The organism is Mesorhizobium sp. M0870, from assembly GCF_040319775.1.
Lineage (GTDB): Bacteria > Pseudomonadota > Alphaproteobacteria > Rhizobiales > Rhizobiaceae > Mesorhizobium.
Map to the genome: position 1 here is coordinate 57,672 of NZ_JAMYOI010000024.1, position 53,594 is coordinate 111,265.

45 protein-coding genes and 1 tRNA gene are annotated in these 53,594 nt (G+C 63.3%); 23 read left to right on the forward strand and 23 right to left on the reverse strand.

Annotated elements, in window-relative coordinates; genetic code table 11:
* Positions 1-310: 310 nt before the first annotated feature.
* Positions 311-1,204: a helix-turn-helix domain-containing protein gene (locus tag NKH97_RS24785; protein WP_196815295.1), complete on the reverse strand. Its 894-nt coding sequence runs from the start codon at positions 1,202-1,204 to the stop codon at positions 311-313.
* Between the two features lie 84 nt (positions 1,205-1,288).
* Between NKH97_RS24785 and NKH97_RS24790 the strand changes: the two genes are divergently transcribed.
* The 5 genes from NKH97_RS24790 to NKH97_RS24810 all read left to right on the forward strand — a co-directional run bounded on the left by NKH97_RS24790 (position 1,289) and on the right by NKH97_RS24810 (position 7,572).
* Positions 1,289-2,560 (forward strand): extracellular solute-binding protein, encoded by a 1,272-nt coding sequence (locus NKH97_RS24790; protein WP_023809274.1) that lies wholly within the window; start codon positions 1,289-1,291, stop codon positions 2,558-2,560.
* Between the two features lie 152 nt (positions 2,561-2,712).
* On the forward strand, positions 2,713-3,573 hold the full coding sequence (locus NKH97_RS24795; protein ID WP_023809272.1) for a carbohydrate ABC transporter permease: 861 nt from the start codon (positions 2,713-2,715) through the stop codon (positions 3,571-3,573).
* Positions 3,570-4,406 (forward strand): carbohydrate ABC transporter permease, encoded by an 837-nt coding sequence (locus tag NKH97_RS24800; protein ID WP_023809271.1) that lies wholly within the window; start codon positions 3,570-3,572, stop codon positions 4,404-4,406. Before NKH97_RS24795 ends, NKH97_RS24800 begins: the two co-directional genes overlap by 4 nt.
* 8 nt (positions 4,407-4,414) lie before the next feature.
* Positions 4,415-5,509 (forward strand): ABC transporter ATP-binding protein, encoded by a 1,095-nt coding sequence (locus tag NKH97_RS24805; RefSeq protein WP_352611466.1) that lies wholly within the window; start codon positions 4,415-4,417, stop codon positions 5,507-5,509.
* A 35-nt stretch (positions 5,510-5,544) separates the two neighbouring features.
* On the forward strand, positions 5,545-7,572 hold the full coding sequence (locus NKH97_RS24810) for an aldo/keto reductase (protein WP_352798979.1): 2,028 nt from the start codon (positions 5,545-5,547) through the stop codon (positions 7,570-7,572).
* A 27-nt stretch (positions 7,573-7,599) separates the two neighbouring features.
* Here the strand turns inward: NKH97_RS24810 and NKH97_RS24815 are convergent, their stop codons facing one another.
* Positions 7,600-8,508 (reverse strand): AraC family transcriptional regulator, encoded by a 909-nt coding sequence (locus NKH97_RS24815; protein WP_352441087.1) that lies wholly within the window; start codon positions 8,506-8,508, stop codon positions 7,600-7,602.
* A gap of 212 nt (positions 8,509-8,720) precedes the next feature.
* Here NKH97_RS24815 and NKH97_RS24820 point away from each other — a divergent pair, with 212 nt between their 5' ends.
* The 6 genes from NKH97_RS24820 to NKH97_RS24845 all read left to right on the forward strand — a co-directional run bounded on the left by NKH97_RS24820 (position 8,721) and on the right by NKH97_RS24845 (position 17,729).
* The gene (locus NKH97_RS24820; RefSeq protein ID WP_352441086.1) at positions 8,721-10,187 is read left to right on the forward strand and encodes an alpha-glucosidase/alpha-galactosidase; all 1,467 of its coding nucleotides are present in this window, start codon (positions 8,721-8,723) and stop codon (positions 10,185-10,187) included.
* A 132-nt stretch (positions 10,188-10,319) separates the two neighbouring features.
* Positions 10,320-12,398 carry an ABC transporter substrate-binding protein gene (locus tag NKH97_RS24825; RefSeq protein WP_352798981.1) on the forward strand — a complete coding sequence of 693 codons (2,079 nt, stop codon included), beginning with the start codon at positions 10,320-10,322 and terminating at the stop codon, positions 12,396-12,398.
* 111 nt (positions 12,399-12,509) lie between these two features.
* Complete coding sequence (locus NKH97_RS24830; RefSeq protein WP_352798982.1) at positions 12,510-13,517, forward strand: ABC transporter permease; 1,008 nt, start codon at positions 12,510-12,512, stop codon at positions 13,515-13,517.
* A gap of 1 nt (position 13,518) precedes the next feature.
* Positions 13,519-14,658 (forward strand): ABC transporter permease, encoded by a 1,140-nt coding sequence (locus tag NKH97_RS24835; protein ID WP_023809264.1) that lies wholly within the window; start codon positions 13,519-13,521, stop codon positions 14,656-14,658.
* A gap of 10 nt (positions 14,659-14,668) precedes the next feature.
* Positions 14,669-16,336 (forward strand): ABC transporter ATP-binding protein, encoded by a 1,668-nt coding sequence (locus NKH97_RS24840; protein ID WP_352722858.1) that lies wholly within the window; start codon positions 14,669-14,671, stop codon positions 16,334-16,336.
* Positions 16,337-16,355: 19 nt separating this feature from the next.
* On the forward strand, positions 16,356-17,729 hold the full coding sequence (locus NKH97_RS24845; protein ID WP_023809263.1) for an alpha-glucosidase/alpha-galactosidase: 1,374 nt from the start codon (positions 16,356-16,358) through the stop codon (positions 17,727-17,729).
* Positions 17,730-17,745: 16 nt separating this feature from the next.
* On the opposite strand, the gene yacG is transcribed toward NKH97_RS24845, so the two are convergent.
* The 9 genes from yacG to NKH97_RS24890 all read right to left on the reverse strand — a co-directional run bounded on the left by yacG (position 17,746) and on the right by NKH97_RS24890 (position 23,297).
* On the reverse strand, positions 17,746-17,943 hold the full coding sequence (gene yacG / locus NKH97_RS24850; RefSeq protein WP_023809262.1) for a DNA gyrase inhibitor YacG: 198 nt from the start codon (positions 17,941-17,943) through the stop codon (positions 17,746-17,748).
* On the reverse strand, positions 17,940-18,569 hold the full coding sequence (locus tag NKH97_RS24855) for a Maf-like protein (RefSeq protein WP_023809261.1): 630 nt from the start codon (positions 18,567-18,569) through the stop codon (positions 17,940-17,942). Before NKH97_RS24855 ends, yacG begins: the two co-directional genes overlap by 4 nt.
* Positions 18,570-18,590: 21 nt before the next feature.
* Positions 18,591-18,809, reverse strand: coding sequence for a translation initiation factor IF-1 (gene infA / locus NKH97_RS24860; protein WP_006200926.1), 219 nt, complete (start codon positions 18,807-18,809; stop codon positions 18,591-18,593).
* A gap of 87 nt (positions 18,810-18,896) precedes the next feature.
* Positions 18,897-19,358: an arsenate-mycothiol transferase ArsC gene (locus NKH97_RS24865; protein ID WP_081734750.1), complete on the reverse strand. Its 462-nt coding sequence runs from the start codon at positions 19,356-19,358 to the stop codon at positions 18,897-18,899.
* Positions 19,346-19,831 carry a UPF0262 family protein gene (locus NKH97_RS24870; protein WP_013530198.1) on the reverse strand — a complete coding sequence of 162 codons (486 nt, stop codon included), beginning with the start codon at positions 19,829-19,831 and terminating at the stop codon, positions 19,346-19,348. Before NKH97_RS24870 ends, NKH97_RS24865 begins: the two co-directional genes overlap by 13 nt.
* Before the next feature lie 6 nt (positions 19,832-19,837).
* Positions 19,838-21,130, reverse strand: coding sequence for a histidinol dehydrogenase (gene hisD, locus NKH97_RS24875; protein ID WP_352441082.1), 1,293 nt, complete (start codon positions 21,128-21,130; stop codon positions 19,838-19,840).
* Between the two features lie 7 nt (positions 21,131-21,137).
* Positions 21,138-21,572: a DUF2948 family protein gene (locus NKH97_RS24880; protein WP_023809258.1), complete on the reverse strand. Its 435-nt coding sequence runs from the start codon at positions 21,570-21,572 to the stop codon at positions 21,138-21,140.
* A gap of 91 nt (positions 21,573-21,663) precedes the next feature.
* Positions 21,664-22,956: a UDP-N-acetylglucosamine 1-carboxyvinyltransferase gene (gene murA, locus NKH97_RS24885; protein WP_023809257.1), complete on the reverse strand. Its 1,293-nt coding sequence runs from the start codon at positions 22,954-22,956 to the stop codon at positions 21,664-21,666.
* 146 nt (positions 22,957-23,102) lie between these two features.
* A complete protein-coding gene (locus NKH97_RS24890; protein ID WP_023809256.1) occupies positions 23,103-23,297 on the reverse strand; it encodes a hypothetical protein in 195 nt (64 codons plus the stop codon).
* 161 nt (positions 23,298-23,458) lie between these two features.
* Between NKH97_RS24890 and NKH97_RS24895 the strand changes: the two genes are divergently transcribed.
* The 4 genes from NKH97_RS24895 to NKH97_RS24910 all read left to right on the forward strand — a co-directional run bounded on the left by NKH97_RS24895 (position 23,459) and on the right by NKH97_RS24910 (position 27,947).
* Positions 23,459-23,533: transfer RNA gene (locus NKH97_RS24895), tRNA-Thr, on the forward strand.
* Positions 23,534-23,855: 322 nt separating this feature from the next.
* The gene (locus NKH97_RS24900) at positions 23,856-25,496 is read left to right on the forward strand and encodes a peptidoglycan L,D-endopeptidase MepK (protein WP_502895929.1); all 1,641 of its coding nucleotides are present in this window, start codon (positions 23,856-23,858) and stop codon (positions 25,494-25,496) included.
* A gap of 170 nt (positions 25,497-25,666) precedes the next feature.
* The gene (locus tag NKH97_RS24905; RefSeq protein WP_352752590.1) at positions 25,667-26,572 is read left to right on the forward strand and encodes a MurR/RpiR family transcriptional regulator; all 906 of its coding nucleotides are present in this window, start codon (positions 25,667-25,669) and stop codon (positions 26,570-26,572) included.
* Between the two features lie 58 nt (positions 26,573-26,630).
* Complete coding sequence (locus NKH97_RS24910; protein WP_128302675.1) at positions 26,631-27,947, forward strand: M20 family metallopeptidase; 1,317 nt, start codon at positions 26,631-26,633, stop codon at positions 27,945-27,947.
* A gap of 126 nt (positions 27,948-28,073) precedes the next feature.
* On the opposite strand, the gene NKH97_RS24915 is transcribed toward NKH97_RS24910, so the two are convergent.
* Genes NKH97_RS24915 through NKH97_RS24935 form a run of 5 tightly spaced genes read right to left on the reverse strand, consistent with a single transcriptional unit; the run spans position 28,074 to position 32,697 of the window.
* On the reverse strand, positions 28,074-29,108 hold the full coding sequence (locus NKH97_RS24915; RefSeq protein ID WP_352798986.1) for a branched-chain amino acid ABC transporter permease: 1,035 nt from the start codon (positions 29,106-29,108) through the stop codon (positions 28,074-28,076).
* Positions 29,105-29,980, reverse strand: coding sequence for a branched-chain amino acid ABC transporter permease (locus NKH97_RS24920; protein WP_352441064.1), 876 nt, complete (start codon positions 29,978-29,980; stop codon positions 29,105-29,107). The genes NKH97_RS24915 and NKH97_RS24920 overlap by 4 nt, the downstream gene beginning before the upstream one ends.
* Positions 29,981-29,992: 12 nt before the next feature.
* Positions 29,993-30,706, reverse strand: a complete 714-nt coding sequence (locus tag NKH97_RS24925) for an ABC transporter ATP-binding protein (protein ID WP_127269236.1) — start codon at positions 30,704-30,706, stop codon at positions 29,993-29,995.
* Entirely contained in the window at positions 30,703-31,440 is a 738-nt protein-coding gene (locus NKH97_RS24930; RefSeq protein ID WP_352441062.1) for an ABC transporter ATP-binding protein, read from the reverse strand. Before NKH97_RS24930 ends, NKH97_RS24925 begins: the two co-directional genes overlap by 4 nt.
* A 3-nt stretch (positions 31,441-31,443) precedes the next feature.
* Complete coding sequence (locus tag NKH97_RS24935; protein WP_352441061.1) at positions 31,444-32,697, reverse strand: ABC transporter substrate-binding protein; 1,254 nt, start codon at positions 32,695-32,697, stop codon at positions 31,444-31,446.
* A gap of 190 nt (positions 32,698-32,887) precedes the next feature.
* Between NKH97_RS24935 and NKH97_RS24940 the strand changes: the two genes are divergently transcribed.
* The 3 genes from NKH97_RS24940 to NKH97_RS24950 all read left to right on the forward strand — a co-directional run bounded on the left by NKH97_RS24940 (position 32,888) and on the right by NKH97_RS24950 (position 39,139).
* Complete coding sequence (locus NKH97_RS24940; RefSeq protein WP_352441060.1) at positions 32,888-33,706, forward strand: alpha/beta fold hydrolase; 819 nt, start codon at positions 32,888-32,890, stop codon at positions 33,704-33,706.
* Between the two features lie 131 nt (positions 33,707-33,837).
* On the forward strand, positions 33,838-37,647 hold the full coding sequence (gene metH, locus NKH97_RS24945) for a methionine synthase (RefSeq protein ID WP_352798989.1): 3,810 nt from the start codon (positions 33,838-33,840) through the stop codon (positions 37,645-37,647).
* A 103-nt stretch (positions 37,648-37,750) separates the two neighbouring features.
* Positions 37,751-39,139 carry a multicopper oxidase family protein gene (locus NKH97_RS24950; protein WP_352798990.1) on the forward strand — a complete coding sequence of 463 codons (1,389 nt, stop codon included), beginning with the start codon at positions 37,751-37,753 and terminating at the stop codon, positions 39,137-39,139.
* 33 nt (positions 39,140-39,172) lie between these two features.
* Here NKH97_RS24950 and NKH97_RS24955 read toward each other — a convergent pair whose 3' ends face one another.
* The 3 genes from NKH97_RS24955 to NKH97_RS24965 form a co-directional block, all read right to left on the reverse strand.
* On the reverse strand, positions 39,173-39,460 hold the full coding sequence (locus NKH97_RS24955) for a PTS sugar transporter subunit IIB (RefSeq protein WP_023809203.1): 288 nt from the start codon (positions 39,458-39,460) through the stop codon (positions 39,173-39,175).
* Between the two features lie 17 nt (positions 39,461-39,477).
* The gene (locus NKH97_RS24960) at positions 39,478-39,939 is read right to left on the reverse strand and encodes a PTS sugar transporter subunit IIA (RefSeq protein ID WP_127267974.1); all 462 of its coding nucleotides are present in this window, start codon (positions 39,937-39,939) and stop codon (positions 39,478-39,480) included.
* Between the two features lie 73 nt (positions 39,940-40,012).
* Entirely contained in the window at positions 40,013-41,419 is a 1,407-nt protein-coding gene (locus NKH97_RS24965) for a PTS galactitol transporter subunit IIC (RefSeq protein ID WP_128302666.1), read from the reverse strand.
* A 339-nt stretch (positions 41,420-41,758) separates the two neighbouring features.
* Here NKH97_RS24965 and NKH97_RS24970 point away from each other — a divergent pair, with 339 nt between their 5' ends.
* Positions 41,759-43,075: an NAD(P)H-dependent oxidoreductase gene (locus NKH97_RS24970; RefSeq protein WP_352461267.1), complete on the forward strand. Its 1,317-nt coding sequence runs from the start codon at positions 41,759-41,761 to the stop codon at positions 43,073-43,075.
* Positions 43,076-43,078: 3 nt separating this feature from the next.
* Here NKH97_RS24970 and proC read toward each other — a convergent pair whose 3' ends face one another.
* From proC to NKH97_RS24985, 3 genes are read right to left on the reverse strand one after another with little or no spacing between them, the layout of a single operon-like run.
* Positions 43,079-43,894, reverse strand: a complete 816-nt coding sequence (gene proC, locus NKH97_RS24975; protein WP_023809199.1) for a pyrroline-5-carboxylate reductase — start codon at positions 43,892-43,894, stop codon at positions 43,079-43,081.
* A gap of 59 nt (positions 43,895-43,953) precedes the next feature.
* A complete protein-coding gene (locus NKH97_RS24980; RefSeq protein ID WP_023809198.1) occupies positions 43,954-45,288 on the reverse strand; it encodes an O-antigen ligase family protein in 1,335 nt (444 codons plus the stop codon).
* On the reverse strand, positions 45,257-46,255 hold the full coding sequence (locus NKH97_RS24985; RefSeq protein WP_352798993.1) for a glycosyltransferase family 2 protein: 999 nt from the start codon (positions 46,253-46,255) through the stop codon (positions 45,257-45,259). Before NKH97_RS24985 ends, NKH97_RS24980 begins: the two co-directional genes overlap by 32 nt.
* A gap of 172 nt (positions 46,256-46,427) precedes the next feature.
* Here NKH97_RS24985 and NKH97_RS24990 point away from each other — a divergent pair, with 172 nt between their 5' ends.
* From NKH97_RS24990 to NKH97_RS25000, 3 genes are read left to right on the forward strand one after another with little or no spacing between them, the layout of a single operon-like run.
* The gene (locus tag NKH97_RS24990) at positions 46,428-47,600 is read left to right on the forward strand and encodes a glycosyltransferase family 4 protein (RefSeq protein ID WP_352722960.1); all 1,173 of its coding nucleotides are present in this window, start codon (positions 46,428-46,430) and stop codon (positions 47,598-47,600) included.
* Positions 47,597-48,391: a WecB/TagA/CpsF family glycosyltransferase gene (locus NKH97_RS24995; RefSeq protein WP_023809196.1), complete on the forward strand. Its 795-nt coding sequence runs from the start codon at positions 47,597-47,599 to the stop codon at positions 48,389-48,391. The genes NKH97_RS24990 and NKH97_RS24995 overlap by 4 nt, the downstream gene beginning before the upstream one ends.
* A complete protein-coding gene (locus NKH97_RS25000; RefSeq protein WP_023809195.1) occupies positions 48,388-49,317 on the forward strand; it encodes a DUF6492 family protein in 930 nt (309 codons plus the stop codon). Before NKH97_RS24995 ends, NKH97_RS25000 begins: the two co-directional genes overlap by 4 nt.
* Positions 49,318-49,319: 2 nt before the next feature.
* Here the strand turns inward: NKH97_RS25000 and NKH97_RS25005 are convergent, their stop codons facing one another.
* A complete protein-coding gene (locus NKH97_RS25005) occupies positions 49,320-50,615 on the reverse strand; it encodes a lipopolysaccharide biosynthesis protein (protein WP_023809194.1) in 1,296 nt (431 codons plus the stop codon).
* A gap of 198 nt (positions 50,616-50,813) precedes the next feature.
* Here NKH97_RS25005 and NKH97_RS25010 point away from each other — a divergent pair, with 198 nt between their 5' ends.
* Positions 50,814-53,360: a GumC family protein gene (locus NKH97_RS25010; protein ID WP_352611477.1), complete on the forward strand. Its 2,547-nt coding sequence runs from the start codon at positions 50,814-50,816 to the stop codon at positions 53,358-53,360.
* The last annotated feature ends 234 nt before the right edge of the window (positions 53,361-53,594 follow it).

Sequence of the window (53,594 nt, forward strand, 5' to 3'; positions counted from 1 at the left end):
AACGAAAACGCGTTGACCGGATTTCATCGAGGCGCCGTGGGCGCCCCTTGAAAGCGCGTGGGTTATAGCACGGGAATTCGGCCTGTCCAGCGCCTAGTGGGCGATTTCGGGCAGGAAAAGCGATGCCGTGCGGTGCCCCGGTTTCCATGCCGCTTGCAGGCCGGAATCGGGCACGGCATGGCACGATGCGGCCTTCGCCATCCCTGTCCGTGCCGCTATTGCCGGCTGACATGCCGTGGCACTGCCTTTAGCCGGCGATCGAGGCGCACCAATGCATTTGCGGCTCAGACGCGCCACTGGTCGCCGCCGCCTATCTGACGCCGGTCACGCCGCGGCGAAAATCGGAGGGCGACATGCCGGCGAGCTTGCGGAACGACTTGTTGAAGGCGCTGAGCGAGCCGAAGCCTGAATCCATGGCGACGCGCAGCACATTGGCGTCCTGATGCATCAAAAGCGCCTGCGCATAGCTCAGCCGCAACAGATTCACATACTCGTTGAGCGTCATGCCGGTGGATTTCTTGAACAGGCTCATGGCATATTTGGGATGGATGTCGGCGGCCGCCGCGATGTTCACGCAATCGATGTCGTAGAGGAAGTTTTCGGCGATGAAATCGCACATGCGTCCGACATTGCGCGACGATTGCTGGTCGAAGGGGCTGCCTGTTTCCTGGTCGGTCGGAGTTGCGGATACCAGCCGGTAGGGCTCGAACCGCACCCGCTCCAGCCGCAGCAGCAATTCGTTGACGGCATGTTCGGCCTTGGCCTGGTCGCCGGACCGGGCGTAGCGGTTCCAGCGCTCGAAATTATGGTTGTCGGACTGGTCGGTGGCTGATGTCACCAGTGTCGCGCCGGTCATCAGCCGGTGCCTTATATCGGTGGGCAGGTGCAGCCGGAAGAAGTGCACCAGTGGCAGATGCGCCCCGGCATAGATGGCGTCGTCGGACAAATCGTCCATCTGGTGCGGCAGGCCACCCCAGAACAGGCACATCTCGCCGGCCGAAAGCGAAATCTCGTGGTCGTTCATGAGGTAATGCACGCTGCCGCGCACGATGAAATTAACCTCGACCTGGGCGTGCCAGTGCGGCTTGAGCATCACCAGCGGATTGGTGTGAAACATCTGCAGGAGCAGCGGCAGGCCTTCCACGCTGCTGGCCCCAGGCTGGTAGAACGGCCGTTCAGGCATCTTACTTTCCGCCAATTTCATATTCCCTTTGACGGCGACAGGCCTTGCCCACTGCATAGTCTAGCCACGCTCACAGTGAGAGAGCAAATGAATGGGAGGATTTCAATGCGCATCACAATGACCTGCGCCGCGCTCGCGCTTGCCCTGGGCTCAGCCCCGGCCTTCGCGCAATCCGGCGAAATCACCATCTGGAGCTGGAATGTCGCGGCTTCATCGCTGAAGGCGACCATTGCCGGCTTTAACAAGCAATTTCCCGACGTCAAGGTCACGGTCCAGGATCTCGGCAACCAGCCAACCTACGACAAGTCGATCGCCGGCTGCGCCGCCGGCGGCGTAGGCCTGCCCGACATCGTCACCGTCGAGAACGGTGAGGCCGAGAATTACTGGAGCCAGTTCCCCGACTGCTTCGTCGACCTGCATACGCTGGGCTACACAGCCGACGACCAGAAAAAGTTCCCCGATTTCAAGCGCACCGAGCTGGAAGTGGGCGACAAGGCCTACGCAATGCCGTGGGATTCCGGCCCGGTGGCCGCCTTTTATCGCCGCGACTTCTACGAAAAGGCCGGCGTCGATCCGACTTCGATCAAGACCTGGGATGATTTCATCGCCGCCGGCAAGAAAATCCAGGCCGCCAACCCAGGCGTCTCGATGACCAATGCCGATTTCAACGGTGACTCGGAATTCTTCCGCATGATCTCCAACGAACAGGGCTGCGCCTATTTCTCCGAGGACGGACAATCGATCACGGTCAACCAGCCCAAATGCGTCGATGCCATGACCAAGGTCAAGGAGATGAAGGACGCCGGCATCATCTCGTCGGCCGACTGGGGCACCAAGATCACCAACAACACCGCCGGCACCGTCGCCACCCAGATCTATGGCGGCTGGTATGAGGGCACCATTCGCACCGAATCTGCCGGTGAAAACGGCAAATGGGGCGTCTATCTGATGCCGAGCCTCACCGCCGACGGGCCGCGCGCCGCCAATCTCGGCGGTTCCTCACTGGCTATCACCTCGGCGTCGAAGAACAAGGAGGCCGCCTACGCCTATCTGAAATACACGCTCGGAACCAATGAAGGCCAGATCACGATGCTGAAGGAGTTCGGCCTGGTGCCGTCCCTGATCTCGGCGCTTGACGATCCCTATGTCGCGCAAGGCCTGCCTTATTGGGGCGGCCAGGCGGTGTGGAAGGACATTCTCGGCACCTTGCCGAAGGTTGTTCCGAGCCGCGGCACGCAGTTCCAGAGCGACGCCGAAATCATCGTCCGCGCCGTGCAGACCAAGTATCTGGCCGGCGGCTACCCCGACGCCAAGACGGCACTCGACGATGCCGCAAGCCAGATCGCGGCGGCAACCGGACTGCCCGTCAAGTCATAACCTCCCAAGCCGGGTCCGGGACAGGCGTTTGCGCCGCCCGGACCTGGTCGCGGCCTGTGGGGTTCTCCCACGGGACCTGTATTTGCTGGCAAACCGGCTCCGCTGCTGCGAGGGCCATGGCCGAAGCGGCAACGAAATGAAGGAGGAGGAAGATGCGCAATCGCAACGCCACGGCCTATCGCTTCCTCACGCCCTATCTGCTGATCTTCGCGATCTTCTGGGTATGGCCGATCATCAGCTCCTTCATGATTTCCTTCCAGGCGACGCGTACCGTGCCGTGGCGGTTCGCGCCCGGCTTCAACTGGGGCCGGTTGATCGGCGATCCGGCCTTCTTCAACGCCCTGAAGAACACGCTGCTCATCCTTGTCATCCAGGTGCCGGTGATGATCTCGCTGGCGCTGGTCATGGCGGTGCTTTTGAACTCGCCGCTCTTGAAGGCGCGCGGCCTCTACCGCTTTGCCTTCTTCGCCCCGGTGGTGGTCGGCGAGGTTGCCTATTCGGCGGTGTTCCGGCTGATGTTCAACCTCGATTTCGGCATCATCAACAAGCTCCTGAACAGCATCGGCCTGCCCAAGATCGACTGGTTTTCCAACGTCACGCCGGCGATGGCGCTGATCATGATCGCGGTGACCTGGCGCTGGGCCGGTTACAACGCCATCATCCTGCTCGCCGGCATGCAGTCCATTCCCGAAGATGTCTACGAGGCGGCGACGCTCGACCGCGTCAGCAAGCTCAAGCAGTTCTTCTACATCACCCTGCCGCTGCTGAAGCCGGTCATCGTGTTCTGCCTCGTGCTGTCGATCATCGGCACCATGCAGCTGTTCACCGAGCCCTTCCTGATCACCGAGCGCGGCGGGCCGGGCGGCGGCACGGAGACGCTTGGCCTGCTGCTTTACCGCCAGGGCTTTCGGTCGCTCAATTTCGGCTACGCCTCGGCCGTGGCCTACACCATGGCCGGGCTGGCGATCGCCATCACGCTGGCGCAGCTGTGGCTGACGAGGGAACCGAAATGAGTTCGCGCTCCGCAGCCAGATTGGGACGCAGCATCGCTCTGCATCTGTTCCTGACGCCGCTGGCGCTGATCTGGCTGTTTCCGTTGTGGATGATGGTCGTGTTCTCGACCATGCCGGACAACGGCATCTTCAGCCCCGGCATCGAGCTGTTGCCGCACGGCAATTTCATCGACAATTTCAACAATCTGCAGCGTGACACCAACTTCGTCGGCGCCATCGGCATCTCGGTATCGGTGGCGGTGACTTACACATTCCTGTCGGTGCTGCTGACGTCGATGGCCGGTTGGGCTCTGGCCCGCTACCAGTTTTTCGGCAAGGGCGCGGTTGTCGCCATCATCCTCGGCACCATAACGCTGCCCTATGCGGTCGTGCTGATCCCGCAATTCATCATGGTGGCGCGCGACTTCAAGCTCGCCAACACCTGGGTGGCGCTGATCGTCCCGCCGCTGTTCAATTCGCTCGGCGTGCTGTTCATGCGGCAGAGTTTTTCGATGATGCCGGACGATCTCTTCGATGCGGCGCGCGTCGAGGGCGTCAAGGAATGGCGCATCTTCCTCTTCGTCGCGCTGCCTTTGGCGCGGCCGATGCTGGCCGCACTCGCCATCATCCTGTTCCTCGCCTCCTGGAACAATTATCTGTGGCCGCTTTTGATCAACAGCCAGCCGGGTTCGATGACAGCACCCGTAGCGCTCGGCACGCTGATCGGCCTCACCAAGGTGTCATGGGGCGGCATCATGGCGGGTGCGGTGATGCTGACGGTGCCGATGCTCGTCGTCTTCGTGCTGCTGCAGCGCCATTTCATCGCCGGCATCGCCGCCGGCGCGGTCAAGTAAGGGGCAGCATGGCAACGGTCACGCTTAACAGTGTCGTCAAGCGCTTCGGCGTCTTCGAGGTCGTCCATGGCGCGAGCATCGACATCAAGGACGGCGAGTTCGTCGTCTTCGTCGGCCCCTCCGGCTGCGGAAAATCGACGCTGCTCAGGATGATCGCCGGGCTCGAGGACGTCAGCGGCGGCGAGATCGCCATCGGCGGCAAGGTGGTCAACGATGTCGAGCCGGCCGACCGCGGCATCGCCATGGTCTTCCAGTCCTACGCGCTCTATCCGCATATGAGCGTCGAACAGAACCTCTCTTTCGGCTTGCGCATGACCGGCAATCCAAAGGCCGACACCGAACGGCGGGTGACGCGGGCGGCCGAGATCCTGCGCATCAGCGAATTGATGGACAGGCGCCCGAAAAAACTCTCCGGCGGACAGCGCCAGCGCGTCGCCATCGGCCGCGCCATCGTGCGCGAACCGCAGGTGTTCCTGTTCGACGAGCCGCTCTCCAACCTCGACGCCGAATTGCGCGTCCAGATGCGCGTCGAGATCTCCCGGCTGCACAAGGAACTCGGCACGACAATGATCTATGTCACGCACGACCAGACCGAGGCGATGACGCTCGCCGACAGGATCGTCGTGATGCGCGCCGGCCATATCGAGCAGATCGGCCGGCCGCTCGATCTCTATGACAACCCCGACAATCAGTTCGTTGCGGGCTTTGTCGGGTCGCCGAAGATGAACTTCATCAAGGGCCGGGTTGTCGGGCACGATGCGGGTGGCGTCGTGGTCGATCTGGCGGGTCAGGAGAAGACCCGCATCACGCAACCGCTGACCGGCGCTGCACCCGAAATGGGCAGCCCAAAAATCGGCAGCAAGGTCATTGTCGGCGTGCGGCCCGAACATTTCGGCAATGCCGGAGAGGGCGACGCCGACCTTGTGGTTGCCATCGACGTGGTCGAGCACCTGGGCGGCACAAGTTTCCTCTACGCAAGAACGGCCAATGGTGACGACGTGGTGATCCAGCGCGACGCGACAAAGGTCCCCGACACATCAGAGATCACCGTTTCAATCCGCAAATCCTACCTGTTCGACGAAAAAGGACTGCGGCTGCGCTGACCGGCCGCCGTTTCCAGCCTTCAAGGAGAATGACAATGACCGCAACCACGCCCATTCGCTGGGGCATCCTCGGACCGGGCAGCATCGCCCAGTCCTTTGCCGGTGGCGTGGCCGATTCGCGCACCGGAAAGCTGGTCGCCATCGGTGCCCGCAATCCCGCCAAGCCTGGCCTCGCCGAGAGTTTCCCCCGCGCCCGCATCCTCGATGGCTACGATGCGCTGCTTGCTGATCCCGAAATCGATGCCGTCTACATTTCGATACCGCATCCCGGCCATGCGCAATGGGCGATCAAGGCGGCCGAGGCAGGAAAGCATGTGCTGTGCGAAAAGCCGCTGGCGCTGACCGCCTTGGAGGCCGACGCCATGATGCATGCCGCGCGCAAGGCCGGCACGTTTCTCGGCGAAGCCTTCATGTACCGGCTGCATCCGCAGACGCTGAAGCTGGTGGAACTGATCAGATCGGGCGTCATCGGCGAGATCAGAATGATCAAGTCGAGCTTTGGTTTTGCGATGCCGCGCTTCATGCCGGAGCACCGGCTCTACGCCAACGATCTCGCCGGCGGCGGCATTCTTGACGTCGGCGGCTATCCCGTCTCGATGGTGCGGTTGATTGCCGGCGCCGCGGCCGGAAAACCCTTCGCCGAGCCTGACAAGGTGGTCGGTACTGCCCATCTTGGCCAGTCCGGCGTCGACGAATGGGCCTCGGCGCTGCTGCAGTTCCCGGGTGGCATTGTCGCCGAAGCCTCCTGCAGCATCTCGCTCAACCAGGACAATGTTCTGCGCATCCTCGGCACCAAAGGCCGCATCGAAGTGCCGGACTTCTGGTTCGCCGGCGGCAACCGCGACGTTGGTCTCGGCCAGATCGACGTCATTGCATCCGATGGCACGCGCGAGACCATCAGCGTCAACGAGAAGCGCCATGTCTATTCCTTCGAGGTCGACGCAGCCGGTGAGGCCATCCGCGCCGGCGGCCAAGAATTCGCCTGGCCGGGCATGGCATGGGCGGAAAGCCTCGGCACGTTGCGCGTGCTGGACAAATGGCGGGCGGCCGCCGGCCTCGAATACGGGATCGAGAAGGCCCAGCAGCGTACCAACACCATCTCCGGCCGGCCTTTGCGATCGGGCGGCACGGCGATCGCCAAGCGCACGATCCCTGGCCTGTCGAAGCCGGCGTCGGTGCTGGCGCTCGGCTTTGAGGATTTCCGCACGTTTTCCTCAGGCTCGATCCTGCTCGATGCCTTTTTCGAGGCCGGCGGCAATCTCTTCGACACCGGTTACGTCTACGGTGGTGGTTATACCGAGAAGCTGCTTGGCGAGTGGTTGAAAAACCGTGGCGTGCGCGCGCAATCGGTGGTCATCGCCAAGGGCGCGCATTCACCGCTCTGCTATCCCGATGTGATCGGCAAGCAGCTCGACCAGTCGCTCGAACGCCTGCAGACCGACCATGTCGATGTCTACTTCATGCACCGCGACAATCCGGATGTGCCGGTCGGCGAATTCGTCGATGCGATGGATCGTGAGGTCAAGGCCGGCCGCATCCGCGGCCCGTTCGGCGGCTCGAACTGGACGATGGAACGCATGGATGAGGCGATCGCCTATGCCGAACGCACCGGCAAGCAAAAGCCCGGCGCGCTGTCCAACAATTTCTCGCTGGCTGAAATGCTGGAGCCGATCTGGGCAGGCTGCGTCACGTCCTCCACGGATGCATGGAAGGCCTGGCTGACATCCAGGCAGATGCCGAATTTCGCCTGGTCGAGCCAGGGGCGCGGCTTCTTCACCGATCGCGCAGGTCGGGACAAGCAAGACAATGAGGAACTGGTGCGGGTCTGGTACTCCGAGCGGAATTTCGGTCGCCGCGACCGGGCGATCGAACTTGCCGCGAGACTGGGCAAGAGCCCGATCCAAATTGCGCTGGCCTATGTGCTCGCTCAGCCCTTCCCATCCATCCCGCTGATCGGGCCACGCACGCTGGATGAGTTGGACGACAGCCTGCGCGCTCTCGACATCACGCTTTCGCAAGCCGATCTCGAATGGCTGGATGGCGGCAGTCTGCGCGCTGCCTAGCTGGCTGCCGGCTTAACGGTCGCGGCGTCAGGTCTCGTCATCAGGCGCCCTGACGCCACGCCTGGCCGGAGTCCGCAAATTGGCGTACATGCCTGTGGTGCGGAATTGGCTCGGCGTGATGCCGTAGCAGCGGCGGAAGACCTTTGAAAAGTAGTTCGCGTCCTCGAAGCCGCACAGGATAGCGACCTCCTTCACCGGCAGAAAATCCGCCTTGGTCAGCAGCTTCGCCGCGCGTTGCAGACGCTGCTGCAGCACGAACTCGGCAGGCGGCAAGCCTTCGCTTTCAGCAAAACAGCGTGAGAAATGGGCCCGGCTGAGGCCGCTGATCTGCACCAGATCCGCCACCGGCAGCGGCTTGTCGAGATTTGCGTTGATGTGATCGATGACCGGCTGCATAACGCTCTGTTTTTCGGCAAAGGCATGGGAGCCGAAGACATCGTCATAGAGCGCCATCGCAGCCTCGTAGGCTATCGCCGAAGCAGCGCCCGGCGAAGCGGCGCCTTTGATCAGGCGCAGGCTGCAATCGGCAAGATGATCGATCGTCGCCGGCTGCAGCCGAAATACAGGACCCGAGACGCTGAGGATCGACTTGTGAATGCGCAACGCCTCCTCGCCGTTCATCGAAATCCAGAAATACTCCCAGCGCTCGTCCTCAGCCAGCCAGTAGCGGTGGTTGTGCGGCACCAGCACCAGCAATGTGTCGTTCTTCTGCAGGCGGTAATTGCGGTTCTCGTAGCGCAGCCGGCCAGTCCCGCTGATCGTGTGCTGGAGCACGGTGAACGGCGTCTGGCCGCGCTTTCGCCCATCCCAGTCGTAGATCTCGTCCTCGCGCACTTCATAGCCCGTGCTCGTCGGCATGGCATGCAGGCGCTGGCGGCCGCGCGGCAGCGAGATCGTGCGCATGGACTGTCCGTTTTGTATCAAATCCTGCAGCACAAAATTACCCCCGAAAGCATAATCCTTCTCTGGTCGCGCTCGCGAATAAGCGCATAATCCCCGTCGAAAAGCGAGAGAGATCCGCAGTCGAGGAGCGGACGGGGAGGTTGGCGAGCCCGATTCCGGCTTGTCCTGCATACATGTCGGCATGTGGCTACAGCTTCCCATTGTCATTCCTTGCCTGCAATTCGAAGTGGAATGAGGTGCGGCTGATGAGTTTCAAAATCGCTATCATCGGCGCGGGCAGCGTCGGCTTCACCAAGAAATTGTTCACCGACATCCTGTGCGTGCCCGAATTCGAGGACATCGAATTCGCGCTGACCGATGTCAGCGAGCACAACCTTCAGATGATCAAGGCGATCCTCGACAAGATCGTCGAGGCAAACAGATTGCCGACCAGGGTGACGGCGACGACCGACCGCCGCCAGGCTCTCGAAGGCGCTCGCTACGTCATCAGCTGCGTGCGGGTCGGCGGTCTCGAAGCCTATGCCGACGATATCCGCATTCCCCTGAAATATGGCATCGACCAATGCGTCGGCGACACGATCTGTGCCGGCGGCATTCTCTATGGCCAGCGCAACATCCCGGTGATCCTGGATTTCTGCAAGGACATGCGCGAGGTCGCCGAGACGAACGTCAAGTTCCTGAACTACGCCAACCCGATGGCGATGAACACCTGGGCGGCGATCGAATACGGCAAGGTCGACACTGTTGGGCTCTGCCACGGCGTCCAGCACGGCGCCGAGCAGATCGCCGAGGTGCTTGGCGCCAAGTCCACGCAGGAGCTCGACTATGTCTGTTCCGGCATCAACCACCAGACCTGGTTCATCGGCCTGCGCCTGAACGGCCGCTCCATCGGCAAGGACGAACTGGTGGCTGCCTTCGAGGCGCATCCCGTCTATTCCAGGCAGGAGAAACTGCGCATCGATGTCCTGAAGCGCTTCGGCGTCTATTCGACCGAAAGCAACGGCCATCTTTCCGAATATCTGCCCTGGTACCGCAAACGTCCCGACGAGATCACGCGCTGGATCGATATGTCCGACTGGATCCATGGCGAGACTGGCGGCTATCTCCGTTACTCCACCGAAACCCGCAACTGGTTCGAGACGGAATATCCGCAGTTCCTCGAAGCGGCGTCCAAGCCGATCGACCGGGAGAAGCGCTCCAACGAGCATGCCAGCCACATATTGGAGGCGCTGGAGACCAACCGGGTCTATCGCGGCCACTTCAACGTCAAGAACAATGGCGTGATTACCAACCTGCCGCAGGACGCCATCATCGAGTCGCCGGGCTTCGTCGACCGTTTTGGCATCAACATGGCCGCCGGCATCACGTTGCCGGAAGCCTGCGCCGCCACCTGCATCGCTTCGATCAACGTCCAGCGCATGTCGGTGCATGCCGCGATATCAGGCGACATCGATCTTCTGAAGCTCGCCGTGCTGCATGACCCATTGGTCGGCGCGGTTTCGACGCCGGAGGAGGTCTGGCAGATGGTCGACGAAATGGTCGTCGCCCAGGCAGCCTGGCTGCCGCAATATGCCCATGCGGTTCCGGCCGCAAGGGAGCGGCTGTCGACATCTCAGGTGAAGACCCGCGAGTGGGCGGGCGCCGCACGGCGCAGCGTTCGCTCGATCGAGGAATTGCGCGCCGAAAAGGCCGCGCTGAAGCAAGCCGGCTGAGACGGGCCGGCTGAAAATTCATGCGGTGATGGTGGATCCATGGGAGGCGGATCCACTGCCACGAAGCCGTTTGAATTCGAGAAGAGGCGGAGCGGGTGCAAACGCTCCGGACAAACAAGAGGGAGAGAGACCGTGAGGAATTTACGCAATATCGGCCTTGCTGCCGGACTGACGCTGAGCGTCTCGGCACTCAGTGCTTACGCTTCCGAGCCGACGGTTCCGCCGGCGCCGACACCGTTTCCCGCCGAAGGCAAGATCAACTATGTCGCGCGAGACTCGATCCTGGAGTTCAAGCCGCTCCCCGAATATCACGAGCCCGACTGGGTCACCGAGAAATACGTCAAGACCGGCAAGCTGCCGCCGGTGAAAGACAGGCTGCCGAAAGATCCGCTGGTCTTCAAGACAGGCAACATGCAGGACGGCATCGGCGTCTATGGCGATACGATGCGCCACGTCATCGGCGGGCGGCCGGAAGGCTGGAACTACGGCGCCGGTCAGACGCAAGGCTGGGGCGGCATCGACATCGGCCTCTCCGAATGCCTGACGCGCACCGCCCCGCTGTTCCAGGTCGAGGCCAAGGACACCGAGCCGCTGCCGAACCTGGCCAGGAGCTGGGATTGGTCGAGCGATGGCCACAAGCTGACCATGCACCTCATCGAAGGAGCAAAGTGGTCGGACGGCGTGCCGTTCAACGCCGACGACGTCATGTTCTACTGGGACGACGAGGTGGTCGATCCTAACGTCTCGCCGCTGAATGGTGCGACGCCGGAAACCTTCGGCGTCGGCACGACGCTGAAGAAGATCGACGACTACACCGTCGAATGGACCTTCAAGGATGCCTTCCCGAAACAGTACCTGTATGCCATGGCCTACGGCACCTTCTGTCCTGGCCCCGCGCACATCCTGAAGCCGCAGCATCCGAAATACTCGAAGAACACCTATGATCAGTTCAAAAATGCCTTCCCGCCGGAATTCATGAACATGCCGGTGATGGGTGGCTGGGTGCCGGTCGAATACCGGCCGGACGACATCATCGTCATGCGCCGCAATCCCTATTACTGGAAGGTCGACGAAAAGGGCAATCAACTGCCCTATCTCAACGAACTGCATTACAAGCTGTCGACCTGGGCCGATCGCGATGTCCAGGCGGTGGGCGGCGCGGCCGATTTTTCCAATTTGGAGCAGCCGGAAAACTTCGTCGCCTCGCTGAAGCGTGCGGCAGAGGCGAACGCGCCGGCCCGTCTTGCTTTCGGCCCGCGGCTCATCGGCTACAATCTGCGCTTTAATTTTTCCGCCAATGGCTGGGGCAATCCGGACGAACGCGGCCAGGCGATCCGCGAGCTGAACCGTAATGAGGATTTCCGCAAGGCCGTTACCATGGCACTCGACCGCAAGGCGCTCGGCGACTCGCTGGTCAAGGGGCCGTTCACCGCCATCTATCCCGGCGGCCTGTCTTCGGGCACCAGCTTCTATGACCGCGATTCGACCGTCTACTACCCCTTCGATCTCGAGGGCGCCAAGGCCGAACTCGCCAAGGCCGGCCTCAAGGATACGGACGGCGACGGCTTCGTGAATTTCCCTTCCGGCACCGCCGGCGGAAAGAACGTCGAGATCGTGATGCTGGTCAACAACGACTACACGACCGACAAGAGCCTTGCCGAAGGCGTCGTCGCCCAGATGGAAAAGCTTGGGCTGCGGGTCGTCCTCAACGGGCTCAACGGCACCCAGCGCGACGCTTCGCAATATTCCGGCCGCTTCGATTGGCTGGTCCGGCGCAACGAACAGGAACTGACGTCGGTGGTGCAGAACACCGTGCAGCTTGCCCCGATCGGCCCGCGCACCAGCTGGGACCATCGTGCGCCGGAGAATGGCGAGGTCGATGTGATGCCGTTCGAAAAGGACCTCGTCGACATCGTCAACAAGTTCGTCTCCACCCAGGACAATGACCAGCGCGCCAGCCTGATGAAACAATTCCAGAAGATCTCGACGGAGCACGTCTACAATGTCGGCCTGACGGAGTATCCCGGCGCGTTGATCGTCAACAAGCGTTTCTCGAACATTCCGCAGGGCACGCCGATCTTCATGTTCAACTGGGCCGAGGATTCGATCACCCGCGAACGGGTCTTTGTCGCGGCCGACAAGCAGGCGAAATACGAATTGTTCCCGCAAGAACTGCCCGGCAAACCCGGCGAGAAGGGGCCGATGAATTAGGTTTACCTCCCTGACTGAGAGACCTCCGGCCGCGCCGCTGGCGCGGCCGGACAAACCAACCTCCGGACGCAACCAAGGGCGCGGTCGGCGAGACGAGGAAACGAACCGTCCATGCTGCGATTCCTGCTCACGCGAATAGCGTCGGCAATCCCGGTCCTCGCCATTTTGAGCCTGGCCACATTTGCCATCATCCAGGCGCCGCCGGGCGATTATGCCGACTACATCCGCTCGCAGGCGATCAACCAGGGTGGAGCCTCCTTCGCCGAGGCCGACGCGCAGGCAAAGGCCTACCGCATCGAGCATGGTCTCGATAAGCCGCTGCCCCTCCAGTATCTCAACTGGATCGGCGGCATCGTCACCCGCGGCGATTTCGGCTACAGCCTCTACTACAACAAACCGGTCGCCGATGTGGTCGGAGAGCGCCTGCCGCGCACCCTTCTCCTGGCGCTGGTCTGCCATCTGCTGGCTTCGGTGCTGGGCATCACATTCGGCATAAGGGCGGCGACCCGGCAATACACCTGGATCGACTCGGCGCTGTCGGCCATCTCCTTCCTCGGTATGACGGTGCCGCGCTTCCTGATGGCGCTGATCATCGTCTATCTCCTGGTCTTCCAGTTCAACGTGTCGGAGATCGGCTCATTCTTCTCGCCGCAATATGGGGGCGCGCCGTGGTCGTGGGCCAAATTCGTCGATCTGGTCAAGCATGTCTGGCCGGTGGTGGCGATCGCGACTTTCGGCGGGCTCGCCTACAATATGCGCGTCATGCGCGGCAATCTGCTCGATACGCTGAACGCGCAATATGTCGAGACGGCAAGGGCCAAGGGGCTGACCGGCGCCGCTGTCGTCATGCGCCACGCCGTGCCTAACGCACTGCACCCGCTCATCATGTATCAGGGTGTGGTGCTGCCTTACATGCTGACCGGCGAAATCGAGACGGCGATCATCTTCGCGCTGCCGACTGTCGGCCCGGCGATCGTCGGCTCCATGGCTGTCGGCGATGTCTATGTCACCGCCACCTTCATGATGGTGCTGTCGGCGACGCTGATCGTCGGCAACATCATCGCCGACATGCTGCTCGTCCTGCTCGATCCGCGCGTGCGCCAGTTCGGGGAGCGCTGAGATGCTGGCGCGCGATCCATCCCCTCCACCGCTGCCGGCCGAAGGTCGCATCGTAGCCAAACCGGCGCGCGGTAACGAAAGCTACCTCGCGCTTGTCTGGCGCCGGCTGAAGCGCTCCTGGACCGGCATGGCCGGGCTCTGGCTCGTCGTGCTGCTGCTGGTGATGGCCGTGTTCGCCGAGTTCATCGCGCCAATGGACCCGAAGGTGACGGATGTCGGCTTCGCGCCTCCGCAGGTGCCTGTTTTCCATGACAGAGATGGCGGTTTCGTCGCGCGGCCGAGGGTCTATGCGCTGGCCGATTCGGCGGACCTCGATCCGGTCACTTTCCAGCCCGTCGTCGGTCCCGACTACGATCATCCAAGGCTGCTTGGTTTCTTCGTGCATGGCGCGCCTTACAAGCTCTTCGGGCTGTTGCCGGCGGACCGGCATCTGTTCGGCTCGCTGGACGGCCAGCCGGTGCATTTCCTGGGCACCGACAAGTTTGGTCGTGACGTGTTGTCGCGCGCCATCCATGGCTCGCGCGTCTCGTTGATGATCGCGCTGACGGTCGTCTTAATCATCACCGTCATCGGCACCACCGTCGGCATGGTCTCCGGCTATTTTGGCGGCAGGTTCGATGTCTGGATGCAGCGCTTCGTCGAACTGGTGCTCGCCTTCCCGCAGCTGCCGCTCTATTTGGCGCTGACGACGCTGATCCCGGTCACCGCTCCCACCAACGTCTTCCTCGCTTTCGTCATCATCGTCATGTCGGCCTTGGGTTGGGCGCAGATGTCTCGCGAGGTGCGCGGCAAGACTTTGGCGCTGGCGCGGATCGAGTATGTGCGCGCCGCCATGGCGGTCGGCGCCACCGACCGGCGCATCATCATGCAGCACATCTTCCCCAATGTGATGAGCCACGTGATCGTCGCCGTGACGCTGGCGATCCCAACGGTGGTGCTGCTCGAATCCTTCCTCGGTTTCCTCGGCTTCGCCGTCAAGCCGCCGCTGATCTCGTGGGGTCTGATGCTGCAGGACACCGCGACCTATTCCGTCATCGGCACTTATCCCTGGATCCTGTCGCCGGTCGGTTTCGTGCTCGTCACCGTCTTTGCCTTCAACGCGCTGGGCGACGGCCTGCGCGACGCCGTCGACCCTTATTGAGGTGCCTGAGATGTCCGTCGCGCTCGCCGAATCCTTCGCACCCATCGTCCGTCACGACCATGACGGACGCCAGAGCCAGCCGATCATCGACGCCCGCAACGTCGCCGTGGCCTTCAAGGTCGAGCATGGCGTCGTCGACGCGGTCAAGGACATCTCGTTTCAGCTCTATCGCGGCGAGACGATCGCCATCGTTGGCGAATCCGGTTCGGGCAAGTCGGTGACGGCGCGCACCGTCATGGGCCTTCTGTCGCGGCGCGCCACGGTGTCGCCCGGGTCGAGCGTCTGTTATGACGGGCAAAACATCCTGAAATTTCCCGAGAGCGCCCGGCGCAAGCTGCGCGGCAACCGCATCTCGATGATCTTCCAGGAGCCGATGAGCTCGCTCAACCCGATCTATACGGTCGGCAGCCAGATCGTCGAGGCGATCCGGGTGCATCGCAAAGTCAGCCGCAAGCAGGCCTGGGCGCGCGCACTGGAACTTCTGCAGCATGTGCAGATTCCCGATCCCGCCGCGCGGCTCAAGCAATACCCGCACCAGCTATCGGGCGGGCAACGTCAGCGGGTGATGATCGCCATGGCGCTGGCCAACAATCCCGATGTGCTGATCGCCGATGAGCCGACCACAGCGCTCGATGTCACCGTCCAGGCGCAGATCCTGAACCTGATCCGCAGCCTGCAGAAAGAGCTGCGCATGGCGGTGATCCTGATCACCCACGACCTGACCGTGGTGCGCCAGTTCTCCGACTACGTCTATGTCATGCAGCATGGCGAAATGTGCGAGCACAACGTCACCGAACGGCTATTCGCCAACCCCCAGCACCCCTATACGAGACGGCTGCTCGCTTCCGAGCCGCAGGGGCAGCCGAAGCCGCTGCCGGAGGGCTGCGGCACCATCCTGGAGGCCAGCGGCGTGCGCGTCTCATTCATGCTGCGCCACGGCACCTTCCTGAAACCGGACTGGCGAGAGCTGGTCGCCGTCGACGATCTCGGCCTGAAACTCTGTCGCCACGAGACGCTGGGGCTGGTCGGCGAGTCCGGTTCAGGCAAGACCACCTTCGGCCAGGCCCTGCTCAGGTTGATCGACGCCAAGCGCGGCGAGATCCGTTTCGACGGCAAGCCGATCCACGGCCTGTCGCGGGCGCAGATGCGGCCGTTGCGCTCGCGCATGCAGATCGTCTTCCAGGATCCGTTCTCCTCGCTCAACCCGCGCATGACGATCGGCCAGATCATCGAGGAAGGGCTGATCGTCAACAGCATAGGGGCGACGCGGCGCGAGCGGGTCGAACGGGTGCGCGACGCGCTGGTCAGCGCCGGCATGCCGGGCGATATACTGTCACGGTTTCCGCACGAATTCTCCGGTGGCCAGCGCCAGCGCATCGCGATCGCCCGCGCCATCGCACTCGAACCCGAATTCATCCTGCTCGACGAGCCGACATCGGCGCTGGATCTCTCCGTCCAGGCGCAGATCATCGACCTGTTGCGCAAGCTGCAGGACGAGCGCGGCCTCAGCTACCTCTTCATCTCGCACGACCTCAAGGTGGTGCGCGCACTGTGCCATCGCGTGATCGTCATGCAGAACGGCAAGATCGTCGAGCAGGGCCCCGTCGACGACGTCCTGTCCAATCCCAAGACCGCCTACACGGAACGGCTCGTCAGGGCCGCTTTCGACGTGGCCTGAACATATGCCGGAGGTTAGCATGGCAAGAAATCCCAAGATCACTTTCATCGGCGCAGGCTCGACGGTGTTCATGAAGAACATTGTCGGCGACGTGCTGCAGCGCCCGTCGCTTTCCGGCGCGACCATCGCGCTGATGGACATCAATCCGCAGCGGCTGGAAGAGAGCGCCATCGTCGTCAACAAGCTGATCGCGACGCTCGGCGTCAAGGCGAAGGCCGAGACCCATTCGGACCAGCGCAAGGCGCTGGCGGGCGCAGATTTCGTCGTCGTCGCCTTCCAGATCGGCGGCTACGAGCCCTGCACGGTCACCGACTTCGAAGTGCCGAAGAAATACGGCCTGCGCCAGACGATCGCCGACACGCTCGGCGTCGGCGGCATTATGCGCGGCTTGAGGACCGTGCCGCATCTGTGGAAGATCTGCGAGGACATGCTCGCCGTCTGCCCGCAGGCGATCATGCTGCAATATGTCAACCCGATGGCGATCAACACCTGGGCGATAGCGGAGAAATACCCTGACATCAGGCAGGTCGGTCTCTGCCATTCCGTGCAGGGCACGGCAATGGAGCTGGCGCACGATCTCGACCTTCCCTACGAAGAGATCCGCTATCGCTCGGCCGGCATCAACCACATGGCCTTCTATCTCAGCTTCGAGCATCGCCAGCCGGACGGTTCGTACCGCGACCTCTACCCCGATCTCGTGCGCGCCTATCGCGAAGGCCGCGCGCCCAAGCCCGGCTGGAACCCGCGCTGCCCCAACAAGGTGCGCTACGAGATGCTGACCAGGCTCGGCTATTTCGTCACCGAGAGCTCGGAACATTTCGCCGAATACACGCCCTATTTCATCAAGGAAGGCCGCCCGGACCTGATCGAGAAGTACGGCATCCCGCTGGATGAGTATCCCAAGCGCTGCATCGAACAGATCGAGCGCTGGAAGGGACAGGCTGAGGCCTATCGCTCGGCCGATCGCATCGAGGTCGAGCAGTCCCGGGAATATGCCTCATCGATCATGAATTCGGTGTGGACGGGCGAACCCTCGGTGATCTACGGCAACGTCCGCAACAATGGCTGCATCACCTCGCTGCCCCGGGATTGCGCCGCCGAAGTGCCGTGCCTGGTCGATGCCTCCGGCATCCAGCCGACCTATATCGGTGACCTGCCGCCGCAATTGACCGCGCTGATCCGCACCAACATCAACGTGCAGGAACTGACGGTGCGGGCGCTGATGAGCGAGAACCGCGAACACATCTACCATGCGGCGATGATGGATCCGCACACCGCGGCCGAACTCGATCTCGACCAGATCTGGTCACTGGTCGATGATCTCTTGGCTGCTCATGGTGAATGGCTGCCTGCCTGGGCGCGCTTGAAGCGCAAGAACGAGGCCGCCGCCTGATCGGCGGCGCCCAGCCTTAATTCGGAGCGTCGGGGTCCGTCTCTTCCTCGTCATCGCGGGCCTTGATGACATAGGCGCCCTTCAGCCAGCGGTTGAGGTCGATGTCCTTGCAGCGCGTCGAGCAGAACGGAAAGGTGTCGCGCGCCGAGGGCTTGCCGCATTCGGGGCAGGGGCGCTTTGGGCGTAAGGGCGTGACTTTGGAGTCGGAATTCACAGCCGGGTTCCCGCCAGCCAGCCGCCATGCACCTTGAAGCCTTCGCCGCTCAACAGCGCGACGGTCTCATACAGCGGCAGCCCAACGATGTTGGTGTAGGAGCCGACCAGCTTGACGACGAAGGCGCCGGCGAGACCCTGGACGGCGTAACCACCCGCTTTGCCGCGCCATTCGCCCGACGCGACATAGGCGTCGATCTCCTCGCGCGGCAGCCGCTTGAAGCGCACCCGCGTCTCGACCAGCCGCTGACGCAGCTTGCCGCCCGGGGTGATCAGGCAGATGCCGGAATAGACCCGGTGCGAACGGCCCGACAACAGCCCGAGGCAGTTGGCGGCGTCGTCGAGGGTTTCTGCCTTGGGCAGGATGCGCCGCCCGACGGCGACGACCGTATCCGCGGCCAGCACGAAGCCCGGCGCGTAGTCGGCTTCGGTTTTCAGCGACGCGAACGCCTTCTCGGCCTTTTCCTTCGACAGCCGCTTGGCCAGCGAGCGCGGATGCTCTGCACGCAGCGGCGTTTCGTCGACATCGGCCGGCAGCACGCGGTCCGGCTCGATGCCGGCCTGCTGCAAGAGCTCGATTCGGCGCGGCGAACCCGAGGCAAGCACCAGCTTCTGCAAAATGCTCATCGCGGACCAGTCGGGCTTTGCTTACTTGAAACGATAGGTGATGCGGCCCTTGGTCAGGTCGTATGGCGTCATCTCGACCAGAACCTTGTCGCCGGTCAGCACGCGGATGCGGTTCTTGCGCATGCGGCCGGCCGTATGGGCGATGATTTCGTGTTCGTTTTCGAGCTTTACCCGGAACATCGCGTTCGGCAACAATTCCGTCACGACACCCGGAAACTCGAGGACTTCTTCCTTCGGCATTCGATACCTTTGCTTGGATGGTAGTTCCAGCGCCCTGGCCGGAATTTCGGCGGAACCTATATGATAATCGTCCGCTTGTGAACACGCTTAATCGGCGGCCTCCGGAGGTGTGAATCGACGCCCGATCCGCGCTTTCAGGCGCTCGCGCACGTCCCGGTAGGCCGCCATGATCTGTTCGCGCGTGCCGGCGGCGTCGGTCGGGTCCGGCGTCGGCCAGTATTCGACCTCGACAGCGAGCGAGCGGGTGAGTTCAAGTGCGGCGTGGTGCGCTTCCGGCGCCAGCGTGACGATGAGGTCGAAATAATCGTCCTCGAGATCGTCCATGGTCCGTGGGTGACGCTCGCCCAACGACAGGCCTTCCTCGGCAAGCACCGCATCGACGAACGGATCGCGCTCGCCGGCGCGAACGCCGGCCGAAGCGACAAAGATGGCCGCGGGCAGCATGCGGCGCGCCAGCTGCTCTGCCATTGGCGAGCGCACGGCATTCATGCCGCACAGGAACAGGATCGAACGGGGTAGGGCGCCGGGTGCCAGGGCTAGCCCCGCCAGTGCAGTACGCAGACCAGCGTGAACAGCCGGCGCGCCGTATCGAAGTCTATGTCGATCTTGCCGGATAGCCGGTCCATCAGCGTCTGCGAACCTTCATTGTGCAGGCCGCGGCGGCCCATGTCGATCGCCTCGATGTGGCTCGGCGTCGAGGAACGGATGGCGTCGTAGTAGCTTTCGCAGATCATATAGTAATCCTTGACGATGCGCCTCAGCGGCGTCAGCGACAGGATATGAGTGACGACGGCGGTGCCATCCTCGCGCGCCACGGCAAACACCAGGCGCTGCTCGGCCAGCGACAGTTTCAGCCGGTAAGGGCCGTCGCCGCTGTCATTGACGGGCTGAAAACTGTTCTCCTCGATCAGGTCGAAGATCGCCACCGCGCGTTCATGCTCGACATCGGGTGTCGACCGGCCGATCGATTCATCGAGTTCGACATCGATCAGCCTGGCGCGGGTTTGATCGGGGCCAGACATCGCCGCCTACATGTTCAACCGTATGGCGACGGAGCGTCCATGCGCCTCAAGGCCTTCCGCCTTGGCGAGCGCAATCGCCGCCGGCGCCAAGATACGCAACTGCTCCGGTCCAAGCTTGAGGATCGACGTGCGCTTGACGAAATCGAGCACCGACAGGCCCGACGAGAAGCGCGCCGAGCGTGCCGTCGGCAGCACATGGTTGGAGCCGCCGACATAGTCGCCGATGGCTTCCGGCGTGTGGCGGCCGAGAAAGACGGCACCGGCATTGCGCATCCGCGCCAGGAAACCCTCGGCATCGTCGATGGCCAGTTCGACATGTTCGGCGGCGATGCGGTCGACCAGCGGCAGCGCGGATTCAATGGTTGGAACCAGGATCACGGCGCCAAAATCGCGCCAGCTCGCCGCAGCCGTTTCGGCCCGCGGCAGGCTCTGCAACTGGCGCTCGACCGCTTGTTCGACAGCGATGCCGAAGGCCGGATCGTCGGTGACCAGGATCGATTGCGCCGATGCATCGTGCTCGGCCTGGGCCAGCAGGTCGGCCGCGATCCAGTCCGGATCGTTGCTGCCGTCGGCCACGACGAGCACTTCCGACGGCCCGGCGATCATGTCGATGCCGACGGTGCCGAACACCTGGCGCTTGGCCGCCGCGACATAGGCATTGCCCGGGCCGACGATCTTGGCGACCGGCTTTATAGTCCGGGTGCCGTAGGCGAGGGCTGCGATCGCCTGGGCGCCGCCGACACGGTAGATTTCCGACACGCCTGATATGTCGGCCGCCACCAGCACCAGCGGATTGATGATGCCGCCGGGCGCCGGCACGACCATGACGATGCGCTCGACCCCGGCCACCCTGGCCGGTATGGCGTTCATCAGCACCGAGCTTGGATAGCTCGCCGTGCCGCCCGGCACATAGAGCCCGACCGCCTCGACCGCCGTCCAGCGCCAGCCGAGCTCGACGCCGGCGGCATCCGTATAGCGATCATCCTTCGGCCGCTGCCGCTCATGGTGGGAGCGGATACGGTCTCGCGCGAATTCCAGCGCCTCGATCGTCTTTGAGTCGGCAGCCTTGTAAGCTTGAGCGATGTCGTCCTTCGAGACGGCGATGCCCAATCCAGTCAGATCGGCGCGATCGAATTTCTGTGAATAGTCGATCAGCGCCGCGTCGCCTTCGGCGCGCACGCGCGCGATGATGTCGCGCACCGCGGCATCAACGTCGGCGGACACTTCCCGCTTGGTCAACAGGAAGGCGGCGAAACGCTGCTCGAAATCGGCGTCGGACTGACGAAGCTTGATGGCCATCGGACGCTCAGGCCTTGTGGATGGGGCGCGAGGTGGCTTCCCACGCCCCGCCAATATCGGCAAGGCGCGCCTCGATGCATTCGACGTCGAGCATGATCGTGCCGCCGCCGGCAAAGATCAGCTCGACGATGCCCGCCGGCTTGCTGATCTCGATGAAGCTGATCGCCAGCAGCGACAGGACCTCATTGGGCTTGTCGCGGGCGATGCCGTTGGTCTTGGCGCCGAGCACCCGGTCGAAATGCAGCACCGCCTGCCGCCGCTCATTGTGCTGGCGAAACAGGCCGGATTTGGCCTCCCAGACGAAACGGTTCATGGTCAGCAGGAAACGCTTGGCCGCAGGCAGGAATTCGAGGTCGCTGACCTTCATCACGGCATCCTGGACATGGGCCGAAACGATGCTCAGATCCTGATCGTCGAGCGCGATAAGCTTAAGGGCAGTCATGCGGATTTCGCACCTGAAGGTTGATAACTGAACCTTCTGTTAGGCGGTCTTTCCCGTCCGCGCAACCGCACCGCGAGGCCTTGCGATTGGCCTATGCGGAAATCCGCTCGATCACCGCGCCGCAGTTGGATAGCTTTTCTTCCAGCCGCTCGAAGCCGCGGTCGAGATGGTAGACGCGGTTGACCGTCGTCTCGCCTTCCGCCGCCAGGCCGGCGATGACCAGCGAGACAGAGGCGCGAAGATCGGTCGCCATGACCGGCGCGCCCTTCAGTTTCGGCACGCCGTCGACGATCGCCGTCTGGCCCGAAAGCGTGATGTGAGCGCCGAGCCGCGCCAGTTCCTGCACATGCATGAAGCGGTTCTCGAAGATCGTCTCGGTGATGCGCGACTTGCCCTTGGCCATCGTCATCAGGCCCATGAACTGCGCCTGCAAATCGGTCGGGAAGGCCGGAAACGGCGCCGTCGTCACGTCGACCGGCGCAATGCCGGCGCCGTTGCGCCTCACACGAATGCCGGAATTGGTCGGCGTGATCTCCGCACCCGTCTGGGCGATCACGTCCAGTGCGGTCTGCAGCAGATCCGGACGCGCACCTTCGAGCACGACGTCGCCGCCGGTCATGGCGACGGCCATGGCATAGGTGCCGGTCTCGATGCGGTCGGGAATGACGCGTACGCGCGCACCGGAGAGCGATTCGACGCCGTCGATGGTGATTGTCGGCGTGCCGGCGCCGGAAATCTTCGCACCCATGGCATTGAGGCACTCGGCGAGGTTGACGATCTCGGGCTCGCAAGCCGCGTTTTCCAGCACCGTCTCGCCCTTGGCGAGCGCCGCGGCCATCATCAGCACATGGGTGGCGCCGACCGAGACCTTCGGGAAGATATAGCGGTTGCCGACAAGGCGGCCATTCCTTGTCTTGGCGATGACATAGCCGGTGTCGACGTCGATGTCGGCACCCAGCGCCTGCAGGCCCTCGAGGAACAGATCGACCGGCCGCGTGCCGATGGCGCAACCGCCCGGCAGCGACACTTTTGCTTCGCCCATGCGGGCCAGCAGCGGGCCGATCACCCAGAACGAGGCGCGCATCTTCGACACCAGCTCGTAGGGCGCTGTGGTGTCGACGATGTTGCGGGCGGAGAAGTTGATGGTGCGCGAATAGCCCTCATTCTGCTTCTCGCGGCGGCCATTGACCGAATAATCGACGCCGTGGTTGCCCAGGATGCGGATCAGTTGCTCGACATCGGCCAGATGCGGCACGTTTTCCAGCGTCAGCGTGTCGTCGGTCAAAAGCGAGGCGATCATCAAAGGCAACGCCGCGTTTTTCGCGCCCGAGATCGGAATGCTTCCGGAGAGCTGGTTGCCCCCGACAATTCTGATGCGATCCATGGAAGAAAGTCCCTCTCGGCCAAACAGGGCCGGTTCAATCGTTTGAGTAGCGGCCCGTCTAGACCATTGGCCGATCTGGTTCAAGAATTACGCTGGTTCAAGAAATGGGATTTCGCCCACCCCGGGCCAAGAGTGGCCGATTTGAGTTAATCTTTTTGTATTTCCTTCGATGCAGCGAGCCCGTCCGGCCGTTGATCTGCATCTCCGGTGCGCCGCGAGCGTGACTGCGCCTTGCGCTTCTGCAGATTGGCGCGCAATTGCTCTGCCAGCCGATCCTTGCGGATTGTTGCGCTGTTATTCGGTGGACCATCCTTTTTCACTGGAATTGCCTTGTCATCCATTGTCCCGCTCTGGCCCGTGAGCAGCCAGCCCGCCATTCAGGGATAGCCAACATTGTGGCGCCCCCATGTCATTAAAAGCTATCCGGCAAAGGCTTTCACAGAAGCGTTGCGCTTGGCCTTGCGCTTGCCGGTTCGATATGGCAGAAGCCCCCCCATCAGCGGCTGCGGTAGCTCAGTGGTAGAGCACTCCCTTGGTAAGGGAGAGGTCGAGAGTTCAATCCTCTCTCGCAGCACCAGTTTCCAACATCCTTGTTGCCGCACATTCGTCCTCTGCATTTGCAAGGGCGAGGCGGCTACACGGGAACGGCGCGGCCGTCGTGCTGGCGGACCTCATCAGCGGTGCATTGCTCCAGAAAATGGCTGCCACAGGCAACTCCAGCCGAAGCGCATTCCCGGCAAGACACGATTCGTTAACCAAGATGCTGTTCATCGACATGACGTATTGTGGCATGGATGCCCGTCTGCGTCGGTCAAGTCCATGCTTGTCAGGAAGAGGGCCGAAAGGCTCCTGATCTGGGCGGAACCTAAAACCGCCCGAAACAAAAGAACGTGCAAGGCATGAACGTGAGCGAAAACGTGCAAAACGCCCCCGGTGCTTCCCGTCTTTGGACACTGCCGGCCATCATGGCAGCGTTCTTATGTCTGTTCGTTACCGGCGCGTTCGCGGAGACGCGTGCTTTGAAGATTCAACATCTCCATACGGGCGAGAAGGCTGAAATCGTGTTCAAGCGCAATGGGCGCTATGATCCGGCGGGATTGAAGAAGATCAATTTGATGCTGCGCGACTGGCGTCGCAACGAACCGACGAAGATGGATCCGCGCCTGCTCGATCTTGTCTGGCAGGCCTATCGCGCCAGCGGCTCGACAGCCTATATTCACGTGGTCAGCGCCTATCGGTCGCCAGCGACGAACGCCATGCTGCGCAGCCGCTCGAAGGGCGTGGCTCGGGAAAGCCAACACATGGTTGGCCGCGCGATGGACTTCTTCCTGCCGGATGTGCCGCTGAAGAAGCTGCGCGACATCGGCCTCAAGATGCAGGGCGGCGGCGTAGGCTATTACCCGACCTCCGGCTCGCCTTTCATACATATGGATGTCGGCAATGTGCGGCATTGGCCTGGCATCAGCCGCCAGGAACTCGCAAGGGTATTCCCGAACGGCAATACGCTGCATGTGCCGAGCGACGGCAAACCGCTGCCCGGTTATGGGCAGGCGTTTGCCGCCTACAAGTCGCGCAAGGGCACCGGCGCGCCCAACATCGACCTGGCAAGTGCCGACGGCGGCCAACGCAGGCCGCGCGGCCTGCTGGCGACGCTTTTGGGCGGGCGCGGCGCGGACGAGACCGATGATGTCGCCGAAGCGGTGCCGGCGCCACGCAAGCCGGCCAAGTCCGTTGAACCCAGGCCCGCCGGCATCGCGATCGTGCCGCCGCAGGATGCCCAGCGCGCTGACATCCAGATGGCTTCCGTCGATCGGGTCGAAGAATCGTCGATTGGGCCGGAAGGAAAGACGCCTGAAGCGATCGTCATGGCGATGGCGCCGGGCTCAGTGCCGCTGCCAGCCTTCGCCCCGCGCACCGGGCCAACGACCAGCATTCCGACCCCGCAAATCGCGCAACTTGCAACAGCCAACGCTTCCACGGCGCGGGCCGAACTGGCCAATCCAGCGGCAACCGATGCTGAAATTCCCTCGGGCAAGTCGGATGCCGGCCCCGCGAGCGGCGCGCCGGACCTTGTGGCGCTCAACATCCCGTTGCCGACATGGCGACCGGAAAGCTTGACAAGCCCGATGCGCCAGCCTGAAGCAGACAAAGCCGGCGATGCGGTCGCTGCCTTGCTGGCCTTGAACCACGCCGATGACGGCCACAATGGGTTGGCCGGCCAGCGGGTCTCGGTTGCCCAATCGAAGCCCGAAGATCGCGTCAGGACCAGCCCGAAGGCCGACCGTGTCCAGCCAAATCTCGATCCCGAAGCCACCGCGGTCATCGTGCCGGCAGCGTTGTCCGGCCGGCTGATTGAGACGGGTCGTGGCATCGCCGGCGGAGCTAGCCCTGCGGCGGCGTCCGTCATTGCCGCCAATCTCATCCGCACAGCGCCGGAGCACATCTATCTCGATGGATTCCAGCCGCGAGGACAGACCTCCGATCACCGACGCTTCACCGGTTCAGCGGTCAAGTTCCTGCCCATCGCCAGCTTCAGATAGACGCAAGCCCTCGTTCGAGCCGACGTGGATGTGTTGCACGACTGGCTTGGCTGTCATGGGATTGCAAGTCATGCCGAACTCTCGATGGTTCTGTAAGAAAAGTTCCAAATTTGACAAACATGTGCGAAATTGTAAGATAATTGTCTTTCCGTCGACGATAGGCGATGACAATGTCGATCCGCGAAGAACTGGCCAATACGACCGTGGCGTTCACCTCCGCGGAAGAGAAGATCGTCCAGGTCCTGCTCGCCGATTATCCGATGTCGGGGCTGGGCACCGCGACCCGGCTGGCACGGCGCGCCGGCGTCAGCGACCCGAGCGTGACGCGGCTGATGACCAAGCTTGGCTATGTCGGCTTTGCCGACTTCCAGGCACGCCTGCTCACCGAAGTCGAATCCAGGCTGCATTCGCCGCTTTTGATGATGGAGGCCAAGCGTCCGGGCGGCTCCAGCGAAGGCACCGCACTTGCCTATTTCCATTCGGTTTCAGACAGCCTGGAGCGCACCCGCACGGCAGTGCCGGTGCAGGCCTACACGCGCGCCGTCAACATGCTGCTGGAGAGCAAGGGCCAGGTCGTGCTGCTGGGCGGCCGGTTCAGCCGGCATATCGCCTCCATGCTGGCCGGCTACCTCCTGCAGTTCCGCTCCGGCGTGCGCGACATCGGTTCGTTGAGCCCCGCCGATTTCGACCTGTTGATCGACCTTGGCAAGCGCGACCTCCTCGTCGTGTTCGACTACCGGCGTTACCAGTCGGACGTGGTGAGCTTTGCCCAGCAGGCCAAGGAGCGCGGCGTCTCCATCCTGCTGTTCACCGATGTCTGGCTGTCGCCGATATCTGACATAGCGGACCTGACCATGGTCGCCGCGATCGACGCCAACTCGCCGTTCGACACGCTGGCGACGGCCGTTGCCCAGATGGAAACCGTGTTTGCCCACGCGCTGGAGAGCCACGGCGCCGGGGTGCGCAAGCGCATCGAGGACATCGAAAGGATCCGCAGCGCCAATGCGGTCACGCTCGATACCGCCCTGTCGTCATCGGCCGACGACGCCGCCAAATCCAAAACCACAAGGAAATAGTGTCGTTGCGCCCAGTGCAGCGATTGCAAAGCGCCGCGACGCAGAGAAGGAAGCGACAATGCCCGACAACCAGACCATCATCGATGCCGTGCAGGCTGAGATCGAGACCGATCGCGACTGGTTGATCGGCCTGACCCGCGACATGGTTCGCATCCCTTCGGTCAACCCCAAATTCGAGCCCAACCCGGCGATCAACCGCGAGGCGGATGTCCAGGCGCTGCTCGAACCGATCCTCAGGCAGGACGGGTTCAAGACCGAGCAATGGGATGCCTTGCCCGGCCGGCCCAATCTGGTCGGCGAATGGGCGGGAGACGAGGACCGCAGCCTGATCCTGTGCGGCCACATCGACGTCGTGCCGGTCGGCGCGATGAAGGACTGGTCGGTGGATCCGTTCGGCGGCGAGATCACCAATGGCCGCCTTTATGGCCGCGGCGCCGTCGACATGAAGGGCGGCGTCGCCGCTTGCGTCGCCGCAGCACATGCGATCCGCAAGGCGGGCATCACGCTGCAGGGCCGGCTGGCCATCCATTCCGTCGTCGACGAGGAAGCCGGCGGCTTCGGCGCCATGGACGCGGTGAATAAGGGCAAGCTGGCCAAGGCGGTGCTGGTCGCCGAACCGACCTGGGGCGATGTCCTGCCGGTCGAAGGCGGGCTCGAATGGGCGCGGGTGACGATCCGCGGCCGCAACGCCCATTCGGCGCTGCGCTACAACGAGATTTATCCGCAGCGCCACGACAAGGACCGGCTGGAGCCGGGCGTCAACGCCATCGAGATCGCTGCCCGCTTCATTGCCGCCGTGCGCCAGTATGAGCTGGACCGGACGCGGGCGAAATCCCATCCATTGCTGCCGCTCGGTATGAACACGATCAACATCGGCGTCATGCATGGCGGCACCGGCCTTGGCGAACACGGCCTGCCGACCGTCATGACCAACCCAGCCATCATTCCCGATGTCGCGGTGCTCGATCTCGACATGAAATTCCTGCCTGATGAGAACTCGGCCGACTACCGCCGCGATTTCGAGACGTTCGTCCACCATTTCGCCCAGACCGATGCGTGGCTGCGCGACAACCCGCCTGCGATCCAATGGGAGCTCGGCGGGCTATATTTCCCGCCGATGAACACGCCGGTCGATCATCCGCTGGTGACATCGCTGATGAAGCGCAAGGCCATGGTCGGCAAGGCGCCGCAGGCGCGCGGCTTCGTCGCCGTGTGCGATGCCGCGCACTATGCCGGCGCCGGCGTCGATGGTGTCATCTTCGGCCCGTCGGGCGACGGGTTTCACGGTTCCGACGAATATGTCGAGGTCGAATCGGTGGTCGAGACCGCCAAGGTGATCGCCGCTTCGGTCATCGACTGGTGCGGCATCCGTTAGAGCAATTCTAGGAAAAGTGTGAAGCGGTTTTCCGTCCAGAATTGCTCCAAAACAAAGAGTTAGAGCAGCTCGCCGTTTCTCTGAAACGGTGAAATGCTCTAACGCGGAGCCGCTATTCCGAAACGGTCAGGCCGGGCGTTTCAGGCGTCCGGCGACGGCGTCCCATGAAGCCTTGATCATGCCGACCAGGCCGCTCGGGTAGGCCAGCATCACGCCGATGATCAGCACCGCCGTGATCATCGGCCGCCACGCGCCGAAATCGGCCATCCATTCGGCGAAGATCGTCAGCACGAAGGAGGCGATGATGGCGCCGTAGATGGTGCTGGTGCCGCCAAGCAGCACCATCGACAGGATGATGGTCGCCAGGCTCATGCCGAAGACGTCGATCGAGGCATTGCGCTGGTAGGCGGCGTAAAAGGCACCGGCGATGCCGGTGAAGAAGGCGCTCGCGGCAAGCGTCAGCATGCGCTGGCGCACGATCGAGACGCCGCGGCTGACGGCGTATTCCTCATTGTCGCGCAAGGCGACGATACTGGCCCCGGCGCGTGAGCGCACGAACACGCGCAGGAACAGCGTGCTCGCCACCAGCAGCGCCAGCGCGATGTAGAAATAGGCTGACTTGCCGTCACGGACCATATTGTGGTCGAACACGTAAAGTCCGGGAATGCGCACCAGCCCTTGCGTGCCGCCGGTGATGGCGGACTGGCTGATGATGACCTGCATGACCAACTGCGCGAAGCCGAAAGTGACCAGGATGATGTAGATGCCCTTCAGCCGCAGGATCGGGATGGTCACAAGGATCGCCGCCAGCGTGGCGATGACACCGCTGGCAAACAGCGCGATCCACGGGTCGAATTCGGCCAGCTTGGTCAGCAGGCTGTAGGCATAGACGCCGATGCCGAACAGCGCCAGATGGCCGAAATTGAAAACGCCGCCATAGCCGAGGCTAAGATCCCAGTTCGAGGCGACGATCGCATAGATGAAGGCCATGATCAGGATGTGGCGGGCATAGGTGTCACCGAAGATCAGCGGCAGCAGCGCCAGCAGCGCGAAGCCGAGCACGAAGCCGATGGCCTCCTGCTTCCACGGCGTGCGGCCTGGAGCGATCGGGGTTGCCGCCTCGGCGTGGCCAGGCGCGATCAGCGATGTCGTGTCGGTCATGCTAGGCCTCGGGAGCGGCTGGCGAAGATGCCCTCGGGGCGCACCATCAGGGTCAGGATGAGCACGCCGAACAGCAGCGCCGGCGTCCAGTACAAGCCGAAATAATAGCTGCAGGCTGCCTCGAAGAAGCCGATCAGATAGGCGGCGAAGATCGGGCCCGATATGCTCGATATGCCGCCGAAGACGACGACGATCAGCGCCTTGAGCAGCGGGTCGCTGCCCATCACCGGCGACATGAAACGGTAGCCGCCCATGAAGATGCCGGCGAGCCCGGCGAGCGAAGCGGCGATGGCGAAGGCCAGCCCATAGAGCGCGGTGACGTTCAGCCCGACAAGGTGGCTGGCATCTTCGTTTTGCGCCACGGCGCGCAGCGCCAGCCCGAGCCGCGTGCGGTTGAGGAACATCCAAAGTGCGGTCAGGATCAGCGGCGTGATGACGATGATGGCGATCTGGTGCAGGGAGACGCCGACGCCGCCGATGGTGGTGTTGCCGGCGATCAGCGCCGGGATCTGCTTCGAGCGCGGTCCCCAGATGGTCAGCGCGCCGTTCTCGATCAGCGACCCGGCTGCCAGCGTGGTGATGACGACGACCAGCACGATGTTGGGTCGGCCGATCAGCGGCCGCACGACGCTCGCCTGCAGGATCCAGCCGACGCCGGCCATGACGACGACGGCGATGGGAAAGGCGACCGCCGCCGGCAGGCCGAGTTCGACCAGCTGCCAGGCGATGTAGGCGCCCAGCATCATGAACACGCCATGGCTGAAATTGAACACGCCGATCGTCGTCCAGACGAGAGCGAGCCCAACCGCCATCATGGCGTAGAGCGAGCCCTGGAACAGGCCGCCGAACAGGATTTCCGCCAATGCGCTCATCTTCGGATTTTCCTAATGGCCAAAATACATCGACATGATCTCGCCGTGGTCGAGGCTTTCGCCCGGCTTGATCTCGGTCGCAACGGCGCCATGGTTGACGAGGTAGAGTTGCTGCGTCAGTTCCAGCAGAAATTCGATATCCTGCTCGACGACGATCAGCGGCACGCCGCCGCGCGAAATGTCCATGACGGAGGCGCAGAGTTCGTCCTTGATCTTGGGTGCCAGCCCCAGCGTCGGCTCGTCGAGGATCAGCAGGCGCGGATGGCTCATCAGCGCGGTGCCGATCGACACCATCTGGCGCTCGCCGCCCGACAATGTGCGCACGCGCTGGCGCCAGCGTTCCGCCAGTTTCGGAAACAGCTTGATCACCTTCTCGCGGTTCTCCGCCTCATGCGGCCGGGCCCGCGGCGAATAGGCTCCGAGCGCCATGCAGTCGGCGATCGAGAGATCGGGAAACAGCCGGTTGCCTTGCGGCACATGGATCAGGCCGGCGCCGACGATGGCGCGTGCGCTGCGGCCGGCAATGTCTTGCCCGTCGAACAGGATGCGGCCGCTCTTCGGCTGCAGCAGCCCGGAGACTGCGCGCAGCAGCGTCGTCTTGCCATGGCCGTTGGGGCCGAACAGGCCGACATTGCCGAAACGGCCGGCCTCCAGCGAGATATCGTGCAGCACGGTGACGCGGCCATAGCCGGCGGTGACGCCTTCGACGCTGAGAATGGGGTTCACGCCGCCGACCTCCTCGTGCCGAGGTAGGCTTCGATGACGCGCGGATCGGCGATTACGCCTGCCGGATCGCCGGCGGCCAGGACACGGCCATTGTTGAGCACCAGCAGATGCTGCGAAAGGCTCATCAGGAAGGTCAGCACGTGCTCGATCAGAAGGATGGTGATGCCGCGCTCGGCGGTGCGGCGGATCAGGCCGATCGACGTCTCGATCTCGGGCTTGGTCAGGCTCGATGCCGGCTCGTCGAGCAAGAGCATGCGCGGCTGCATGGCAATCGCGGTGGCAAGCATCAGGCATTTGCGCTCGAACACGGATAATTCGCCGGCAAGCCGGCCGAACGACTGAGATCCCAGACCGACGAACTCCAGCGCCTCGGCGGCGGCATTGCGGGCCGTGGCCGCTGTCTTTTCCTGCTTGCCGTAACTGGCGCCGATCAGCGCGTTCTCGAACACGGTCAGCCCGTCGAAGCTGGTCTCGCGCTGAAACGTGCGGGCGAGGCCGAGGCGCGCGATGGCGTGTCCCGATTTGCCGTTTATGGCAATGCCGTCAAAGCGGATGTTGCCCCGGTCGGGGCCGAACGGGATGCCGGTGATGATGTTGAACAGCGTGCTCTTGCCGCTGCCGTTCGGGCCGGCGATACCGAAGATCTCGCCGGCCTCGACCTTGAAAGACACGCCGTCGACGGCCTTCAGCGAACCGAAGGCCTTCGACACGTCGTCCAGTTCAAGCAGGGCCATTCCCTACTTCATCCAGGGCTGGAGCTTGAAGGCGCCGGTGGCGTATTTCTCCGGAGAGATCAGCGTGCGCTGGCCGTCCCAAATCTGGAAGAAGGTGATCGGGATGTAGTCGTCGCCCTGTGTGGCAAGGTGGGTGGCGGGATCGAATTTCAGCCGCCCTTCGGCGACCTGCTTGTCGGTCTCCGACAGCGCCTTCATGATCGCCGCATGGTCGGATGCGCCGCCGACCTTCTTGACCGCGTCGAAATAGACATTGGTCATTTCGTAGAGGCCGATGCCGTAGGTGCCGCTCTCGACGCCGTATTTTGCCTTGAACTTGGCTGCCACCTCGTCGGCCCGCGGGTTCTTCGGCGTCGTCAGCGCGCCGCCGAGCAGGTTGTAGATGACACCATCCGACTTCTTGCCGGTCAGTTCGACGAATTCCGGAACGCTCGGTGCGTATTGCAGGAAGACGAGGCTCTTGGTCGGCTGCTCGAGGAACTGGTTCAGGAAGGACGCCGAATTGCCCGGCAGATAGTCGGTGTTGATGACGACGTCGGGAACGTTCTCGCGCACCTTGGCGAGGATCGAACGCCAGTCGGTCACTTCGCCGAAGGGCACGATCTCGTCGACGGTGATGGTCCAGCCCTTCTCCTTGAAGGTCTTCTTCATGCCTTCGGAGATGGTCTTCGAATAAGCGTTGTCGGACGAGATGATGGCGACCTTCTTGGTCGGCAAGGTGATCTTGCCGTCGGCCGCGAGCTTCTCGACGAACAGGGTGACGTCGGTGTTGTAGGCGTCGAAGGAAGGCGTCAGCGACCAGCAGCACATGTATTTATCGGGGCTCGGCGCGATGATGTCCCTGGTCTGCTGCGAGGTGGCCGCCAGCATGTAAGGCATTTCCGCTTCGGCCATGTTGTCGATCTCGAAATTGGTCAGGCTGGCATAGCCGGTCAGCATGAAGTGCACGCCCGGATCGCCAAGCAGGCGCTCGACCGCGCTGGTGACGTTGCCGGCGGACTGATCCTTGACGTCGCCGACCACCAGTTCGAACGTATCCCCGGCAACGCCGCCGGCTGCGTTGGCCTCGTCGATGGCCATCTGCACGCCGCGCTGGAATTCCTGGCCGTCCGCCGCGGCAGGGCCGGTCAGCGGCGCAAGCAGGCCGATCTTGACGATTTCGGCAAAGGCGGGGGCGCCTGACACGGCAAACATGCCGATCAGCGTCGTGCTCATCAGCATATGGCGGATTCGACTTGCGGCGGATTTGGGCTTCATCGTGCTGTTCCCTGTTTTCCTCCCGTTCATCGGGAGTTGGATAATTGACAATCTACGCATAATTGTTCTTATTTGAAAAGGATTTTTCAACGCAACCTAGCCGGGAAGATGGTTCCCGCAAAGGTATGGAAGCCGTGGCGCTTTGCTGCGCAACTGCATTAAAACAGGGCAATTCCCGACGGAGCGGACAATGACGATCTCGCAGAAGACCCTTGAAACCAGCCACGGCAAGATCGCTGTTCGCCAGACCGGTGGCGAAGGCACCGCTGTCATGCTGATCCACGGCAATTCATCTTCCAGCGCCGTTTTCCGCAACCAGTTGGACAGCATGTTGGGCGAGCGCTACCATCTCATCGCTCCCGACTTGCCCGGCCATGGAGCGTCCGCCGATGCGATCGATCCGGAGCGTTCCTACAGCATGGAAGGCTATGCCGACGCCATGACCGAAGTGCTCGGGCTGCTCGGCATCGACAAGGCCATCGTCTTCGGCTGGTCGCTCGGCGGCCATATCGGGCTTGAGATGATCGACCGCTTTCCCGGCCTGCTTGGCCTGATGATCACCGGCACGCCGCCCGTCTCGCCCGAGGAGGTCGGCAACGGCTTCAAGCCGAGCCCGCATATGCACCTTGCCGGGCAGGAAACCTTCACTGACGCGGATGTCCAGGCCTATGCGCGCAGCACCTGCGGCGAGCCGTTCGAGCCGTTTCTCATCGACACGGTGGCGCGCACCGATGGAAGGGCGCGGCGCCTGATGTTCGAAAAGTTCGCGGCCGGCACCGGGCGGAACCAGCGCGAGATCGTGGCCGGCAAGACGCCGCCGATCGCCGTTCTGAACGGCATCGACGAGCCATTCGTCAACACCGATTTCGTCTCCGCTGTGAAATTCTCCAATCTATGGGAAGGCAAGGCCCATCTGCTCGACAAATCCGGCCACGCGCCGTTCTGGGATTCGCCGGATCGCTTCAATCCGGTCTTCGCCCGCTTCCTGGCAAGCTTCGACAGAGCGTAGGTCCGTCGGAAAACCGGCGCCACAGACCCCGCCTTCGAGACAGGTGGGTGACAATCACGTGCACCTACCGTATATTGACATAAAGATATCCTTATGTGACATGAAAAGGCCTGTCGCCAAAGGGATAAAAAATGTCGCAGAATTCTGCATCGCTGGACGATTTGTTCGGCCCCGTCGCGGCAAAACCGGACGGCTCGGAAGTGCTTGCCGCGCTGACGGCAGCAGCACGCGAACGCATCCTCATCCTCGATGGCGCCATGGGCACGCAGATCCAGGGCCTCGGCTTTGACGAGGACCAGTTTCGCGGCGAGGCCTTCGCCGGCTGCGCCTGCCACCAGCAAGGCAACAACGATCTTCTGATCCTGACGCAGCCGAAGGCGATCGAGGAGATTCACTATCAATACGCCATCGCAGGCGCCGATATCCTCGAAACCAACACCTTCTCCTCGACCTCGATCGCCCAGGCCGATTACGGCATGGAGGATGCCGTCTACGCGCTGAACCGCGATGGCGCGCGGCTGGTGCGGCGCGCCGCTGTTCGGGCCGAGCAGCAGGACGGCAAGCGCCGCTTTGTCGCCGGTGCACTCGGGCCGACCAACCGCACCGCCTCGATGTCGCCCGACGTCAACAATCCCGGCTATCGCGCCGTGACCTTCGACGATCTGCGCCTCGCCTATGGCGAGCAGCTGCGCGGCCTGATCGACGGTGGCGCCGACATCATCCTGATAGAGACCATCTTCGACACGCTGAACGCCAAGGCGGCGATCTTTGCAGCGGAAGAGATCTTCATCGAGAAGGGCGTGCGCCTGCCGGTGATGATTTCGGGCACCATCACGGACCTCTCCGGCCGCACGCTGTCGGGCCAGACGCCGACGGCCTTCTGGCATTCGGTGCGCCACGCCAGCCCGTTCACCATCGGCCTCAACTGCGCGCTCGGCGCCAACGCCATGCGCGCGCATCTGGCCGAGATTTCAGGCGTCGCCAACACCTTCACCTGCGCCTATCCGAATGCCGGCCTGCCCAATGAATTCGGTCGGTATGACGAGAGCCCGGACTTCATGGCCGCGCAGATCGAGGAGTTTGCCCGCGAGGGACTGGTCAATGTCGTCGGCGGCTGCTGCGGTTCGACGCCCGAGCACATCCGCGCCATCGCCGAGGCGGTGAAAAAGTATCCGCCACGCGCCATTCCCGACATCGAGCGCAAGATGCGCCTGTCCGGGTTGGAGCCGTTCACGCTGACGGACGAAATTCCCTTCGTCAATGTAGGCGAGCGCACCAATGTTACCGGGTCGGCCAAGTTCAGGAAGCTGATCACGGCGGGTGACTATGTCGCCGCGCTCGACGTGGCGCGCGACCAGGTCGCCAATGGCGCGCAGATCATCGACATCAATATGGACGAAGGCCTGATCGATTCGAAGAAGGCGATGGTGGAGTATCTCAACCTGATCGCCGCCGAACCGGACATCGCCCGTGTCCCGGTCATGGTCGACAGTTCCAAATGGGAGATCATCGAGGCTGGCCTGAAATGCGTGCAGGGCAAGCCGCTGGTCAACTCCATCTCGATGAAGGAAGGCGAGGCGGCATTCCTGCATCATGCAAGGCTCGTGCGCGCTTATGGCGCCGCCGTGGTCGTCATGGCGTTCGACGAGGATGGCCAGGCCGACACCAAAGCGCGCAAGGTGGAGATATGCACCCGCGCCTACAAGCTTTTGACCGAACAGGCCGGCTTCCCGCCCGAGGACATCGTCTTCGATCCGAACGTGTTCGCCATCGCCACCGGCATCGAGGAGCACGACAATCACGGCGTCGACTTCATCGAGGCGGCGGGCGAGATCACCGCGACGCTGCCGCATGTCCACATTTCCGGCGGTGTGTCGAACCTCTCCTTCTCGTTCCGCGGCAACGAGCCGGTGCGGGAGGCCATGCATGCCGTGTTCCTCTACCATGCCATCCAGCGCGGCATGGACATGGGCATCGTCAATGCCGGTCAGCTCGCCGTCTACGATACGATCGAGCCGGCACTGCGCGAAGCCTGCGAGGATGTCGTGCTCAACCGCATGCCCAAGGCCGGCGGCACCGCCACCGAACGCATGCTGGAGATCGCCGAACGCTTCAAGGGCACGGCCGGCAAGGAAGCGCAGGAGCGCGATCTCGCCTGGCGCGAATGGACTGTCGAACAGCGGATCGGCCATGCACTGGTCAACGGCATCACCGAATTCATCGACGCCGACACTGAGGAAGCGCGGCTTGCCGCCGAGCGCCCGCTCCATGTCATCGAAGGCCCGCTGATGGCCGGCATGAACGTCGTCGGCGACCTGTTCGGCGCGGGCAAGATGTTCCTGCCGCAGGTGGTTAAGTCGGCGCGTGTGATGAAGCAGGCGGTGGCCGGGCTGCTGCCGCATATGGAGGCCGAGAAGGTGGCCAACGCCGCCAACGGCATCGACAATGGCGAACGCCAGACCGCGGGCAAGATCCTGATGGCGACGGTGAAGGGCGATGTCCACGATATTGGCAAGAACATCGTCGGCGTCGTGCTGGCCTGCAACAATTACGAGATCATCGATCTCGGCGTCATGGTGCCGGCAGCGAAAATCCTGCAGACGGCGCGCGACCAAAATGTCGACATCATCGGCCTGTCCGGCCTGATCACGCCATCCCTCGATGAAATGGTGCACATGGCCGCCGAGATGGAGCGTGAAGGCTTCGACATTCCGCTGCTGATCGGCGGCGCGACGACCAGCCGCGTGCACACGGCGGTGAAGATCCACCCGCGCTACAGCAAGGGGCAGACGGTCTACGTCACCGACGCCAGCCGGGCGGTCGGCGTCGTGTCGTCCTTGCTGTCGAACGAGAGCAAGGGCGGCTATGTCGACACGGTGCGCACCGAATACAAGAAGGTCGCGGATGCACATGCCCGCTCCGAAGCCGACAAGCAACGGCTGCCGCTGGCCAAGGCGAGGGCCAATGCGCACCGGATCGACTGGTCTGCCTACGAGCCGCCGAAGCCGTCTTTTACCGGCGTCAAGGTGTTCGAGAACTGGGATCTCACCGAACTCGCGCGCTACATCGATTGGACGCCGTTCTTCCAGACCTGGGAGCTGAAGGGCCGTTATCCCAAAATTCTCGAAGACGAGGCGCAAGGCGCCGCCGCGCGCCAGCTGTTCGAGGATGCGCAGGCGATGCTGAAAAAGATCATCGCCGAAAAATGGTTCGCCCCGCGCGGCGTCATCGGCTTCTGGCCGGCCAATGCCGTCGGCGACGACATCAGGCTGTTCACGGACGAAAAGCGGTCGCAGGAACTGGCGACCTTCTTTACCTTGCGCCAGCAACTGACCAAGCGCGACGGCAAGGCCAATGTCGCGCTGTCGGATTTTGTCGCGCCGGCCGACAGCGGAAAGCCCGACTACATCGGCGGCTTCATCGTCACCGCCGGCATCGAGGAGGTGGCGATCGCCGAACGGTTCGAGCGGGCGAACGACGACTATTCGTCGATCATGGTCAAGGCGCTGGCGGACCGCTTCGCCGAAGCCTTTGCCGAGCGCATGCACGAGAAGGTGCGCAAGGAATTCTGGGGTTATACTCCCGACGAAGCCTTGGCGCCCGACGAGCTGATCGGCGAACCTTACCGCGGCATCCGTCCGGCGCCCGGCTATCCGGCGCAGCCGGATCACACCGAGAAGGCGACGCTGTTCCGGCTGCTTGACGGTGAGGGCAATGCGGGCGTGAGCCTGACCGAAAGCTATGCGATGTGGCCGGGCTCGTCCGTGTCGGGGATCTATCTGTCGCATCCCGAAAGCTACTATTTCGGCGTCGCCAAGGTCGAACGCGACCAGGTCGAAGATTATGCACGCCGCAAGGCAATGCCCTTGGCCGAGGTCGAGCGCTGGCTTGGCCCCATCCTCAACTACGTGCCGGCACACTACGCCGAGGCGGCTGAATAGCGACGGCATGCCCTCAACAGAATTTGCGCGGGTTCCCGGCTTGTGATCCATGGCGCGGCGGTTACACCTTCGCGGGCAGTCGCCTTTGCAGTTGGAGCGCCGAATGACCTTACTCACACGCCGCAGGCTTTTGAAAACGGCAGCGATAGCGGGCGGGGTCGGGCTTTCGGCCATGGGTCGGCTTGGCGGCTTGGCAGCTGCCACAACTGAGCCGGTGGTTTTGCAGACGGCAAAGATCCAGGCGAAGCTGATGGATGTCGGCCAGACCAGGGATGTGCTGACCTATGGTAACGCCGGAATGCCGCCCGTGCTCAGAATGAAAAAGGGCGAGCCCTTCGCTGCACGCCTTGTCAACGCGATCGACGATCCGACGACTATCCACTGGCACGGCATTCGCGTTCCAAACAAGATGGACGGCGTGCCGTTCCTGGTCCAGCCCTACGTCTATACCGGCGATCATTTCGACTACGCCTTCACGCCGCCCGACGCCGGCACCTTCTGGTACCACCCGCATTGCAACACACTGGAGCAGATGGGCCATGGCCTGACCGGCGTGATCGTGGTCGAGAATCCCAACGACCCGAAATTCGATGCCGAAATCGTCCTCAACCTGCGCGACTGGCGCCTCGGCGACGACGGTCAGTTCATCGACCAGTTCCGGCCGCGCGATGCCGCGAGAACCGGCACTTACGGCACGGTGCGCACCGCCAATTGGCTGGATCAGCCGCAATATGACGCGCCGGCGGGAGGGCTGGTGCGGCTCAGGGTCGCCATCACCGACGTCACGCGCATCTACGCTTTTCGCGTCGACGGTGCGGAGGCGAGTGTCATGGCGCTCGACGGCAATCCGGTGCCTGAACGTTTTTCGCCCGATGCCTTGCTGCTTGGACCCGGCCAGCGCATGGAGCTGGCCATACGCATGCCCGACGAGGAAGGTGCGATCGTCAGCTTGAGGGACGTCAGGGGTACCAAGCCAAAAATCCTGGCGACCCTGCGTGCGACTGGAAACTCGCTCAAACGGGACATTCGCGATCTCGCGCCGCTGGAGCTCAATCCGGTGGCGGAAGTGGATCTCGCCAGCGCCAGGCATATTTCCCTGGCACTGAGCGCCACGGCGGAAAACGTCCCGAGCGATGGCATCTGCGGTTCGCTTGGCTACAGTTTCTGGGCCATCAACAAAGTGCCGTGGCCCGGCGACACCAAGGATCCGACCGCGCCTCTGGCCGAACTGAAGCTTGGCCAAAGCTACGTCATCGACATGGAGAACCTGACGCCGCAATCCCATCCGATGCATCTGCACGGCATGAGCTTCAAGGTGCTGTCATCCTCGACGCGCCAGGTTCAGCCTGCGATTTCCGACACCTATCTCATCCAGCCCAACGAGAAGGTTCAGCTCGGCTTCGTCGCCGACAATCCCGGCGATTGGCTGCTGCACTGCCATATCATCGAGCACCAGAAATCGGGAATGACGAGCTATGTCAGGGTGGTGTGAAGCCGCGTCAGCCTGCGCGTAGCGTCTGTGCCGTCATTTGCGCAACTGCGCCTCGATCTCGTCCAGCACCTTGTCCTTGCCGATGCCGGTGAGGAAGGCGAGGCCCTTGATCACCGGCTTGGTCACCGAAGCGGAGATCGGTGTGGTTGCGACGATGAAGTCGACATTGTCGGCCAGTCCAGGCACTTCGGTGGCCTTTGCCTGCTGGGCGTTGAAGGTGAGGCCGCGTTTCTTCATTTCCTCGGTGACGGCGACATTGACCGCGGTCGAGGTGGCGATGCCCGTGCCGCAGGCAAAGAGAATGGTTTTCTGTCTGGACATCTCTGCTTCTCCTTGTTTCAGCCGAGTACGGCTCGCACGTCTTCGAGGGTTCTGGCCGACCTCAAATCATCCAAGGCTTGCGGGTTCTGGATGGTGGCCATGACGGCCTGCAGCGCCTCAATCTGCTTGTCCTTGTCGTTGATGGCAAGCAGGAAGACGAAGCCGACCGGCAGCATCTCGTCGGGATCCTCCATGTTGGCGAAGGTGACTGGTTGCTTCAATGTGCCCATCGCGATGCCAGGCTTCAGCACATGCTCCGGATCGGTGTGCGGCACCGCGACATTGTCGGAGCGTTCCAGCGGCAGTCCGGTCGGGATGGTCAATTCGCGGCGCACGACCGCGTCGGCATAGCTGCTTTTGACATAGCCAAGTCTCTCCAGCCGGCCCGCCAGGATGCGGATGATCTCCTCATTGGTCGAGGCATCGGATCCGAGCACGATCGCGTCGGGGTCCAGAAGCTGCATGAGGCCGTCGGACATTCTTTGCTCCGTCGATGAAATCGTGCGCCCCGGAAAGGGCGCACGATCGGTTTAAAGGGTTGACGCTATCAGGTCAGGCCGTCTCTTCGGCCGGCTCGTCCTCGGCGCCCGCGGCCCGCTCCCAGCCGAGCGGATTGCGGCGGTAGAGGACAAACAATGCCGCGATGACCACCGCGATCACGATGATGCCGACAAGCCCCATCCCCTGGATCGCCTCGATGACCACGTAAGGCACCCACAGGAAGCCGTCGACCACCGAGGTGATCTGCAGCGCGTCCGCCGGCAACTTGAAGCCCGATGCGACAGCAGCGCTTGTGAACAGCGGCGCCAGCGCGTTGGCGACGTAGAAGCCGATGGCCAGCGTCACCGTGCCGATCACCACCATGCGGAACACGTTGCCTTTGACCAGCGGCGCGGTCATCGCGACGATGAAGGGGATGACCGCGAGGTCGGCGAACAGGATGACGCGGTTGCCCGGCAGTATGATGGACAGGATGATCGCGATCGGCACAAGGATCAGCGACGACGAGATCGCGGCCGGATGGCCGATCAGGATCGCCGAATCAAGACCAACGAGAAGCTCTCGGTCACCGGTGCGCTTGCGCACGAACGCCTGTGCGGCGTCGGAAACGGGGATCAGCCCCTCCATCAGGATCTTGACCATCCGCGGCAGCAGCAGCATCACCGCGGCCAGCGTCATGCCGGTGCCCAGAACCTTTGCCAGCACCACACTGAGATCACCCGCATTGTAGAAGGCGATCGCACCAAGCACGAGGCCGATGATCAGGCCCATCACGACAGGTTCGCCGAACACGCCGAACCTGCGCTCGATCGTGTCCGTGTTGATGTTGATGCGGTTGATCCCGGGAATGCGGTCCATGATCCAGTTGAGCACAATGGCGATCGGCAGAATCTGTGCCGAGGCGAGATGCGGCACCGAAATGCCGGGTACGCCGTAGAACTGCTGTACCGCGCGCGCGGACCAGTCGGCGAACAGCAGCGAGAGTGCTGCGACAAGTGCTGCGACCGCGATGCCATAGGCCAGATTGTCGGTTGCGGCGACCACCAGCGAGCCGACAAAGGCAAAGTGCCAGAAATTCCAGACGTCGACATTGAGCGTGCGCGTCATGCGTGTCAGCAACAGCACGATATTGACCAGGATGCCGACCGGAATGACCCAGAGGCCGACCGACGAGCCGAAGGCGATCGCGGCCGCGGAGGGCCAGCCGACATCGATGATGTCGCGATGAATGCCGGTGTTGGTGACGATGGCCTTGGCGACATCGCCAATCGACGTGAACATCAGGCCAAGCACCAGATTGATGCCGATGAAGGCGACGCCGATGGTGACGGCGGCGCGAAAAGCCTTGCTGACCTTGGCGCCCAGAGCCACGGCGATGATGAAAATGACAATTGGCAGCAGGATCGTCGGGCCAAGCGTATCGATGGCCCCTTTGAGGCCCGCGAGAACAGTATCCATTTTTCCTCCCCTGGAGCCGCGAGCCTTCGCTCGACGCCTCGCAATGATGCTCCATCCAGCCTTTGACGCCGTGGCGCAAAGACACTCCCCAATTTGCGCCAGAGGCGAATGCTTCCCGACTGTCGCGTCGGTGAACATTTGCCTTTGTTGACAAACGAATGTTTTATTGGGGTTGTTCGCTGCGATGTCAATTGGTTGCGCTTCGGCCAATCGAGCCCCGAAGGACGTCCCTTCCGAGACGATTTCGTGGAAATTGCCGGTCGCGACCGGGTTTCGTTGGCAAATAGAACCCGTTCCCTGCTATCCGATCCCAAATCACGAAGCTGTGGACATTCCTGCATGATCAACGTCGCCCTGACCGGCCTTGCCCGTGATCTCGCCAGGCGTGCCGCCGAAGGCCGCCCGGTGCGCATTGGTGTCATCGGCTCGGGCGAAATGGGCACCGATCTGGTCACGCAAGGCATGCTGATGCCAGGCATTTCGATCTGCGCCGTCTCGACGCGCCGCCCGCACACCGCGCGCGATGCCATCCGCATCGCCTATGGCGATGAAGCCATGGCGGTCGAAGCCGACACCGCGTCGAAAGTCACCGGCGCCATCGAGAGCGGCAAGATCGCCATCACCTCGAACGAGATGCTGGTCACCAATCCGCTGATCGACGTCGTCATCGACGCCACCGGCAAGCCGGGTGTCGCCGCCGACTTCGACCTCATGGCGATGGAGCACGGCAAGCATCTTGTGATGATGAACGTCGAGGCCGACGTCACCATCGGTTGCTATCTGAAGCAGCAGGCCGACCGGCTTGGCGTCGTCTATTCGGTGGGTGCGGGCGACGAGCCGTCGAGCTGCATGGAACTGATCGAGTTTGCGTCGGCACTCGGGCTGACCATCGTCTCGGCCGGCAAGGGCAAGAACAACCCGCTCAACCACGATGCCGTGCCGGACGACTATCGCGCCGAAGCGATCCGCCGCAACATGAACCCGCGCATGCTGGTCGAGTTCGTCGACGGCTCCAAGACCATGGTCGAGATGTGCGCCATCGCCAACGCCACCGGGCTGGTGCCCGATGTGCCCGGCATGCACGGCCCCAAGGCCGACCGCGACGACCTCGCCAAGGTGCTCATTCCGCGCGAGGATGGCGGTCTGCTGTTGAAGAAAGGCGTCGTCGACTACACGGTCGGCAAAGGCGTCGCGCCTGGCGTCTTCGTCATCGTCGAGGCGACGCATCCGCGCATCATCGAGCGCATGGACGATCTGCATATCGGCCACGGCCCCTATTACAGCCTGTTCCGGCCCTATCATCTGACGTCGCTGGAGGTGCCGCTGACCGCCGCCCGCATCGTGCTTTTCGGCAAGCCCGACATGGTGCCGTTGCCGAGGCCGGTGGCCGAAGTGTGCGCCGTCGCCAAGCGCGACCTTGCCGCCGCCGAGACCTTCGATGCGATCGGCGAGACCTGCTACCGTTCCTGGACCATGACCGTCGGCGAAGCCCGTGCCCAGCGCGCCGTGCCGGTCGGTCTGCTCGAGGGCGGCAGGGTGCTGAAACCGGTCAGGAAAGGCGAGTTGCTGACCGCCGACAATGCATCGCCCGACCAGACGACGAGGCTGTTCGCCTTGCGCCGGCTGCAGGACGAGATGCTGTACGGGGCAAGCTGAGGATTATTTCCCCAGCTCGACAGACCGCAACCGCGCCGCCTCCACCGCCTGCGTCAGCAGATTTGTCAGCCGGTCCTCGCCCATCAGCACCTCCAGCGCCGCGGCCGTCGTCCCTTTGGGGCTGGTCACCTGCTGGCGCAGCACGCCCGGCTCTTCGCTGCTTTCTGCGGCAAGCGAGGCAGCGCCGTAGACGGTCTGCATGGCGAGCAGCTTGGCGGTTTTGGCTGGCAGCCCGGCCTTCTCGGCGGCCACGGTCAGCGCCTCGATGAAATGGAAGATATAGGCCGGCCCCGATCCGGACACGGCGGTCACCGCATCCATCAAGCCCTCGTCGTCGATGGTGGCCACTTCGCCGCTCGCCGACAAAAGGTCGGCGACGAAACGCTTGGTATCGTCGGACACCAGTCTGTTGGAGAACACCACCATCATCCCCTTGCCGATCGCCGCGGGCGTGTTGGGCATGCAGCGCACGACCGGCGCGCGGTTGCCGAGGATTTCCTCGAAGGTGGCGGCAGGCGTGCCGGCGGCGATGCTGACGAAGGTGGTGCGGCCGTCGCCGAAGCGCTTGTAGGCGGCAATCACGTTGCGGATCACTTGCGGCTTCACCGCGATGACGACGAGATCGGGCACGGCATCGGCCGGTATGCCATCGGCATCGGCTGATGTCGCGCAGCCCAGCGCTGCCGCGCGATTGCGCAGATCGGCATTGGGCTCGACCACGAAGACCGCCGACGGCGCAAGCTTGCCGGATTTCAGCCAGCCCGAGAGCATGGCGTAGCCCATATTGCCGCAGCCGGCGAGAACAAGTCTGATCGTCATCGAAAGCCCTCCGAAGGAAGCCATCACATAGACGCTGGCGCTTCCCTGGGGAAGCCCTGTCAGGATCGCGAGCCACGATCGGGATCGCGTACCGCGATTGGCCGCAGCGACACTTGCCTGAGGCCAAGCACGCCGAGCACGAAGAACAGCCAGACCGGGTCGCCGCGATGGAAGAAGAAGCTTTCGAGGAAGGCGTTCAGCGCCGTGAACAGCACCACCATCATGAAGAAGTCGCCGAGAAAGATGTTTTCCCTGCGCAACGGAATGCGCATGTAGTCGCGCAGCGGCGCGATGAGGAAAGTGTAGACCGCCACGCACAGTGCCGGAATGCCCATCAGCACGGCGATGTCGAGATAGCCGTCATGGCCGTGCACGATGGTCCTGATGTCCCACGGCCGGTCGAAGGGCTGGTCCTGGTTGAGCAAGAGCGGCGTGCCCCAGAAGCTTTCATAGCCGTAGCCGGTCCATGGCTTCCTCGCCAGCATGCTGCCGGCGAACTCCCACAGCGTCGTGCGGCCGGTATAGGTCATGCCGGGGAAATAGATCGCCGCCAGATGTTTTACAGGCGGCAGGAAGACGATGCCCAGCGTGCCGACCGCTGTCGCGACGATCGCCAGCGCAAACAGGATCGGCGTGCCGAGCCGCATGCCTATCAGGCTCGGGAACATCACGATCAGGATCGAGAACGGCACCAGGCCGGCAGTCGTCTTGGAGCCGGTGTGCAGCATGAAGATCATCGCTGCGAGGAAGATCCCGGCGCCCCAGTAGCGCTGTCCGCGCCGGTAGAGATAGAGGCCTGCGAAGCTGAGGCAGGCCATGATCGGCCCGGCGATGTTCTTGTGGGTAAACACGCCGCGCCACAGGCCGGCATGCTCGGGCTCCTGCGAGTCGGCGGTGTGCATCGCCTCGTGCGGAAAGACGATGAGGCCGAGATAGGAAAGGCCCATGACCACGACGGCGGTGAAGATGATCACCTTCGAGAAGGCTTCGGCGTCGCGCGGCAGCACCAGGATCGTCGCCATCGTCAGGATGCCGATCAGGGTGAAGGAGGCGGCGCGCATCGCCGAAGGCGGATCGGTCGACAGGACCACCGACAGGAAAAAGAAGCCCAGCATCAGCACCCAGGATGGGCTGAGCAGCGAGCGCACGACGCGCGGATCGGCAAAGGCCATCAGCGAGAAGATCGACATGGCGCCGAGCGAGCCGAAGCCAAGCTGGTTGACGATGTCGCCGCCTTGACCGGTAAGTTCTGCGCCGCCCGGCTGGAACGGCCGGAAGGACACCATGATGACGGTGAACAGCAGCGCGGCAATGGCGGTGGCCACGCCTTCGCGCGTGAACGCGGCGCTGAGCGGCGCGTGCTCAGTTTTTCTCAGGCTGGCGGTATTGCTCATTGGCATATCCGAATTCGGCCAGCACGCGGCCCAGCGCCACATGGACGGGGTAGATGGCGATATCAGGCGATCCGGTCCGCGCCAGCCGGATCAGGCCGCGAAAGGGCGAAGCGGCAAGCAGTGCCAGGCTCTTCAGCAACACTTTGGCGCCGGCCATTGGCGTGCCGGCACGCTTCTTCTTTTCGACCAGTGTCGAGATCACGCCGTTGCGCAGGCTGCGGGCACGGATCCAGTCGGCTTCGATACGCCGCGCCGGAACGGTTTCCAGCACCTTGGCCTCGGCGCACCAACCCAGAACAAAGCCCTTTTGCGCCGACCGGCTGAGAAAGTCGGAATCGCCGCCGCCCATGAAGTTGAATCTGAGATCGAGAAAGGGCGGACCCATGGCGATCAGCACGTTGCGCCCGACCAGAAGATTGCCGGACGAATAGAGCGCCGGCACGCGTCCGGTTTCCCGATAAGGCGGCGCGAACACCGGATGCTCGGCCCATCGCGCATGGGCAGGGTCGGCAAACATGGGCACCTGCGGGCCGCCGACAATATCGGCGCCAAGCGTTTCGGCAGCCTGGCACATCCGTTCCAGCCATTGCGGATCGGCGATCTCGTCATCGTCGATGACCAGCAGATGCCTGAAGTTCGGGAATTGCAGGATGGCCGTCTGCCAGCCGGCATTGTAGGCGCTGCAATTGCCGCGCTCATGCGCGATGATCACCAGGCCCGACATTTCGCCCCGCTCGAACAGCGGCAGCGCTGCCTTGGCGCCGGCCCGCGCCTCGGCTTCGTTTTCCATGACGATCACGGCAAAGCGCCTGCCGGTTCGCTGCGCGCGCAGCGACGCCAGCGTTTCCAGCACCTGCTCGGGGCGCTTGAAGGTCGGCAAGGTGACGACGGCTTCGACGGCCTCGACGTCGAGCCGCGGCGTGCGTCCAGCGATCGATACCGAACCGTCCGATGGCAAAGGGATCATCCGCGTCCAGCCACATGGTGAGTTGGGCTCTGGTAGCACCACGGTTGATAAGGTTTCGTTAATCACCTTCCACGGAGAAGCCCGCCAGACAGGGACTTTCGGCCGTCGAATGTGCTGGCTTAATCAAGGGTTCACCGCACTTTGCTACCGGCTACACCACAGGATAGGTGAGATGCATCTGCTGTTCGCCACATCGATCGTGCCTGACGGCGCTCTCGCCTCGGGCTACGAGATCGCCAACGCTGCGATCATCGCTGCCTTGCGGCGCGCTGGCGCGCGCGTAACCGTCATCGGCTTCACCTGGCCGGGAAAACCCGCGGCCGACCCCGAAAACACCGTGGTTCTGGGTGCCATCGACGTGCGCACGGACAATGCCTCCGCGCGGCAAAAGCTGGCCTGGGTCGGCAAGGCGCTGCTTTCGGGCCTCACCTTCGCCTCGGCCAAGCTGCGCGCCGTGTCCGACAGCGATGTTCTCGCTGCCATTGAGCGCGCTGGACCGGTTGATGGCTATGTCCTGAATTCCGTGCAGTTCGCCGGTGCCTTCGAAAAACTGTTCACCGACCGGCCTTCGATCTTCGTTGCCCACAATGTCGAGCATCTTTCGGCGCGGGAGAATGCCGCTGCCGCTGGCAGCCTCTTCCAGCGCCTGCTGTTTCGCCGCGAGGCGAGGCTGCTCAAGATCGTCGAAGAGCGTCTCTGCCGCCGGGCGCGCTTCGTCTTCACCCTGGCCGAAGAAGACCGCGCCGCCCTCGGTGTCGCCTCGCACGACCGCTCGGCGGTGCTGCCACTGGTGACCGGTGCCCACGCGCCAACCCTGAAAGGCCCGCGCCGCATCGACTGCGACGCCGCCCTGATCGGCACCTGGACCTGGCAGCCGAACCGCATCGGCCTCGACTGGTTCCTGGGCAAAGTCGTGCCGCATCTGCGGCCCGACTTTCGCATCCGCATCGCCGGCCACATGCCTTCGGGCGTCACGTCGAAGCATCCGGGTGTTGAATTTGTCGGCCGCGTGCCCGACGCGCAGGCGTTCGTGCGCGGTGCTGCCGTCATTCCGCTGATCAGCACCGCAGGCAGCGGCGTCCAGTTGAAGACAATCGAAACCTTCGAGCTCGGCCTGCCTTCCGTCGCCACCAGCCGTTCGCTGCGCGGCATCGACCACCGTCCGTCCAATTGCGTCGTCACCGACGATCCCGCCGCCTTCGCCAGGGCACTCGAGGCCGCGGCGGCCGACATCCGCGACGTTGACGGCAGCGCGTTCCGGGGCTCGCAGGTCAAGGCGCTCGACGCCGCCATCCGGCTCGGCCTCGAAAAACTCGCTCCCGTCAGGCAGGAGGCGTTTGCGTGAACATGCATTCCGCCCGCGCCGCGTCCGGGCTCGACAAGCTGAAGACGATCCTTGGCATCCCGGTGGTTGCGGTCCGCTGGAACGATGCCATCGCCCTGCTGAACCGGTTGATTGCCGAGCGGCGCTTCACCAAGGTCAGTTTCCTCAACGCCCACAACGCCAACATCGCCTATACCGACCCGGTGTTCGCCGAGGCACTCGATGATTTCCTCATCCTGCCCGACGGCATCGGTATCGATCTGGCGGCGAGACTCCTCTACGGGGCGCCATTTCCCGACAATCTGAACGGTACCGATTTCGTCCCGGCCTTCCTGCAGGCCTCAACGACGCCGCTCACCGTCGGCCTGCTCGGCGCGACGCGCGTCAATGCCGAAGCGGCGTCGGTCAAGCTGGCCGCATTGGCGGTGCAGCACAGCTTCGTGGTGATCCATGACGGCTATTTCCCTGCTTCGCAGGAGCAGGAAATCGTCGACCGGATCGCCGCGCTTCGGCCCGACGTGCTGCTCGTCGCCATGGGCGTGCCACGCCAGGAATTGTGGATCGAACGCCACATCGACGCGCGCCATTGCACGCTGCCGATCGCCGTCGGCGCGTTGCTTGATTTCCTGAGCGGCGCGGTGCCCCGCGCGCCCTTGTGGATGCGCCGGCTGCGGCTCGAATGGCTGTTCCGGTTGGCTGTCGAACCGAGCCGCCTGTGGCGCCGCTATGTGGTCGGCAACCCCCTGTTCCTGCTGCGCGTCGTCAGGCAGAAATTCTCGCGGACACCCGAAGCAGCGAGGGATATCAAGTGAACAGCAGGTTCGTGCCAGGTGCCGCTGTCGAGCCAAGCCCGCTGCGGCAGACACCGACGGCGGCAATCGTGACGGCAAGCTACGCGCCCGACTTCGAGCGCTGCCGCCTGCTGTGCGAGACACTTGATCGCCACGTTTCGGGCGCGGCGCACCATTACATCCTGGTCGAACATCGCGACGTCAGTCTGTTTCGCCAATTGGAAACCGGCCGCCGCACGGTCGTCGACGAGCGTGAATTGCTGCCGCGCTGGCTGCACGCCGTCGACGATCCGCTCAGCCTGTTTCGCCGGCGCGTCTGGCTCAGCCTGAAGACCCAGCCGCTGCGCGGCTGGCATGTGCAGCAATTGCGCCGCATCGCCATCTCGGGGCATGCATCTCAAGACGTGCTCATCTTCTGCGATTCAGACGTCGCTTTCCTCAAACCTTTCGACTGCGGCGCCTTCTGGCGCGACGGCAAGGTGCGCCTGTTTCGCCGCGACGGTGTCCTGGCGGACGAAGGTCATGAGGAGCATCGCATCTGGTCGCGCAATGCGGGATCGGCACTCGGCATCGACCCGTCCCGGACGTCGATCCATGATTATATCTCGACGCTGATCGCGTGGCGGCGCGACAGCGTGCTGGCCATGTGCGGCGAGATCGAGAAGGTCCATGGCCGCGACTGGGTCGAGGTCGTCGGCTGGGCGCGCAAATTCTCCGAATGCATGATCTACGGCCGCTATGTCGATGATCTGCTGGACGGAGCCGGCCACTTCCACGGTTCCGAAGAGTTCTGCCGTGTGCACTGGACCGGCGAAGCGCTTTCGGATGACGAGTTCCGCCGCTTCGTTGCCGCCATGGCGCCGGAGCAGGTGGCGATCGGCATGCAGTCCTTCATCGGCACCGACATCGGCCGCATCCGCCGTCTGATCGGGCTAGACCGCTCTTAGTGCTAAATCGCCTTCGCCGGCTTGCGCATCGCCGAATAGGTGAGCAGCGTCGAGGCGAGATACAGAAGCAGGAAGACGACATTGAGCGATAGCACCAGATTCGGCGTGTCGAGGATGGTCGTCAGCACATAGGTCAGCAACAGTGCCTTCAGCGCGGCGAGCAGGCCGAGATTGAGCGCCCGTACCAGCGTCTGGCCGCGCGCGAACAAAAGTTCGGCCTGGTATTCGACAAGATTGCGCAGTCCCGGCACGCAGATCGCCAGCACCACCAGCGGGGCAGCCTCGGCGACATTCTTGCCGAGTGCGTTGGGGAAGAAGTGCAGCACGATGCCAAGCGTCAGCAGCGCTGCCGTGGAGACCGCGAACACACCGCCTTCGATGCCGCTCTTGACCGCCAGCCGTGACAACAGTTCCGGTGCGCGCATCATGCGCTGCACCAGCATCATCGAGAAGGTGCGGATCGGAATGGCCGTCAGGTCTACCAGCCGCATGATGATGGCGTAGATGCCAGCCAGATGCGGGCCGCCGATCGCCAGCACCAGCAGCTTGTCGAACTCCATCTGCAGGTAGAACAGCACTTCGGCGCCGGCCACATAGATGGAATCGGCCAATCGCCGAAGATACAGAGCGACCCGCAGCCGCAGCCTCTGGCGCGGGTAGAAGAAGCCGAAGGCAATCAGCAGCGAGGCGGCATTGGCGCCGATATAGAACCAAGACCATATCCAGACGCTGTGTTGTGCTGAGAACATGAACAGCACCGCGCCGAGCGCCCGCAGCGCGGTCGCCAGGATGGCCAGCAGCGCGGCGCGGCCGAATTTGCCCAGGCCGTTGTTGACGATCAGTGCTACCTCGACCGGCCGCCACAACAGCGCTTCGGCAAAGACGATTGCCGCAAACACCGACAGCGGCACGGTGTCGGCGAAGAAAAGCAGATAGACGCCGAACGAGGCCGCGGCCAGCAGCGGCAGCGACAGCACGCCGAGCAGCAGGAAGCCGGCGGAGAAGGTGCCGATCAGATTGGGGCGGATGGTGGCGGTGCGGTAGAGCGCCGAGATGAACCCGAAAGCGAGGATGCGCGACAGCATGACACCGGCCGCCGATGCGGTGGCGAACATGCCGAATTCGGAAATGGACAGCGTGTTGGCCAACGCGATGAAATAGGCCAGCGAAAACACCAGTCGCCCGCCGGCGCCGCTGATCGCCGAGAAATAGTCGCGAAGCAGCCCCCGTCGTTCGGCCAAAAAGCTGCCGATCCGGGCGAGGGGCCGCCTTTGCGGTATGTCACTGGCCTGCGTCATGTCTCGAGGAGAGCCTAGGCCGGAAAACTTAACGTGCCGTTCTGGAGCTTGGGCTTGTGTCGAAAATAGATGCAACCGAAGCGAGAAACCGACGCTTCGGCGCGGGAAAATTAACCTTTTGTTTTCCATGCCTGTTTAGCGTGGCTTAACGAATGGCCAATCGCCGTTTGCAGGTCGCCAAAGGTAAAGTTCCAGACGATGGTCGACAGGGAAAACCGCGAAGACTGGAAGCGCGAGCGCTCATTGCTGGCGCTTGGCCAGGCTGTGCGCGGCGACGAACCCGACGCGTCCCTGGTCTCGATAGGCGATCGGGCAGACCCGTCATGGCGCGAGGATGCCGCCACCCGTCATCGCCTCGCCCGTTCGCAGCGCGAGGCGCGCAACCCGAAACTGTCGGATCCGGTCGCAACCGACGGGGATCAGGAGCGGGCTTCATCGCCGCACCGCGCGCAAACCACGCCACGGACACAAATCAGTGCCGCCGAAACCGCTGGCGCCCGTCGCGCCGATCATGCATCGGAACCTTACGCTGCGGGCGACGCGTCGGTATCCCGAAACGACGGCATGGACAGCCAGCAGTGGAAGCCGCTGATCGACCCGATGCAGGTCGTGCGCGGTGTCGGCAAGTCGAAGCTGCTGATCGTGACGACGACGATACTGGGCGCCGCGCTCGGCATCACCATCGCGCTGTCGACGCCGAAGAAATACGAAGCCACCACCGAACTGATCGTCGACCCACGCGACCTGAAGCTCACCGATCGCGACCTCACCCAGTCGGTCGTGGCTTCCGATGCAACGCTGGCCATCGTCGAGAACCAGGTCCGGGTGCTGACATCAGGCACCGTTCTCAACAAGGTCGTGGACAAGCTCAATCTGGTCAATGATCCGGAATTCAATGGGCAAGGCGGCGGCGGCCTCAGCGTCATGTCGCTCATCCGCTCCGTCCTGTCCCGCAATGACGGGCCGGGCGGTGTCGACGACGCCCGCCGCCGCGCGCTTGCTGTCGGCAATCTGGCCGAGAGCCTTTCGGTCGAGCGCGGCGGCAAGACCTTCGTCATCACCGTCAGTGCCACCACGCAGAATGGCGAGAAATCGGCCCTCATCGCCAACACGATGACGGATGTCTTTCTGCAGACTTTCGGCCAGATACAGTCGGACACCGCAGGCCGCGCCACCGACGAACTGACGGCCCGGCTTGACGAGTTGCGCAAGGGAGTCGAGGCCGCCGAGCGCAAGGTCGAAGATTTCAGGGCCACGCACGACCTTGTCGACGCGCAGGGCCATCTCATCAGCGATGACGAGATGCTGAAGCTCAACGAGCAACTGTCGATTGCCCGCGCCCGCACGCTGGAGCTGAATGCCCGGGCCGCTTCGGCGCGGTCGGTCGACGTCAATTCGGTCCTCACCGGCACCTTGCCGGAGGAGATCAACTCCAACACGATGAGCGATCTGCGTTCGCAATATGCGTCGCTCAAGCAGGAGGCTGACCGCGCCGCCATCCGGTTCGGCCCGCGTCATCCCGAACTCCAGGCGCTCAATGCCCAGATTGCCGGCGCACGCGACCGCATCGCCGCGGAGCTGCGCCGTATAGGCTCGTCGCTGCAGGTCGACCTCAAGCGCGCGGTCCAGCTCGAACAGGACCTTGCCTCTCGCCTGGCGCAGCTGAAGGTCCGCAGCGGCGACGTCAACAGCGACCTGGTGTCGATGCGCGAACTGGAGCGCGAGGCGACCGCCAAGCGTTCCGTCTACGAACAGTATCTGCTGCGCGCCAAGGAAACCGGCGAGCAGAAGGACATCAACACAGCCAACATCAACGTGATCTCGAAGGCCTTCGCGCCGCTCGAGGCAAACGGGCCGTCGCGGGTCGTGGTCGCGCTCGGCGGCCTGTTGCTGGGCTTTGCCTCCGGCATTGGCCTCGGAGCCATGCGTGGCGCCTATGAGAGCCTGCGTGACACCGCCAATTCGCGCTCGCGCCGCGACCATGGCACGGACGAACGCCGGACGCCTTACGAAGACAAGGCATATCGGGCAGCGCCGCCGGCGCCGCCACAAACACCAGCGCCGCAGCCATCGACACCCCCGCCTGCATCACCACCGCCGGCCGCGCCACCGCCTGTCCAGCAAGCCGAGGTCTCGCCGGCCGAAGGTCCCGGCCGGATCGGTGCCTTGCTGTCGAGACTGCATAAGTCCGTCTCCCGCAGGCCATCCCGGGAGGAGCCGTTCGATACCGTTGAATGGGCCTCTGCCGAAAACGCGAAACCAATGCAGGATCCGCAATACCGCGCTTATCCCCAGTCGGCGCCGGCCTTCGAGCCTCGGCAGGCGGCCGCGACAGCATCCCCGGCGCCGCCTTTCCAGCCCGGCGGCCATCCGCAGCAGGCGGCGCAGCCGCCACTGCCGCCTCCCATGGTGCAGCAGCGGCCATATTCCGGGCCGCAGCTCTATCCCTACGCGCAGCCATTGGGCTACGCGCAGCCGCCGGGCTATCCCTATTCGCAATCCATGCCGGCCGCCAATGCCGGGCAGCAGCCCGATCCGGCTCAGCCTGCTTCCGAGTCCTATCCACAGCCGCCCCTCCCGCAGCAGCAGACGCCTCAGCCTCATCAGCGATCGGCGGAGCCTTCGCGGGCCGTGGAGGATGCCGAGCAGCAAGCGCCAATCGAGGAAATCCGCGCCAGCCTGCGCGAATTCCGCGAAGCGGTTCGCGAACTGACCGAGAGCCGCGCGCGCCGCCGCTACTTCTGAGCCAGAAAATTCTTCCAGGTGCCGTACAAAAACATGCCGGTTTCGCGTAAACGGCATGGGACGGCGCTTTGGCGGGATTGCATGTTGGAATTTTCGTGAAAATGCCGCGCTGTGAAAGATCGAAAAGTGGGGGGGGGTGGGGGGGGGGGGGGGTGGGGGTGATGGGGGGGTGGGGTGTGGTTGGGGGGGGTGGTTTTTTTGGGTTGGGGGGGGGGGGGGGGGGGGGGGGGGGTG

Excerpts from the sequence above, each read along its gene's own strand:
- NKH97_RS24785 (WP_196815295.1), bottom strand. The coding sequence starts at position 1,204 with ATGAAATTGGCGGAAAGTAAGATGCCTGAACGGCCGTTCTACCAGCCT.
- NKH97_RS24790 (WP_023809274.1), top strand. The coding sequence starts at position 1,289 with ATGCGCATCACAATGACCTGCGCCGCGCTCGCGCTTGCCCTGGGCTCA.
- NKH97_RS24795 (WP_023809272.1), top strand. The coding sequence starts at position 2,713 with ATGCGCAATCGCAACGCCACGGCCTATCGCTTCCTCACGCCCTATCTG.
- NKH97_RS24800 (WP_023809271.1), top strand. The coding sequence starts at position 3,570 with ATGAGTTCGCGCTCCGCAGCCAGATTGGGACGCAGCATCGCTCTGCAT.
- NKH97_RS24805 (WP_352611466.1), top strand. The coding sequence starts at position 4,415 with ATGGCAACGGTCACGCTTAACAGTGTCGTCAAGCGCTTCGGCGTCTTC.
- NKH97_RS24810 (WP_352798979.1), top strand. The coding sequence starts at position 5,545 with ATGACCGCAACCACGCCCATTCGCTGGGGCATCCTCGGACCGGGCAGC.
- NKH97_RS24820 (WP_352441086.1), top strand. The coding sequence starts at position 8,721 with ATGAGTTTCAAAATCGCTATCATCGGCGCGGGCAGCGTCGGCTTCACC.
- NKH97_RS24830 (WP_352798982.1), top strand. The coding sequence starts at position 12,510 with ATGCTGCGATTCCTGCTCACGCGAATAGCGTCGGCAATCCCGGTCCTC.
- NKH97_RS24835 (WP_023809264.1), top strand. The coding sequence starts at position 13,519 with ATGCTGGCGCGCGATCCATCCCCTCCACCGCTGCCGGCCGAAGGTCGC.
- NKH97_RS24840 (WP_352722858.1), top strand. The coding sequence starts at position 14,669 with ATGTCCGTCGCGCTCGCCGAATCCTTCGCACCCATCGTCCGTCACGAC.
- NKH97_RS24845 (WP_023809263.1), top strand. The coding sequence starts at position 16,356 with ATGGCAAGAAATCCCAAGATCACTTTCATCGGCGCAGGCTCGACGGTG.
- NKH97_RS24855 (WP_023809261.1), bottom strand. The coding sequence starts at position 18,569 with ATGAGCATTTTGCAGAAGCTGGTGCTTGCCTCGGGTTCGCCGCGCCGA.
- infA (WP_006200926.1), bottom strand. The coding sequence starts at position 18,809 with ATGCCGAAGGAAGAAGTCCTCGAGTTTCCGGGTGTCGTGACGGAATTG.
- NKH97_RS24870 (WP_013530198.1), bottom strand. The coding sequence starts at position 19,831 with ATGTCTGGCCCCGATCAAACCCGCGCCAGGCTGATCGATGTCGAACTC.
- hisD (WP_352441082.1), bottom strand. The coding sequence starts at position 21,130 with ATGGCCATCAAGCTTCGTCAGTCCGACGCCGATTTCGAGCAGCGTTTC.
- NKH97_RS24880 (WP_023809258.1), bottom strand. The coding sequence starts at position 21,572 with ATGACTGCCCTTAAGCTTATCGCGCTCGACGATCAGGATCTGAGCATC.
- murA (WP_023809257.1), bottom strand. The coding sequence starts at position 22,956 with ATGGATCGCATCAGAATTGTCGGGGGCAACCAGCTCTCCGGAAGCATT.
- NKH97_RS24890 (WP_023809256.1), bottom strand. The coding sequence starts at position 23,297 with ATGGATGACAAGGCAATTCCAGTGAAAAAGGATGGTCCACCGAATAAC.
- NKH97_RS24900 (WP_502895929.1), top strand. The coding sequence starts at position 23,856 with ATGAACGTGAGCGAAAACGTGCAAAACGCCCCCGGTGCTTCCCGTCTT.
- NKH97_RS24905 (WP_352752590.1), top strand. The coding sequence starts at position 25,667 with ATGTCGATCCGCGAAGAACTGGCCAATACGACCGTGGCGTTCACCTCC.
- NKH97_RS24910 (WP_128302675.1), top strand. The coding sequence starts at position 26,631 with ATGCCCGACAACCAGACCATCATCGATGCCGTGCAGGCTGAGATCGAG.
- NKH97_RS24915 (WP_352798986.1), bottom strand. The coding sequence starts at position 29,108 with ATGACCGACACGACATCGCTGATCGCGCCTGGCCACGCCGAGGCGGCA.
- NKH97_RS24920 (WP_352441064.1), bottom strand. The coding sequence starts at position 29,980 with ATGAGCGCATTGGCGGAAATCCTGTTCGGCGGCCTGTTCCAGGGCTCG.
- NKH97_RS24930 (WP_352441062.1), bottom strand. The coding sequence starts at position 31,440 with ATGGCCCTGCTTGAACTGGACGACGTGTCGAAGGCCTTCGGTTCGCTG.
- NKH97_RS24935 (WP_352441061.1), bottom strand. The coding sequence starts at position 32,697 with ATGAAGCCCAAATCCGCCGCAAGTCGAATCCGCCATATGCTGATGAGC.
- NKH97_RS24940 (WP_352441060.1), top strand. The coding sequence starts at position 32,888 with ATGACGATCTCGCAGAAGACCCTTGAAACCAGCCACGGCAAGATCGCT.
- metH (WP_352798989.1), top strand. The coding sequence starts at position 33,838 with ATGTCGCAGAATTCTGCATCGCTGGACGATTTGTTCGGCCCCGTCGCG.
- NKH97_RS24950 (WP_352798990.1), top strand. The coding sequence starts at position 37,751 with ATGACCTTACTCACACGCCGCAGGCTTTTGAAAACGGCAGCGATAGCG.
- NKH97_RS24955 (WP_023809203.1), bottom strand. The coding sequence starts at position 39,460 with ATGTCCAGACAGAAAACCATTCTCTTTGCCTGCGGCACGGGCATCGCC.
- NKH97_RS24960 (WP_127267974.1), bottom strand. The coding sequence starts at position 39,939 with ATGTCCGACGGCCTCATGCAGCTTCTGGACCCCGACGCGATCGTGCTC.
- NKH97_RS24965 (WP_128302666.1), bottom strand. The coding sequence starts at position 41,419 with ATGGATACTGTTCTCGCGGGCCTCAAAGGGGCCATCGATACGCTTGGC.
- NKH97_RS24970 (WP_352461267.1), top strand. The coding sequence starts at position 41,759 with ATGATCAACGTCGCCCTGACCGGCCTTGCCCGTGATCTCGCCAGGCGT.
- proC (WP_023809199.1), bottom strand. The coding sequence starts at position 43,894 with ATGACGATCAGACTTGTTCTCGCCGGCTGCGGCAATATGGGCTACGCC.
- NKH97_RS24980 (WP_023809198.1), bottom strand. The coding sequence starts at position 45,288 with ATGAGCAATACCGCCAGCCTGAGAAAAACTGAGCACGCGCCGCTCAGC.
- NKH97_RS24985 (WP_352798993.1), bottom strand. The coding sequence starts at position 46,255 with ATGATCCCTTTGCCATCGGACGGTTCGGTATCGATCGCTGGACGCACG.
- NKH97_RS24990 (WP_352722960.1), top strand. The coding sequence starts at position 46,428 with ATGCATCTGCTGTTCGCCACATCGATCGTGCCTGACGGCGCTCTCGCC.
- NKH97_RS25005 (WP_023809194.1), bottom strand. The coding sequence starts at position 50,615 with ATGACGCAGGCCAGTGACATACCGCAAAGGCGGCCCCTCGCCCGGATC.
- NKH97_RS25010 (WP_352611477.1), top strand. The coding sequence starts at position 50,814 with ATGGTCGACAGGGAAAACCGCGAAGACTGGAAGCGCGAGCGCTCATTG.